This is a genomic window from Sedimentitalea arenosa, from assembly GCF_016428585.1.
Classification (GTDB): Bacteria; Pseudomonadota; Alphaproteobacteria; order Rhodobacterales; family Rhodobacteraceae; genus Sedimentitalea; species Sedimentitalea arenosa.
The window spans coordinates 115,344-170,402 of sequence record NZ_JAELVR010000007.1; the positions used below are offsets into that span (position 1 = coordinate 115,344).

At 66.1% G+C, this 55,059-nt stretch carries 58 protein-coding genes, 1 tRNA gene and 1 pseudogene (1 of these 60 cut by a window edge); 32 read left to right on the forward strand and 28 right to left on the reverse strand.

Translation table 11 applies throughout. From position 1 onward, the window contains the following. Positions 1–48, reverse strand: partial view of a hypothetical protein gene (locus JF290_RS11320; protein ID WP_199025135.1) — the start only. The gene continues 498 nt to the left of window position 1, outside the view; 48 of the gene's 546 nt are visible here — the first part of the coding sequence; the start codon lies at positions 46–48; the stop codon falls past the left edge of the window. A gap of 238 nt (positions 49–286) precedes the next feature. Between JF290_RS11320 and JF290_RS11325 the strand changes: the two genes are divergently transcribed. Then, positions 287–574 (forward strand): sll1863 family stress response protein, encoded by a 288-nt coding sequence (locus JF290_RS11325; protein WP_199024995.1) that lies wholly within the window; start codon positions 287–289, stop codon positions 572–574. A 179-nt stretch (positions 575–753) separates the two neighbouring features. On the opposite strand, the gene JF290_RS11330 is transcribed toward JF290_RS11325, so the two are convergent. Continuing rightward, on the reverse strand, positions 754–2,106 hold the full coding sequence (locus tag JF290_RS11330) for a glutamine synthetase family protein (protein WP_233155297.1): 1,353 nt from the start codon (positions 2,104–2,106) through the stop codon (positions 754–756). A 237-nt stretch (positions 2,107–2,343) separates the two neighbouring features. Here JF290_RS11330 and JF290_RS11335 point away from each other — a divergent pair, with 237 nt between their 5' ends. The 8 genes from JF290_RS11335 to JF290_RS11370 all read left to right on the forward strand — a co-directional run bounded on the left by JF290_RS11335 (position 2,344) and on the right by JF290_RS11370 (position 9,802). Then, entirely contained in the window at positions 2,344–3,402 is a 1,059-nt protein-coding gene (locus tag JF290_RS11335) for an extracellular solute-binding protein (RefSeq protein ID WP_199024996.1), read from the forward strand. A 62-nt stretch (positions 3,403–3,464) separates the two neighbouring features. After that, a complete protein-coding gene (locus JF290_RS11340; protein WP_199024997.1) occupies positions 3,465–4,559 on the forward strand; it encodes an ABC transporter ATP-binding protein in 1,095 nt (364 codons plus the stop codon). A 4-nt stretch (positions 4,560–4,563) separates the two neighbouring features. Further along, the gene (locus JF290_RS11345; protein WP_199024998.1) at positions 4,564–5,421 is read left to right on the forward strand and encodes an ABC transporter permease; all 858 of its coding nucleotides are present in this window, start codon (positions 4,564–4,566) and stop codon (positions 5,419–5,421) included. Beyond that, positions 5,418–6,269, forward strand: coding sequence for an ABC transporter permease (locus JF290_RS11350; protein ID WP_199024999.1), 852 nt, complete (start codon positions 5,418–5,420; stop codon positions 6,267–6,269). Before JF290_RS11345 ends, JF290_RS11350 begins: the two co-directional genes overlap by 4 nt. Positions 6,270–6,347: 78 nt before the next feature. Beyond that, positions 6,348–7,871, forward strand: coding sequence for an FAD-binding domain-containing protein (locus tag JF290_RS11355; protein ID WP_199025000.1), 1,524 nt, complete (start codon positions 6,348–6,350; stop codon positions 7,869–7,871). A gap of 2 nt (positions 7,872–7,873) precedes the next feature. Then, positions 7,874–8,005 (forward strand): DUF2256 domain-containing protein, encoded by a 132-nt coding sequence (locus tag JF290_RS11360; RefSeq protein ID WP_199025126.1) that lies wholly within the window; start codon positions 7,874–7,876, stop codon positions 8,003–8,005. Continuing rightward, positions 8,002–9,252: an FAD-binding domain-containing protein gene (locus JF290_RS11365; RefSeq protein WP_199025001.1), complete on the forward strand. Its 1,251-nt coding sequence runs from the start codon at positions 8,002–8,004 to the stop codon at positions 9,250–9,252. Before JF290_RS11360 ends, JF290_RS11365 begins: the two co-directional genes overlap by 4 nt. A gap of 121 nt (positions 9,253–9,373) precedes the next feature. Next, a complete protein-coding gene (locus JF290_RS11370) occupies positions 9,374–9,802 on the forward strand; it encodes a PACE efflux transporter (protein WP_199025002.1) in 429 nt (142 codons plus the stop codon). Between the two features lie 33 nt (positions 9,803–9,835). Here the strand turns inward: JF290_RS11370 and JF290_RS11375 are convergent. Further along, positions 9,836–10,060, reverse strand: a pseudogene (locus JF290_RS11375) (hypothetical protein); the annotation flags it as partial. A gap of 29 nt (positions 10,061–10,089) precedes the next feature. Here JF290_RS11375 and JF290_RS11380 point away from each other — a divergent pair. Beyond that, positions 10,090–10,245, forward strand: a complete 156-nt coding sequence (locus JF290_RS11380; protein ID WP_233155288.1) for a type I restriction enzyme endonuclease domain-containing protein — start codon at positions 10,090–10,092, stop codon at positions 10,243–10,245. A 236-nt stretch (positions 10,246–10,481) separates the two neighbouring features. Here the strand turns inward: JF290_RS11380 and JF290_RS11385 are convergent. From JF290_RS11385 to JF290_RS11400, 4 genes are all read right to left on the reverse strand, one after another. Then, positions 10,482–10,558: transfer RNA gene (locus JF290_RS11385), tRNA-Pro, on the reverse strand. Positions 10,559–10,607: 49 nt separating this feature from the next. After that, the gene (locus tag JF290_RS11390; RefSeq protein ID WP_199025003.1) at positions 10,608–11,576 is read right to left on the reverse strand and encodes a DMT family transporter; all 969 of its coding nucleotides are present in this window, start codon (positions 11,574–11,576) and stop codon (positions 10,608–10,610) included. Positions 11,577–11,643: 67 nt separating this feature from the next. Beyond that, positions 11,644–12,750, reverse strand: a complete 1,107-nt coding sequence (gene leuB / locus JF290_RS11395; protein WP_199025004.1) for a 3-isopropylmalate dehydrogenase — start codon at positions 12,748–12,750, stop codon at positions 11,644–11,646. Between the two features lie 54 nt (positions 12,751–12,804). Then, the gene (locus JF290_RS11400) at positions 12,805–13,728 is read right to left on the reverse strand and encodes a LysR family transcriptional regulator (RefSeq protein WP_199025005.1); all 924 of its coding nucleotides are present in this window, start codon (positions 13,726–13,728) and stop codon (positions 12,805–12,807) included. A 96-nt stretch (positions 13,729–13,824) separates the two neighbouring features. Between JF290_RS11400 and JF290_RS11405 the strand changes: the two genes are divergently transcribed. After that, positions 13,825–14,733 carry a Rossmann-fold NAD(P)-binding domain-containing protein gene (locus tag JF290_RS11405; RefSeq protein ID WP_199025006.1) on the forward strand — a complete coding sequence of 303 codons (909 nt, stop codon included), beginning with the start codon at positions 13,825–13,827 and terminating at the stop codon, positions 14,731–14,733. Here the strand turns inward: JF290_RS11405 and JF290_RS11410 are convergent. The 5 genes from JF290_RS11410 to JF290_RS11430 are packed head-to-tail and all read right to left on the reverse strand — an operon-like array spanning position 14,683 to position 18,558. After that, a complete protein-coding gene (locus tag JF290_RS11410; protein ID WP_199025007.1) occupies positions 14,683–15,768 on the reverse strand; it encodes an endonuclease/exonuclease/phosphatase family protein in 1,086 nt (361 codons plus the stop codon). The two genes, JF290_RS11405 and JF290_RS11410, sit on opposite strands and share 51 nt — an antisense overlap. Beyond that, complete coding sequence (leuD, locus tag JF290_RS11415) at positions 15,769–16,374, reverse strand: 3-isopropylmalate dehydratase small subunit (RefSeq protein WP_199025008.1); 606 nt, start codon at positions 16,372–16,374, stop codon at positions 15,769–15,771. Between the two features lie 42 nt (positions 16,375–16,416). After that, positions 16,417–16,971 carry an HdeD family acid-resistance protein gene (locus tag JF290_RS11420; protein ID WP_199025009.1) on the reverse strand — a complete coding sequence of 185 codons (555 nt, stop codon included), beginning with the start codon at positions 16,969–16,971 and terminating at the stop codon, positions 16,417–16,419. A 33-nt stretch (positions 16,972–17,004) separates the two neighbouring features. Further along, on the reverse strand, positions 17,005–18,408 hold the full coding sequence (leuC, locus tag JF290_RS11425) for a 3-isopropylmalate dehydratase large subunit (protein WP_199025010.1): 1,404 nt from the start codon (positions 18,406–18,408) through the stop codon (positions 17,005–17,007). A gap of 51 nt (positions 18,409–18,459) precedes the next feature. Beyond that, positions 18,460–18,558 (reverse strand): isopropylmalate isomerase, encoded by a 99-nt coding sequence (locus JF290_RS11430; RefSeq protein WP_199025011.1) that lies wholly within the window; start codon positions 18,556–18,558, stop codon positions 18,460–18,462. 112 nt (positions 18,559–18,670) lie between these two features. On the opposite strand from JF290_RS11430, the gene JF290_RS11435 reads away from it, so the two are divergent. From JF290_RS11435 to rlmH, 3 genes are all read left to right on the forward strand, one after another. After that, positions 18,671–20,029, forward strand: coding sequence for a mechanosensitive ion channel family protein (locus JF290_RS11435; protein ID WP_425503956.1), 1,359 nt, complete (start codon positions 18,671–18,673; stop codon positions 20,027–20,029). Positions 20,030–20,171: 142 nt separating this feature from the next. Continuing rightward, the gene (gene rsfS / locus JF290_RS11440; RefSeq protein WP_227361761.1) at positions 20,172–20,534 is read left to right on the forward strand and encodes a ribosome silencing factor; all 363 of its coding nucleotides are present in this window, start codon (positions 20,172–20,174) and stop codon (positions 20,532–20,534) included. A gap of 49 nt (positions 20,535–20,583) precedes the next feature. Then, a complete protein-coding gene (rlmH, locus tag JF290_RS11445) occupies positions 20,584–21,054 on the forward strand; it encodes a 23S rRNA (pseudouridine(1915)-N(3))-methyltransferase RlmH (RefSeq protein ID WP_199025014.1) in 471 nt (156 codons plus the stop codon). Positions 21,055–21,123: 69 nt separating this feature from the next. Here the strand turns inward: rlmH and JF290_RS11450 are convergent, their stop codons facing one another. Both JF290_RS11450 and JF290_RS11455 read right to left on the reverse strand, forming a co-directional pair. Beyond that, positions 21,124–21,480 (reverse strand): hypothetical protein, encoded by a 357-nt coding sequence (locus JF290_RS11450; RefSeq protein WP_425503957.1) that lies wholly within the window; start codon positions 21,478–21,480, stop codon positions 21,124–21,126. Then, on the reverse strand, positions 21,480–22,223 hold the full coding sequence (locus JF290_RS11455; RefSeq protein WP_199025016.1) for a DUF599 domain-containing protein: 744 nt from the start codon (positions 22,221–22,223) through the stop codon (positions 21,480–21,482). Before JF290_RS11455 ends, JF290_RS11450 begins: the two co-directional genes overlap by 1 nt. Before the next feature lie 80 nt (positions 22,224–22,303). Here JF290_RS11455 and JF290_RS11460 point away from each other — a divergent pair, with 80 nt between their 5' ends. From JF290_RS11460 to JF290_RS11480, 5 genes are all read left to right on the forward strand, one after another. Then, positions 22,304–23,752 (forward strand): FAD-linked oxidase C-terminal domain-containing protein, encoded by a 1,449-nt coding sequence (locus JF290_RS11460; protein ID WP_199025017.1) that lies wholly within the window; start codon positions 22,304–22,306, stop codon positions 23,750–23,752. A 64-nt stretch (positions 23,753–23,816) separates the two neighbouring features. Continuing rightward, on the forward strand, positions 23,817–24,944 hold the full coding sequence (locus tag JF290_RS11465) for an FAD-binding protein (protein ID WP_199025018.1): 1,128 nt from the start codon (positions 23,817–23,819) through the stop codon (positions 24,942–24,944). Between the two features lie 3 nt (positions 24,945–24,947). Beyond that, positions 24,948–26,270 carry a glycolate oxidase subunit GlcF gene (gene glcF / locus JF290_RS11470; protein ID WP_199025019.1) on the forward strand — a complete coding sequence of 441 codons (1,323 nt, stop codon included), beginning with the start codon at positions 24,948–24,950 and terminating at the stop codon, positions 26,268–26,270. A 77-nt stretch (positions 26,271–26,347) separates the two neighbouring features. Beyond that, positions 26,348–27,160: a trypsin-like serine peptidase gene (locus JF290_RS11475; protein ID WP_199025020.1), complete on the forward strand. Its 813-nt coding sequence runs from the start codon at positions 26,348–26,350 to the stop codon at positions 27,158–27,160. Between the two features lie 137 nt (positions 27,161–27,297). Continuing rightward, positions 27,298–27,765, forward strand: coding sequence for an Hsp20 family protein (locus tag JF290_RS11480; protein WP_199025021.1), 468 nt, complete (start codon positions 27,298–27,300; stop codon positions 27,763–27,765). Positions 27,766–27,837: 72 nt separating this feature from the next. Here the strand turns inward: JF290_RS11480 and JF290_RS11485 are convergent, their stop codons facing one another. Next, positions 27,838–29,037, reverse strand: coding sequence for a cytochrome P450 (locus JF290_RS11485; protein WP_199025022.1), 1,200 nt, complete (start codon positions 29,035–29,037; stop codon positions 27,838–27,840). Positions 29,038–29,107: 70 nt separating this feature from the next. Then, complete coding sequence (locus JF290_RS11490) at positions 29,108–30,583, reverse strand: NAD-dependent succinate-semialdehyde dehydrogenase (RefSeq protein WP_199025023.1); 1,476 nt, start codon at positions 30,581–30,583, stop codon at positions 29,108–29,110. 85 nt (positions 30,584–30,668) lie between these two features. On the opposite strand from JF290_RS11490, the gene JF290_RS11495 reads away from it, so the two are divergent. Beyond that, positions 30,669–31,454, forward strand: a complete 786-nt coding sequence (locus tag JF290_RS11495) for an alpha/beta hydrolase (RefSeq protein ID WP_199025024.1) — start codon at positions 30,669–30,671, stop codon at positions 31,452–31,454. A gap of 112 nt (positions 31,455–31,566) precedes the next feature. Then, positions 31,567–32,775: a M24 family metallopeptidase gene (locus tag JF290_RS11500; protein WP_199025025.1), complete on the forward strand. Its 1,209-nt coding sequence runs from the start codon at positions 31,567–31,569 to the stop codon at positions 32,773–32,775. Positions 32,776–32,818: 43 nt separating this feature from the next. On the opposite strand, the gene JF290_RS11505 is transcribed toward JF290_RS11500, so the two are convergent. Next, complete coding sequence (locus JF290_RS11505) at positions 32,819–33,157, reverse strand: cupin domain-containing protein (RefSeq protein WP_199025026.1); 339 nt, start codon at positions 33,155–33,157, stop codon at positions 32,819–32,821. Between the two features lie 175 nt (positions 33,158–33,332). On the opposite strand from JF290_RS11505, the gene pheT reads away from it, so the two are divergent. The 6 genes from pheT (at position 33,333) to JF290_RS11535 (ending at position 39,283) form a co-directional block, all read left to right on the forward strand. Then, the gene (gene pheT, locus JF290_RS11510) at positions 33,333–35,729 is read left to right on the forward strand and encodes a phenylalanine--tRNA ligase subunit beta (RefSeq protein WP_199025027.1); all 2,397 of its coding nucleotides are present in this window, start codon (positions 33,333–33,335) and stop codon (positions 35,727–35,729) included. 35 nt (positions 35,730–35,764) lie between these two features. Further along, entirely contained in the window at positions 35,765–36,214 is a 450-nt protein-coding gene (locus JF290_RS11515) for a YtoQ family protein (protein WP_199025028.1), read from the forward strand. A 4-nt stretch (positions 36,215–36,218) separates the two neighbouring features. Beyond that, the gene (gene cobD, locus JF290_RS11520; protein WP_199025029.1) at positions 36,219–37,172 is read left to right on the forward strand and encodes a threonine-phosphate decarboxylase CobD; all 954 of its coding nucleotides are present in this window, start codon (positions 36,219–36,221) and stop codon (positions 37,170–37,172) included. Continuing rightward, entirely contained in the window at positions 37,169–38,092 is a 924-nt protein-coding gene (cbiB, locus tag JF290_RS11525; protein WP_199025030.1) for an adenosylcobinamide-phosphate synthase CbiB, read from the forward strand. Before cobD ends, cbiB begins: the two co-directional genes overlap by 4 nt. Before the next feature lie 169 nt (positions 38,093–38,261). Continuing rightward, positions 38,262–38,555 (forward strand): hypothetical protein, encoded by a 294-nt coding sequence (locus tag JF290_RS11530; RefSeq protein ID WP_199025031.1) that lies wholly within the window; start codon positions 38,262–38,264, stop codon positions 38,553–38,555. An 83-nt stretch (positions 38,556–38,638) separates the two neighbouring features. After that, positions 38,639–39,283 (forward strand): PRC-barrel domain-containing protein, encoded by a 645-nt coding sequence (locus tag JF290_RS11535; RefSeq protein WP_199025032.1) that lies wholly within the window; start codon positions 38,639–38,641, stop codon positions 39,281–39,283. Between the two features lie 66 nt (positions 39,284–39,349). On the opposite strand, the gene smc is transcribed toward JF290_RS11535, so the two are convergent. Together smc and JF290_RS11545 are read right to left on the reverse strand one after the other, a co-directional pair. After that, positions 39,350–42,805, reverse strand: coding sequence for a chromosome segregation protein SMC (gene smc / locus JF290_RS11540; RefSeq protein WP_199025033.1), 3,456 nt, complete (start codon positions 42,803–42,805; stop codon positions 39,350–39,352). 136 nt (positions 42,806–42,941) lie between these two features. After that, on the reverse strand, positions 42,942–43,349 hold the full coding sequence (locus JF290_RS11545; protein WP_199025034.1) for a hypothetical protein: 408 nt from the start codon (positions 43,347–43,349) through the stop codon (positions 42,942–42,944). A 119-nt stretch (positions 43,350–43,468) separates the two neighbouring features. Here JF290_RS11545 and JF290_RS11550 point away from each other — a divergent pair, with 119 nt between their 5' ends. After that, positions 43,469–44,239 carry an FCD domain-containing protein gene (locus tag JF290_RS11550; protein ID WP_199025035.1) on the forward strand — a complete coding sequence of 257 codons (771 nt, stop codon included), beginning with the start codon at positions 43,469–43,471 and terminating at the stop codon, positions 44,237–44,239. Here JF290_RS11550 and JF290_RS11555 read toward each other — a convergent pair. The 7 genes from JF290_RS11555 to JF290_RS11585 form a co-directional block, all read right to left on the reverse strand. Beyond that, positions 44,236–45,645, reverse strand: coding sequence for a hypothetical protein (locus JF290_RS11555; RefSeq protein WP_199025036.1), 1,410 nt, complete (start codon positions 45,643–45,645; stop codon positions 44,236–44,238). The genes JF290_RS11550 and JF290_RS11555 overlap by 4 nt on opposite strands. After that, positions 45,642–46,499, reverse strand: coding sequence for a DUF5672 family protein (locus JF290_RS11560; RefSeq protein ID WP_199025037.1), 858 nt, complete (start codon positions 46,497–46,499; stop codon positions 45,642–45,644). Before JF290_RS11560 ends, JF290_RS11555 begins: the two co-directional genes overlap by 4 nt. A gap of 156 nt (positions 46,500–46,655) precedes the next feature. After that, entirely contained in the window at positions 46,656–47,219 is a 564-nt protein-coding gene (locus JF290_RS11565) for a F0F1 ATP synthase subunit B (protein ID WP_199025038.1), read from the reverse strand. 5 nt (positions 47,220–47,224) lie between these two features. After that, positions 47,225–47,797 (reverse strand): F0F1 ATP synthase subunit B', encoded by a 573-nt coding sequence (locus tag JF290_RS11570; protein WP_199025039.1) that lies wholly within the window; start codon positions 47,795–47,797, stop codon positions 47,225–47,227. A gap of 89 nt (positions 47,798–47,886) precedes the next feature. Continuing rightward, on the reverse strand, positions 47,887–48,123 hold the full coding sequence (locus JF290_RS11575; RefSeq protein WP_199025040.1) for a F0F1 ATP synthase subunit C: 237 nt from the start codon (positions 48,121–48,123) through the stop codon (positions 47,887–47,889). Between the two features lie 61 nt (positions 48,124–48,184). Then, a complete protein-coding gene (locus tag JF290_RS11580) occupies positions 48,185–48,892 on the reverse strand; it encodes a F0F1 ATP synthase subunit A (RefSeq protein WP_199025128.1) in 708 nt (235 codons plus the stop codon). 54 nt (positions 48,893–48,946) lie between these two features. Then, entirely contained in the window at positions 48,947–49,279 is a 333-nt protein-coding gene (locus JF290_RS11585) for an AtpZ/AtpI family protein (protein ID WP_199025041.1), read from the reverse strand. A 231-nt stretch (positions 49,280–49,510) separates the two neighbouring features. On the opposite strand from JF290_RS11585, the gene JF290_RS11590 reads away from it, so the two are divergent. Next, on the forward strand, positions 49,511–49,837 hold the full coding sequence (locus tag JF290_RS11590; protein WP_199025042.1) for an ArsR/SmtB family transcription factor: 327 nt from the start codon (positions 49,511–49,513) through the stop codon (positions 49,835–49,837). On the opposite strand, the gene JF290_RS11595 is transcribed toward JF290_RS11590, so the two are convergent. Together JF290_RS11595 and JF290_RS11600 are read right to left on the reverse strand one after the other, a co-directional pair. Beyond that, on the reverse strand, positions 49,834–50,715 hold the full coding sequence (locus JF290_RS11595; protein ID WP_328701244.1) for a DMT family transporter: 882 nt from the start codon (positions 50,713–50,715) through the stop codon (positions 49,834–49,836). The genes JF290_RS11590 and JF290_RS11595 overlap by 4 nt on opposite strands. Further along, positions 50,712–51,590: a LysR family transcriptional regulator gene (locus JF290_RS11600; protein ID WP_199025043.1), complete on the reverse strand. Its 879-nt coding sequence runs from the start codon at positions 51,588–51,590 to the stop codon at positions 50,712–50,714. Before JF290_RS11600 ends, JF290_RS11595 begins: the two co-directional genes overlap by 4 nt. Before the next feature lie 125 nt (positions 51,591–51,715). On the opposite strand from JF290_RS11600, the gene JF290_RS11605 reads away from it, so the two are divergent. The 3 genes from JF290_RS11605 to ffh all read left to right on the forward strand — a co-directional run bounded on the left by JF290_RS11605 (position 51,716) and on the right by ffh (position 54,985). Next, complete coding sequence (locus JF290_RS11605) at positions 51,716–52,297, forward strand: FMN-dependent NADH-azoreductase (protein WP_199025044.1); 582 nt, start codon at positions 51,716–51,718, stop codon at positions 52,295–52,297. A gap of 128 nt (positions 52,298–52,425) precedes the next feature. Continuing rightward, a complete protein-coding gene (locus tag JF290_RS11610) occupies positions 52,426–53,238 on the forward strand; it encodes a peptidoglycan-binding protein (RefSeq protein WP_199025045.1) in 813 nt (270 codons plus the stop codon). Between the two features lie 247 nt (positions 53,239–53,485). Further along, on the forward strand, positions 53,486–54,985 hold the full coding sequence (ffh, locus tag JF290_RS11615) for a signal recognition particle protein (protein WP_199025046.1): 1,500 nt from the start codon (positions 53,486–53,488) through the stop codon (positions 54,983–54,985). The last annotated feature ends 74 nt before the right edge of the window (positions 54,986–55,059 follow it).

Consider the following 55,059-nt stretch of genomic DNA (forward strand, 5'->3'; position numbering starts at 1 on the left):
CCAGGTCAACTCCAGAATGGCAGGAACCCGGCCTGCGGTCGTCAGCATGAGGAGAGTCGCGAGCCGGATGTGAGGCATCGCTTCTGCTTCGAGCGGCCTCTCGACCTCGCGACGCGTCAGGTAGCGCTCCTTGGGAGTTGGAGTGCCGGGCAATTCAACGTCATCTGAGAAGGGCGAGCTTGAGAGAAGTCTCCATTTCTTTCGCTCCCCGCTCCACACCCTTACCCAAGGTCATTTTCCTGCTACACTGTGCGAATATGAAGCCTCAACAACTGGGAGTAAGTCGATGATTGATCGCGATGCGTATGTCGAAAAGGTGAAGGCGACTATCGATGAATGGAACGCCGAGATCGACAAGCTGCAGGCGAATGCCCAGAAGGCCCAAGCCGATGCCAAGATCGAATACGAGAAACAGCTTGCCGAAATGAGAAAGCAACGTGATGAGGCAGAGGCGAAGATGAAGCAGGCGCAACAGGCATCCGACGCCGCCTGGGACGACATGAGCAAGGGTTTTCAGGCCGCCTGGGAAAACCTGTCGCAATCGTTCCAGACCGCGATGAACCGGTTCAAGTAGCCGAACGCGCCGCGCAGACCGAAGGCAGTAGAACCCTTCTGGGCTGCTCGGTGATCGGAACGGCCAGCCGGCGTCATATCGCTCGTTCCGGCTGGCCCTTGGCGATTGCGCATGCAGTCCCAGGTTCGATCTATGGCCACGGCTTGATGTGAAGCCTTCATGAGCCGACTTCCTTCGCCTCAGGCGCGTTCGAATCCGCGGGCGATCTCGAAATCGGTCACAGCGCGTTCGAACTCCTCGATCTCCCACTCCGCCGCGCGGCAGTAGTGGTCGATCACTTCGTCACCCATCGCCGCGCGCAGCATGTCTGATCGGCGAAACCGGTCGAGCGCTGCCGGGAGACTGGCCGGGATCTCGCCGGCCTGGGCCGCATCATAGACGTCGCCGGTGGTCGGACGGGCCAGGTCGAGTTCGCCGTCCATCCCTGCGAGGCCGGCAGCCAGCAGCGCCGCAAGGGCGAGATAGGGGTTCATGTCCGAGCCCGGGATCCGGCACTCGACCCTTACAGCCTGAGTTGCCGCGCCGCACAAGCGGAAGCCGGCGGTGCGGTTGTCCACGGACCAGACCGTCTTGGTGGGAGCGAATGTCGCCTTGGCAAAGCGCTTGTAGCTGTTGACGTAGGGGGCGAGGAACAGCGTGATTTCGGGTGCGAAGCGGATCAATCCGGCCATGTAGTGGCGCATTTCCCGGGACATGCCGAAGTCTCCCTCGGGATCGGCAAAGGCATTCTGTCCATTCCGCCACAGCGATTGGTGCACGTGCGCTGAACTTCCCACACGCGCCGGGTGCCATTTTGCCATGAAGCTCGCTGCATGGCCGTGCCGATCGGCGATTTCCTTGGTGGCGTGCTTGGCAATCGTGTGGTGATCGGCGGTATCGAGCGCCGTGGCATAGCGGATGTTCAGCTCCTCCTGACCGGACTCGGCCTCTCCCTTGGAGTTCTCGACCGGGATGCCCGCCGCCCAGAGATGGTTGCGCAAGGGCTGCATCACGTGCTCCTCGCGGCTGGTTTGAAGGATGCTGTAATCCTCGTTGAAGCGACTGATCGGGACCAACTCGCGATAGCCGGTGCGGGCGATCTCGGCAAAAGACTTTTCGAACAGGAAGAATTCCAGTTCTGTGGCCATGATCGGGGTCAGGCCTCGGTCCTCGCAACGCGCGATCTGCCGTTTCAGCACCGCTCGGGGGGAATGGGCGACCGGTTCGTGAGTGTGATGGTCCAGAACGTCGCAAAGCACCATGACCGTTCCGTTCAGCCAGGTCAGCGGACGGATCGTGTCGAGGTCGGGTCGCAGGGTGTAGTCTCCATAGCCCTTTTGCCAACTTGTGCTGGCATAGCCGTCCGGTGTCGCCATCTCGAGATCGGTAGCGAGCAGGTAGTTGCAGCAATGCGTCTCCTCCCAGGCGGTGGCGACGAAATGCTGTGCGACGAAGCGTTTGCCCATCAGGCGACCCTGCATGTCGACCATGCAGACCAGCACCGTATCTACCGTTCCCGCGTCAACGGCGGCCTTCAACTCTTGAAATGTCATCAGTCCCACGGTGCTGTCTCCGTCCTGTCTCTTGCGTCGCGTTCTCCCGTGCTTACCCGAGGATCGCCGGCCAGGGTAGGGGGCCTGCCGCACCACGGTTGACAGGCCGGACGAATTGCGGCCTTGTTTGACCAAAGGATCAAAAATCAGAACAGGGTGGCGCGTGCGTCGCAAAACTGTTTCACGACGCTGGCAGGTGTCGGGCCGTGATTTCAAGAGACAAAACAGGGGACTGACATGAAACAAGCACTGATCATCGGCACCGCGCTGGGCCTATCGCTGGCCGGCCTGGCCCAAGCCGACACGCTGCGACTGCTGACCTGGGGCGGCTACGCGCCCGAGAACGTCATCGAGATGTTCGAGAAAGAGACAGGACATACGGTCGAGGTGACCATGTCCAACAATGAGGAAATGATCGCCAAGCTGCGCGCCACTGGCGGCGGCGGGTTCGATCTCGCCCAGCCGAGCCAGGACCGCATCGCTGGACCGCAGGCCGAATTCGGCATCTACAAGCCGATCGACCTGTCGCGGATCGATGCGTCGCTGTTCATCCCGTCGATGCTGGAAGCGACAAAGATCAACACCACCGTCGACGGCGCGGTCTATGGCGTGCCGCATGTCTGGGGCACCAGCGGGCTGGTGCTCGACACGTCCAAGGCCGAAATGGTCAAGGACTATACCGATCTCTGCAACCCGGACCTCGCCGGCAACGTGTCCTATCGCCTGAAACGCCCGACGCTGATCGGCTTTGCTTTTGCCATGGGGATGGATCCCTTCGCGGCCTATGGCGACCCGGCAGCCTATACCGAGATCATGGATCAGGTCGAAGCCAAGCTGATCGAGTGCAAGCCGGTCGTGAAAACCTATTGGGGTGGCGGAGACGAGTTGATGGGTCTGCTGCGTTCGGGCGAGGTGACCGCGTCCATGGCCTGGGACACCGGCGGCTGGAAGCTGAACGGCGACAATCCCGACATCACGTTCGTTGCACCGGCGTCGGGTGCGCTGGGGTGGATCGACACCTTCGTTCTGCCGGCCAAGGGCAAGGCGGACGACGCGGCCTATGACTGGATCAATTTCGTGATGCGCCCCGAAGTGTCGGCGATGATCACCGAGGCAGCGGGCAACTTCACCGCCTCCAAGGGTGCGGATGAATTCGCGTCCGAAGAGTTGAAAGCGCGGTTCCAGGCCAGCTTCCCGCCCGAGGCGATCGACAATATCAAATGGTATCCGCCGGTGCCCGCCGGGCTGGAAGCCATCGAGGGTGGTATCCTGGACCGGGTCAAGGCTGCCAACTGATCAACCTGAACTGTCTGCGGCATCCGCTTTGCGCGGGTGCCGCTTGCATTGAAAGATCCTGCATGACGCCTGATCTCGACTGCCGATCCCTGACGAAACGCTTCGGCGACATGGTTGCCGTGCGCGATGTGTCGTTTTCCGTTCCGCCGGGAAGTTTCTTCTCGATCCTCGGCCCGTCGGGCTGTGGCAAGACCACGATCATGCGGATGATCGCAGGGTTCCTCGAGCCGAGCGGCGGCGACATCCTGATCAAGGGGCGGTCGATGCTGAACGTTCCGCCCAACAAGCGCCCGGTCAACATGGTGTTCCAGCACCTGGCGCTGTTCCCCATGATGAACGTCGCCGACAATATCGGTTATGGCCTGCGCCGCGCCGGTCTGAAGAAGCCCGAGATCACCCGCAAGGTCGGTGAAGTGCTCGACAGGATCGGCCTGCCGGGGATCGAAACGCGCAAGGTGGATGAGCTTTCCGGCGGACAGAAACAGCGCGTTGCCATTGCGCGCTGCATGGTGCTGGAACCCGACGTTCTGTTGCTGGACGAACCGCTGGGCGCGTTGGATCTGAAACTGCGCGAGCGCATGAAGATCGAACTGAAATCCTTGCAGGCCGCGTTTGACACCACGTTCGTCTATATCACCCATGACCAGTCCGAGGCCCTGGTGATGTCCGACCAGATCGCGGTGATGAACGCCGGCGTGTTCGAACAGGTCGGCAGCGCGCGCGATCTCTATTATCGGCCGCAAACCGCCTTTGTCGCGGGCTTTGTCGGCGACAGCAACCGCTGGACCGGGACGGTCGAACAGACCGATGGGGCAGATGTCGCGCTGCGCACGGCAGAGGGGTTGCTGATCCGCAGCCGCAGCGACGCGCAGGTGTTGAAACCGGGCGACCGGGCCGAGATCTTCCTGCGCCCCGAAGCGATCCGGGTGGCGCGAGACGCCGCCGACCTGGCGCAGTTCGACAATCATGTCAGTGGAGTGGTCAGCAGCCTGCTGTTCAACGGCGCGGCCAGCCGCATCCTCGTGCGCGACGAGGTCGGCGAGGAAATCGAGGTCACGCTGCCGCAATCGGGCGAATTCGCGACCCTGACCAAGGGCGCACCGGTGCAGATCGGCTGGTCGGGCGATCAGACGGCCTGTTTCGCGCGGCGGGGCTGACGTGATGCGCGCGCAAGCCCGGCTGGGGTTCATCCTCCTTCTGACGCCGCTGCTCTTGTGGCTGAGCCTGCTGATCCTGATCCCTCATGTGGACATGGCGCTGCTGTCCCTGCGCGAACGGGTCGGGGTGGGCGAATACGCCGTCAGCTTTGCCAACTACGGCACGTTTTTCGGCGAACCGCTCTACATGCGAACCTTCCTGCGCACGGCGACGATGTCCGTTCTCGCGACGTTGATCACCCTCATCATCGCCTTCCCGGTCGCCTATTACATCGCCAAGATCGCCAAGGGACGCACGCAATCGGCGCTGTTTCTCTTGTGTCTCGTGCCGTTCTGGGTGTCGGAACTGGTGCGCACCTTCGGCTGGATGATCCTGTTGCGCGAAACCGGGGTGTTTTCGAACCTGCTGCAATGGACAGGGCTGGCGACCGGGCCGGTCGAGATGCTCTATAACGACGCGGCGATCATGGTCGGGCTGGTCTATACCTCGATGCTGTTCATGGTGGTGCCGCTGGTCACGACGCTGGAAAGCCTTGACGATGCGGTGATCGAGGCGGGCTACGACCTGGGCGGATCGGGTTTCAGCGTGCTGCGCGAGATCATCATCCCACACGCCATGCCGGGGATCGTGTCCGGCAGCATCGTTGTCTTCATGCTGTCCTTGGGTAACTACCTGACGCCGACGATGCTGGGCGGCAAGGACAGCCTGTGGTTCACCGAGCTGATCTATTCGCAGTTCATCGTGCGCTTCAACTGGGAACTGGGTGCCGCCTTCGGATTCATGCTGCTGATCCTGTCATCCTTCATTGTCTGGGCCACGTTGCGCCTGACCGGGCAGACGTTGGAAAGGACGATGGGATGATCCCGTCGATCCCCCAACCCCGCGGGCTGCGCATGGCCTATACGGCCTATATCGTGCTGTTCTTTGTCTATCTCGCCCTGCCGCTGGCGGTGGTCGCGGTGTTCGCGTTCAACGACAGCCAGTTTCCGTCGCTGCCTTGGGAGGGCTTCACCTGGAACTGGTTCTTCGGCGAAGACCGCCCGATGATCGGGGTGTTTCACGAACGCCCGATCCTGCGCGCGATTGGCACCTCGGCTTTCGTTGGGTTCTGCGTGGCGGTGCTGTCGGTCGCCGTCGGCACCACCAACGCCTTTCTGTTCAACCGTTACCAATTTCGTGGGCGCGGGTTGCTTTACGTTCTGATGCTGTTGCCTTTGGTCATTCCCGGCATCGTGCTGGGCATTTCGATCCTGGTCTTTTCCTCGACCGTGGCGAACGAGCTTTGGGATGCCGTCGAGTATGACGCCGAAATCCTGCGCCCCGGCCTGGCTCTGGTGATCCTTGGGCAGTTCTCTTTCATCACCACCATCGCGACGCTGGTCATCTCCGCGCGCTTGCAGAAATTTGACCAGAGCCTTGAGGAGGCGGCGTTGAACCTCGGTGCAGACCGACTGACGGCAGTGCGTACGATCACCATTCCGTTTCTCATGCCGGCGATCATCGGTGCAGTCGTCGTGGCGTTCCTGATGAGTTTCGAGAATTTCAACACCACGTTGATGCTGGTCGGCTCGGACGCGCCCCTGACCATCGCCATGTTCGACCGCCTCAAGGAAGGCTCGACGCCGCTCTTGAACGCGGTATCGCTCCTCTTGATGGTCGGCTCTTCGCTGCTGGCGCTGGTGATGATCGCCTTTCAGCGCAAGGCGTGACGCGCGTCCGACAGATAGGTGAGATCCGGGGAAAACGCCCTATGTCCTGTCCGACGGGACGGACAGGGCAACGGCACAGTGCATCTATTCTGGTTCAAACGCGACCTGAGAGTTGAGGACAACCGCGCGCTGGCCCGCGCGGCCCAGGACGGAGCGGCACCGCTGTTCATCCTGGAACCCGAGCTCTGGCAGCAACCCGATATGGCGGGCCGCCACTTCGAGTTCATGCGCGAGTCGCTTGCCGAGCTACGCACCAGCCTCGGGCGTCTCGGCCAGCCGCTGATCGTGCGGACGGGCGATGCCATCGAGGTGTTGGAAGAGCTGAACCGGCAGGTTGCGATGGATGCGCTCTGGTCGCACCAGGAAACCGGCAACGACTGGACCTATCGCCGGGATCTCCGGGTCGCGGCCTGGTGCCGGGAGCGGGGCATTCCGTGGCATGAATTCCAGAACCACGGCGTGACGCGTGGCCTGAAATCCCGAAACGGCTGGGCGCGCGACTGGGATCGGTTCATGGCCGAACCTGTGACAATGGCCCCGGCACTGCGGCCAGTCGACTTGGAGATCGGGACGCTCCCCGATGCCAGCGATCTCGGACTCGCGCCCGATCCGTGTGCCGAGCGGCAGGCCGGTGGGCGTGCGGCGGGGCTCCAACGTCTCGACAGTTTCCTGACCACACGTGGACGCCCCTATCGAAGGGCGATGTCCTCTCCGGTGGCTGGTGCGACCGCCTGTTCGCGTCTGTCTCCGCACCTTGCCTGGGGCACGCTGTCGATTCGCGAGGTCACCCAGGCGACCTGGACGCGGCAGCGCGCGCTGAAAGCGGCGTCGAAAGCCGATCCCACGTGGCGCGGGGCGTTGAGCTCGTTTTCCGGGCGGCTCCACTGGCATTGCCATTTCATCCAGAAGCTCGAGGACGAGCCGCGCATCGAGTTCGAGAACTTCCATCGCGCCTATGACGGAATCCGGCCCTCCGCGCCCGATCAGGATCGGGTGGCGGCCTGGGCCGCTGGCGAAACCGGGTTGCCTTTCGTCGATGCCTGCATGCGGTCGTTGCGCGCAACCGGCTGGTTGAACTTTCGCATGCGGGCCATGGTCATAGCGACGGCCAGCTATCACCTGTGGCTGGACTGGCGCGCGCCGGGGCTGGAACTGGCGCGGCTGTTCACTGACTACGAACCGGGCATCCACTGGAGCCAAGTGCAGATGCAGTCCGGAACGACCGGCATCAACACGGTTCGGATCTACAATCCGGTCAAGCAGGGGCTCGATCAGGATCCGACCGGCACCTTCACACGACGCTGGGTGCCCGAACTGGCAGACATCCCGGACCGATGGCTGCAGGAACCGTGGAAGGCTGAAAACGCGGCGCAGATCATCGGGCGGAGCTATCCAGCGCCGATCGTGGATCACCGCGAGGCCGCGCGGACCGCGCGGGAGCGCATCTGGGCCGTTCGGCGCGGGGCGGATTATGGCGCCGAGGCCACGGCGATTCAGCACCGCCATGGCAGCCGGAGGGGTGACGTCCGTCGCCGTCCGGCCCGCAAGAAATCGGCAACAGAGGCGCAGCTTGAACTGCCCCTGACGGGAGAAACGACGTGAAGATGAGGAAAAAATCCGACCTTCCAGCAAAGATCTGCGCCACCTGTGGACGCCCGTTCACATGGCGGCGCAAATGGGCGAAGGACTGGGAGACGGTGCGGTATTGCTCCAAACGGTGCAGTGCGGGCCGATGAGTGGGCAGCAGAACCTGCCGCTGCCCGACGCGCAGAACGAGCCCGTGCGGTTCGTGCCGACCCGTGCGGCCGGGCTTGCGCGACTTGACCGTTTCGTGTCGCGGGCCGGGCGGCACTACACCGGGCTGCGCAACTATGACCTTGGCCCAGATCAGCGCTCGAACGTGTCGGCCCTGTCGCCGTGGATCCGTCATCGGGTGATCACCGAGGAGGAGGTGCTGCGCGCGACCCTTGCACGGCACAGCCCGTCGGCGGCTGACAAGTTCATCCAGGAGGTGTTCTGGCGCAGCTATTTCAAGGGCTGGCTCGAGCAGCACCCGAGCGTCTGGGCCGGCTATCTCGCCGACCTCGACGATCTGCTGGCCGACCTAGAGAGCGACGACTGGCTGGCGAAAGGCTATCGCGCTGCGACCGTTGGCGAAACCGGGATCGAGGGTTTCGATGACTGGTCGCGCGAACTGGTCGAAACCGGGTACCTGCACAATCACGCGCGGATGTGGTTCGCCTCGATCTGGATCTTCACGCTGCGGCTGCCCTGGCAACTGGGAGCCGATTTCTTCCTGCGGCACCTGCTGGATGGCGACCCCGCATCCAACACACTGAGCTGGCGCTGGGTTGCGGGTCTGCATACGAAGGGCAAGGCCTATCAGGCGCGTGTGTCCAATATCGCGAAATACACACGCGAGCGGTTCCGCCCGAAACACTACCTTGCCAGTGAAATCAGGCCACTTGAGGAAGACGCGCACCATCCCCGTGTTCCGCTGCCCGGGGCCGATCCACTTCCTGAAGGTTCCTTTCTGCTGCTTCTGACCGAAGATGATTGTAGTATCGCTCAGACTCTGCCACGTCCGCCTGCCGCGGTGCTTGGGCTTCTGGCAAGCAACGGGCGCTCGCCGCTGGGCGTCAGCGCGAAGGTTTCCGAATTTGCCCATGGTGCGGTTGACGACGCGCTGTCCCAATCGGGCGGTGATATCATCGGTTTGACCGGGGAAGCCGACTGGTCCGGGCCAATCCTGCGCGCGGCGGCGCAGGCGGGCGTTCGGTCGATTGTCATCGGACATCCCCCGATCGGTCCGGTCGCGACTCGTTTCGCGCAGGCACGCGGCGAGATCGAGAGGGCGGGGCTCCGGATCCATGCGGTACGGCGGGACTACGATTCGGCGGCATGGCCACATGCAACGCGTGGCTTCTTCGCACTCAAGAAGAAGATACCCGCACTCCTGCGCGACATCGGGTTATCAGGCTGACGCGACCCCTGAGGCCTTGAAAATCCCCGCAGGCTTCTCCATTTTCGCGACGCGCGAGGACGACCTCGCCGGACCCATCGGTCAACAGGCGGGACGGCCCGATCAAGTACGGAGTCCCTTCATGCGCAGTACCGCAGATCGTATTCGCCAGGCCTTCAGCTTTGAAATCATCGGTCTTCTGATCGTCACACCTCTCTTCGCTTGGATTTTTGGTCATCCGATCGCGGAGATCGGTGTTCTTGCCCTGATTGGCGCGACTGCGGCGACGGGTTGGAACTATGCGTTCAACCTTGTTTTCGATCATGCCGTGCGCCGATGGCGCGGCACTCCGCACAAGTCCTTCGCATTGCGCGTTGCGCATGCCGTGCTGTTCGAAACGACCCTGCTGATCATCTTGCTGCCGATCTTTGCCTGGTGGCTGCAGGTATCCCTTCTGACGGCGCTGGTGATGGACCTGTCCTTCGCCGGCTTCTACATGATCTATACTTTTGTGTTCACTTGGGCCTATGACACGCTGTTCCCGCCGCGTGAGCGGCTTTGTTCAACATGACCGGCGCGCGCGGCGGGACCTGGCATGAAAGCCTCAGCCGTGGCGCAAGGAGGCGGCTATCTTGGCCTGAAAGCGCAAACCAAGATACTGGATGATCAGTCCCGGTAATTGGTGGATCGGATTGACGATGAACCTGTCGGGCTCTGAACTCCAGACTTTGCTGACATATTCACAGGGCGTGAGATCGCTGAGGGTCTTGAGCCTTCGAGCGAATTTGTAGGCAGCCATGAAGTCCACGAGATGGGTGCGGATCTGAGCGTCTCGCCGACGCCGAAGAGGAGGTTCTGTTGGAAGTCGTCTCGTGGCAACGCGAAGACGTCAGAGCGAAGGTGAGAGTCGCGGTCAAGAGAATTCTGCGCCGATATGGTTACCCTCCCGATCTTCAAGCCGAAGCAGTCAAACTTGTTATCAAACAAGCTGAGGCATTGGCGAAGGCTTTCTAAGTGCCGACCACGCGGACTTCGCCGCTAGTCGCCAGAACGAACTTTGGAAAGCAATTCGAAGTCCTAGAAAGGGCGACGGACCGGATATGGATGCCCGGGGTCGCCGCACTATTGAGGGCTGCAATTCTTCCGCTATCGTCGATCTTTTCGGCGTTGCGGCACCGCCTCAAGGTTCAATGAACCTGCGCGCCCTATCTCAAACAAAAAAAGCGCCGCAGAGGACGCCCTATTTTTGTTGGTCGGAGTGAGAGGATTCGAACCTCCGGCCCCTGCCTCCCGAAGACAGTGCTCTACCAGGCTGAGCTACACTCCGACCGTTGTGGGTGCGGATTACAGACCCGCCTGCGCTTTGGCAAGCCGAATCATTTCGGTCGTTTCAGGACATTGAGAAAGGCCCCGACGCGCAGGCCTGAGATCAGACCGATGCGGGTTTTCGTCTCGAGCACGGGCGTCGTGCGGGACGCGCGTCCGCTGGCCTCGCGATGCAGGATGTAGATGCCGCTGGCGATGATGATGGCCGCGCCGACATAGGTCGGCAGGTCGGGATACTCGCCGAAGATCAGCGCGCCGAATACCGCTGCCCATAGAATCTGGGAATACTGCATCGGCGCGACCACGATCGCGGTTCCGCGCCGATAGGCGGCGATCAGGCAGGACATCGCGATGAGCACAAGAACCGAGACCACAGCCAATGCGCCAAGGTCGACCAGCGGCATCGGGCGATAAACCACCGGCAGCGCCAGCGCCATCAGCACGAAGCTGGTCAGCATCGGGTAGAGGATCATCAGCACCGGGCGCTCCTCCTGGCCGATCTTGCGCACCACGATCGCGTTGAACGCGCCCGCCACTGCCGAAACCATCGCGGCGATATGGCCGGGCCCGAGCGCCTCGCCGCCGGGGCGCAGCACCACCACGACGCCGATCAGACCGACCACCACGGCCAGGCCACGCCGCAGTCGCACGGTTTCGCCCAGAATCGGCACCGCGAGTATGGTGATCAGCAGGGGAGCCGCGAAGAGGATCGCGTAGACCTGCGCCAATGGCAGAACCGAGAAGGCGTAGAAGGCGCACACCCCGGCGGTGACACCCGAGACGCTCCGCAGCAGCATCCACCAGGGATGCACCGGGCGCAGGGTCCCGGGCTTGCTGTCCCGGATCAGCAGCACGGTGATCATCGGAAAGCTGAAGAGCGAGCTGAAGAACACGATCTGGAAGGGGGAATAGATCCCGCCCAGATACTTGATCACCACATCATGGGTCGAAAAGATCGCAAAGGCCGCCAGACCGAACAGCGCGCCGGAAAGATTGGCGGAGCGGGCCGAAGCGGTCATGGACCGGTGCCGTCCGCTTGGGCCTTGTGCACGCGCCCGGCCAGACTGCCCCGCGCGCGCACCGGGGTCAAAGGCTGGCGTCCAGCGCCGCCAGGATCGCGTCACCCATCTGGCGGGTGCTGACGGGCTCAACACCTTCCTCGCCGATCAGATCGGCGGTGCGCAGACCATCCGCCAACACCTTCTCGACCGCGGTCTCGATCCGTTTCGCCTCGTCGCCCTGATCGAAAGAATAGCGCAACGCCATGGCAAAGCTGAGGATACAGGCGATCGGGTTCGCCTTGCCCTGTCCGGCGATATCAGGGGCAGATCCGTGAACCGGTTCATACAGCGCCTTGGGGCGGCCATTGGCCATCGGCGCGCCGAGGCTGGCCGAGGGCAGCATGCCCAGGGAGCCGGTCAGCATTGCGGCAGCGTCAGACAGCAGGTCACCAAAGAGGTTGTCGGTCACGATCACGTCGAACTGCTTGGGCCAGCGGCAGAGCTGCATGGCGCCCGCATCGGCATACATGTGCGACAGCTCGACATCCGGGTAATCCTCGTCGTGGACCTTCTGGACCACCTCGCGCCAGAGGATGCCGCTTTCCATCACGTTGGCCTTTTCCATCGAGCAGACCTTGTTGCCCCGCTTGCGGGCCAGTTCGAAGGCCGAGCGCGCGACGCGATCGATCTCGCTCTCGGTATAGCGTTGGGTGTTGATGCCGACGCGTTCATTGCCTTCCTTGATGATGCCGCGCGGCTCACCGAAATAGATGCCACTGGTCAGTTCGCGCACGATCACGATGTCCAAACCGGCGACGACCTCACGCTTGAGACTACTGAAATCCGCCAGCGCATCGAAGCATTGGGCCGGGCGCAGGTTCGAGAACAGGTCCATCTCCTTGCGCAGGCGCAGCAGGCCGCGTTCGGGTTTGACGCTGAAATCGAGGTTGTCGTATTTCGGGCCGCCGACCGCGCCCAGAAGCACAGCGTCGACCTCCTGCGCCTTGGCCATGGTCTCATCCGTCAGGGGGGTGCCATGAGCGTCATAGGCCGCGCCGCCGACCAAATCCTCGGATACGTCAAAGGCAAGACCCCGCTTGTCGCCAAACCAGTCGATGACGCGCTTGACCTCGGCCATGACTTCGGGGCCGATCCCGTCACCGGGAAGAATGAGAAGCGAGGGGTTTGACATGCGAGGCTCTCCTGAATTGCCGATGACTGCCGATACCGCGCGCGCCTGCAAGGGTCAACAAGCTGACCCACGCTCGGCTTCGGTGCGGCAGACCCGGATGAGGCCCTCCAGGAGCATGTCCCAGACCCGACGCAGGCGCGGTGTCCGTCGCATCGCCTCATGCGCGGCAAGCCAGACAGGCAGCGGCGGGATCGACAGACCAAGGTCGATTTCCTCGACCAGCGGATCGGCGCGACCCACCCCGGTCTGCGAGAAGCCGATCCCGCAACCTGCCCGCACGAGCTCCCAGTAGATCGCCTGGTTGTCGCAGCGCGTGGCGAAAGCCTCGCGCCGCACCGGCCAGCCCATCCTGCGCATGGTGTCGAGGATCAGCTCGTTGCTGTCATAGCCGACCAGGTCATGGTTCAGGATGTCCTCCGGCGTCTCGGGCCGCCCCGCCCGGTTCAGGTAGCTTCCGGCGGCGAAGATCCCCAGCTGCAGGTCACCCACATGTCGCGCGACCACGTCGGCCTGGGTCGGGCGATACATCCGCACCGCGATGTCAGCCTGCCGGAACAGCAGGTTCTCGGTCCGGTCCGATGGCAGCAGGTCGATCTGGATCGCCGGTTCGGCGCGGCGGATGTCGGCGAGGATCGGCGGCAGCAGGTAGTGGCTTGCGAAAACGCTCGCGGTCAGGCGCACGGTTCCGGCGATGCGCTGCGCCTGACCGGCGGCGGTCAGCGCCATCTGCTTCATCGATTCGTCCATGCGGCGCGCCATCGGCAACAGGTCCGCCCCGCCCTGCGACAGATTCAGACCGCGCGCGTGACGGTCAAAGAGGGCCATGCCCAGGTCGTCTTCGAGGGCCTTGATATGACGACCAAGCGTCGGCTGGCTGCGCCCCAACCTCTGCGCTGCCCCGGTCAGGGAGCCGGTTTCTGCGACCGCTAGAAAGCTCTGGATGAGCGACCAATCGGTCAGGGGAAGCACCTTATCCATTCATCCGTGAATAACATACCGCCGTTTTTCCGCAATATGCCGCGGAAATGCGAATGGGTATATTCTTGCAACATCTCAACGAAAGGAGACTTTGCCATGTCCCAGACAGTTCTGATCCTCGGTGCCTCCGGCCGATTTGGACGCCATGCCGCGACAGCGTTTCAAGCGCAGGGCTGGACCGTAAGCCGCTTTGACCGGGCACGCGACGACCTCATGACCGCTGCGCGCGGCGCGGATGTGATCGTGGCCGGTTGGAACCCGGCCTATCCCGACTGGCCCGACCAGGTCACCAGGCAGCACGAACAAATCATCGAAGCCGCCCGCGCCACGGGAGCGACGGTGCTGCTGCCGGGCAACGTTTATGTGTTCGGCCCGGACACCCCAGCCCCCTGGGGGTCCGACACGCCGCATCGCGCGACCAACCGGATGGGCCGGATCCGGGTCGAGATGGAGGACGCTTACCGCCAGTCGGGTGTGCGCACCATCCTGCTGCGGGCAGGAGACTTCCTCGACACCGAAGCCTCGGGAAACTGGTTCGACAAGATCCTGACGAAATCCCTGGACCGGGGCGTGTTCCGGTATCCGGGACGGCCCGATATTCCCCACGCCTGGGCCTGGCTACCCGATTTCGCCCGCGCCGCTGTCAACCTCGCCGAGATGCGCGACACGCTGCCCTCTTTCATCGATATCCCGTTTCCCGGCTATACGCTCAGCGGGCAACAGATGGCGGATACGCTGGCGCGGGTGTCGCCCGGCCCTGTCCGATTGAAACGGATGTCCTGGCTGCCCCTGGTTCTGGCCAGCCCGGTCTGGCCGATGGGGCGGTGCCTGCGCGAAATGCGCTATCTTTGGGACACGCCGCACTGGCTCGATCCATGCAAATTCGCCGAGGTCCTGCCCGATTTTCAAAGTACGCCGGTTGAACGGGCCCTAACCCGAGCGATCGACCGGTCGTCAATCCAGCGCCAGATCGACCCAGACCAGACGGTGCCGGCTGGCCTTTGAGGCCTCGGCATGGCCGGCCTGATCGAGGGCGGGCCAGTATACCCCGGCATCGATCACGCGCCAATCGCGTGACGGCAGAACGTAGTCGACTCGCAATCTACCCGGCCGCTCCCAATCGACCGTGTCCAGCGCGTTTTCACCCGCATGGCCCTGATCCGCCGCTTCCGCCGCGCCAGCGCTGGCAGGTCGCGGGTCCTGCAATCTGGGATCGCTCAGCAGAGTCATGATAGCGTCGGAACGCCCGTCGCTGTCATGCGGGTCGAGATTGGCGCCGCCTGCCAGCACGAACCGATCGGGCGCGGGACCGAATGCGCCATCCAGAACCAGTTGCCACAGCCGGATCTCATCGTGGTTGCGCCTGCCATTGCGGTCTTCGGGGCCGTCAAAGACAGGCGGACCGGCCTGAAAGGTCAGAAGGTCGAAATCTCCACCTTCCGGCAACGTGATCGGCACGATCCAATGCCCTGTGCTGGACAGGCGCTGCACATCCATAGCCTCTTCGGACGGAAACAGACCGCCATCGGGGCGCCTTGGAAGCAAGGCCCCGGGCATGTCCTTCCAGAGAAGCGCCGACAGGTCGCGCACCTCGTCCCGGCGGATCGGCAGGCGGGACAGCACCGCGATGCCGCCCTGCCCCGTGAAGGCACCAAATCCCTGCGCATCGCCCGGCCCGCCAAGACGACCGTCGCCGTCAAGATCATGATCGCTCGCCATGCCGCTGTTGGGCATCGGCGCGAAGCGGTGCGGATAAGGTGCGCCAGCCTCGGCCAGGCGCGCGGCGAAGGCGGTCAGCGCCGCTTGGTCGTAGTCCCAGTCGAAACCCTGGATCACGAGGATATCGGGCGATACCTCGGCGATCACCGCCACCACGGCGGCGATGTCGGCCACGTCATCCTTCCCGAGGTCGCGTAGCAGCAGACCCGGGCCATCGCGCTCAAGTTCGGTGTTGAACGTGGCGATCCGCAAGTCCTGCGCCCCCAGCAACAACGGGACGCAGGACAGGACAAGAGCAAGCAGGATCGCGCGCGGGGTCATTCAGACCCAGGGACGCTCCATCGCGGCCTTGGACTCGAACGCATCGATGGCCGAGGCTTTCTCCATCGTCAGGCCGATGTCGTCGAGCCCTTCGATCAAGCAATGTTTCTTGAAGGAGTCGATCTCGAAGGCGAAGCTCTCGCCGTCCGATGTGGTCACCGTCTGCGCCTCCAGATCCACGGTCATGCGCGCGTTGGCGCCCTTTTCCGCATCCTTCATCAGCACGTCGACCGCCTTCTGCGGCAGCGCGATCGGCAGGATGCCGTTCTTGAAGCAGTTGTTGTAGAAGATGTCGGCGAAGCTGGGCGCGATGACGCAGCGGATGCCGAAATCCTTGATCGCCCATGGCGCGTGCTCACGCGAGCTGCCACAGCCGAAATTGTCGCCCGCGACCAGGATCTCCGCATCGCGATACTGCGGCTTGTTCAGCACGAAATCGGGGATCTCGTTGCCATCGTCATCATAGCGCATCTCGTCGAACAGGTTGATGCCCAGACCCGAGCGCTTGATCGTCTTGAGAAACTGCTTGGGGATGATCATGTCGGTATCGACGTTGATCAGCGGCATCGGCGCCGCCACCCCGGTGAGCGTTGTGAACTTGTCCATATGTGTCTCCGATGGGACGGCGCGAGGCCGCCCCGCATTGGGTTACTTGTCGAGCCGCTGTTCCAGCTTTTCCTTCAGCTCGCCCTTCGCGGTGCGCAGGAAGAGCGCCAGAGCGATCAGGCCGGAGCCGTTGAACAGCATTTCGATGCCCAGAAGCAGACCCAGCAGGCTGGGGGCGACCGAGGCGAAATTGGCGAAAATATAACCTGCCAGCAGCACCGAGAGCGCGCCCGATAACAGCATCATCCAGAAGAACGGCGTCTCCCGCATCTGGAAGGCGGTGATCAGGCGGGCAACGCCACTTGCGGCAAAGAGGATGGCGACCAGCATGGTCAGCGAGATCACGCCCTGCAGCGGGTGCCAGATCAGCGACAGGCCCAACAGCAGCATCAGAACACCGAGGCCGATGCCGAGGAACTTGCCCCACGCCCCTTCCTCACCGAAACCGGCGACGAACTGGATGCCACCGGACAGCATGAACAGGATGCCGGCCAGAAGCGTGACGCTGATCGACGCGGCGACAGGGTTGGCCAGAACGAAAATGCCGAACGCGATCGACAATATTCCGAGGATGAGCCACTTGACCCAGAGTTTCATGATGCAATTCCTTTTTGTCTGTTTGCCAACATCTTACATCATTTCCCGCACGTCGGTAAGATGTCCCGTGATGGCGGCGGCGGCGGCCATCGCCGGGCTGAGCAGGTGGGTGCGTCCGCCGCGGCCCTGCCGGCCCTCGAAATTGCGGTTGCTGGTCGCCGCACAGCGTTCGCCCGGGCTCAGCTGGTCCGGGTTCATCGCGAGGCACATCGAACAGCCCGCAAGACGCCATTCGAATCCGGCCTCCTTGAAGATGTCGGCCAGGCCTTCCTCTTCCGCCTGTGCCCGGACGAGTCCGGAACCCGGCACGACCATGGCGCGCAGACCGTCCTTGATCTTCTTGCCCTTCAGGATCGCGGCGGCGGCGCGCAGGTCCTCGATCCGGCCATTGGTGCAGGAGCCGATGAACACCGTGTCGATCTCGATCTCGCTCAGCGGCGTGCCGGGCGTCAGTCCCATGTAGTCGAGCGACCGCTTCGCAGCGTCGACCTTGCCACCCGTGAAATCGGACGGGTCGGGCACGGTCGCGGTGATCGGCAGGACGTCCTCGGGGCTGGTGCCCCAGGTGACGACCGGGGCGATGTCCTCGCCCTTGATGGTGACGACCTTGTCCCAATGGGCATCGTCGTCGGAATAGAGCGTCTTCCACCAAGCCATCGCCGCTTCCCACTGCGCCCCTTTCGGCGCATGCGGACGACCCTTGCAGTATTCAAAGGTCTTTTCATCGGGCGCGATCAGGCCGGCGCGCGCACCGCCCTCGATCGCCATGTTGCAGACCGTCATCCGGCCTTCCATCGACAGGTCACGGATCGCCTCACCGCAATACTCGATGACATAGCCGGTGCCTCCGGCGGTGCCGGTCTTGCCGATCACCGACAGGGTGATGTCCTTGGCGGTCACGCCCGGGCGCAGCTTGCCGGTGATCTCGACCTTCATGTTCTTGCCCTTGCGCTGGATCAGCGTCTGGGTCGCCAGAACGTGCTCGACCTCCGAGGTTCCGATGCCGTGCGCCAGAGCGCCGAAGGCACCGTGAGTCGCGGTGTGGCTATCGCCGCACACGACCGTCATGCCCGGCAGGGTCCAGCCCTGTTCGGGGCCGACGATATGCACGATGCCCTGCCGAACGTCGGACACGGGGTAGTAGTGAATCCCGAAATCGGCGGCGTTCTTGTCCAGCGCCTCGACCTGGATCTTGCTCTCGGGGTTCTCGATCCCCTTGGCGCGGTCCAGCGTCGTCGGAACGTTGTGGTCGGGCACCGCGATGGTCTTGTCCGGCGCGCGCACGGTGCGGCCGGTCATCCGCAGGCCTTCAAAGGCCTGCGGGCTGGTCACCTCGTGCACGAGGTGGCGGTCGATGTAGAGAAGGCAGGTGCCGTCTTCGGCCTCGTGGGCGACATGGGCATCCCAGATCTTGTCATAGAGTGTCTTGGGGGACATAGGTCCTCTCCCGTTTCTTGGAATCTGTCAGGGGTGGCGCAGGCGGAGCGCTCAACGGCGGGCAAGAATCGTGCGGGCAGCCCCGAAGAACCGCTCGCGCAGGCGGCTGCGGTCACCGAGGTCGAGTCTGAACTGTCCCGCAAGTGTCATGCGATTGAGATACAGGCAGGTCGGCCGCCGTTCAAGGACGGAAACGGACGCGCCACGCATGGCTTGCGCAATGCCCGGACCCGTGCAAGCCTGCCGCGACGAAAGGCGCGACATGGAAACGATCGAGGACACCACCGGGTCACTGTTGATGACGCTCCGGCTGCTCTACGAGCAGATCGTCGACCAGTTGGCCTGGGTCCTGACGCCGGGTTGGCGACAGTACCAGGTGCTGATCATCCTCGGCCTGATCCTGCTGTCCTGGGCACTGAAAGAGCTCCTCGCGCCGCGGATTGACGACTGGGCGCGGTCCCGCGAAGGCTGGCCGAAATGGCGGCTGCGGCTGATCGTGCAGTTCCGCGACCGGCTGGGGCTGATCAGCTTCGCGATCTGCGCCTGGGCGGTCTTTGCGATCATGCACGAGGTGACCTGGCCGTCGCGCAGCTACCTGATCGGGCTCGCTGCAACGCTGGCCACCTTCTGGGCCCTGATCGGCTTCGTGACACGGCTGGTCAAGAACCGTGCGCTCCGGCGCGTGGTGAAATGGGGTCTCTGGATCTACGCCACCTTCTACGCGCTGGATCTCGATGACGAGGCGGCCGAGTTCCTCGACGGCTTGTCGATCGGGGTCGGCGATTTCTCGGTCTCGGTTCTGGTGCTGCTGAAGGCGCTGATCCTGATCTGGGTGCTGCTGTTCCTCGCGCGCCTCTTCGCCAAGACCATCGAGGGCAGCCTGCGCCGGAACGAGGACATCTCGCCCTCAATGCAGGAGCTGGGCACCAAGGCGGTGCAGGTCCTGGCCTACGGTTTCGTGTTCATGGTCGGCGTCAAGGCGCTCGGGTTCGATCTGACCGGGCTGGCCTTCCTGTCCGGCGCGATCGGCGTCGGCATCGGCTTCGGCCTGCAGAAGGTGGTGTCGAACCTGATCTCGGGCATCATCATCCTTCTGGACAAGTCGATCAAGCCGGGCGACGTGATCTCCTTGGGCGACACGTTCGGCTGGATCAACGCGCTGGGGGCCCGCTATGTCTCGGTCGTCACGCGGGACGGGCGCGAATACCTGATCCCGAACGAGGACCTGATCACCGGACAGGTGGTGAACTGGTCGCATTCCAACGAATTCGTGCGTCTCGACATCTTTTTCGGCACCGCCTACGGCGACGATCCGCACAAGGTGCGCCGCATCGCTGTCGAGGCAGCGGCGGGGGTGAGCCGCGTGTTGAGCAGTCCCAACGCGCCGGTCTGTCACATCGTCGGCTTCGGTGACAGCAGCGTCGACTACATCCTGCGTTTCTGGATCGTCGATCCGACAAAGGGGCTGACCAACATCAGGGGAAATGTCTACCTGGCGCTCTGGGACGCGTTCCGGGAGCATGAAATCTCGATCCCCTTCCCGCAGCGGGAGGTCCGGATGCTCGGCGACGCGGTGCCCGATCAAACGGCAAAATCCGCGACGTCACAGGACGAAGAATAGCTGTGCAATTGAAATGGCAGGGGTTCCTTGCTATTTTGAGGTCATCCCCAGCGCCGGGGGACAGTCGGCGTGCCACAAGGAGGACGATGTCCTGTCAATCCAAGGTGAAGCGGCACTGTCCGCTGATGACCGGGCCGGTCTCGTGACCGCCCAAGCCCAGCCAGGCAGCGATGAGTTGCTGGCCCGCATCCTCACCTCACTCCAAGATGACAAGGCCGAAGATGTCGTGCAGATCGATCTGCGCGGCAAGACCGAGATCGGCGATTACATGGTCATCGCCTCGGGACGTTCGACCCGTCAGGTCTCGGCCATGGCCGAGAAACTGGTGGACCGGCTCAAGCAGGAGTTCGGCCGCGCCAGCAAGGTCGAGGGAAAGGACACGGGCGATTGGGTGCTGATCGACACGGGTGACGTGATCGTTCACATCTTCCGGCCCGAGGTTCGGGAGTTCTATCAGTTGGAAAAGATGTGGTTGCCCGCCGGCGCCACAGCCAAGACCAACTGAGGCCGCCAAGACCGCGCACCTGACGGGCGCGGCCATCGGGACGTGAACCGTGCGCGTGACGATTTGCGCGGTCGGTCGCCTGCGGGCGGGGCCGGAGCTTTCCCAGATCGAAGACTACCTGACCCGGTTCGACCGGACCGGCCGCGCTATCGGGCTGGGTCCGGCACGCATCGTCGAGGTCGAGGATCGCAAGCGCGGCGGCATGGCCGGCGAGGCGGAGCTGCTGCGCCGCGCGGTTCCCAAGGGCGCCGCCGTCTGCGCGTTGGACGAACGCGGCGCGCAGATCGACTCGGTGGATTTCGCCGAGCGGATGGCGTCTTGGCGCGACGAGGGGCGGAGCGAACTGGCCTTTCTGATCGGCGGAGCCGACGGGCTTGATAAAAGCCTGCGCCGTCAAGCCGACATGAGCCTGTCCTTCGGCAAAATGGTCTGGCCGCACATGCTGGTGCGGGTGATGCTGGCAGAACAGCTCTATCGCGCCACGACGATCCTGACCGGCGGCCCCTATCATCGGGCATGACTCGGCGGACGCGCTACAGCGCGACACCATTATTCGCGATTTGCCAAAGGCAAATCGGGCGCGGGATCCTCAGGGCAGGGTCACGGTTTCGGTATGCCCCGACCAGCCGTCGACCGAGCAGCGCGCTTCTATCCGGACCGTCCGCGTGCCGTCAGGAATCGGCACGCCCGACAGCGCGCGGGTAAACGGCTGTTCCGTCACATGCGGATGCAGCAGTTCGCGCAGACCGAGCTCACGCCCCTCCATGTCGAGCACGCGCCAGCCGTCGGCATAGTGCTCCCAGCCTGTATCGGGATGCGAGAGCGTGACCTCTATGGTCCAGCCATCCGGCCCCTGTTTCGCGGAAACGTCCTCGATGGCAGGCGGATCGGCCCGCACCTGAACCACGGCGACGCACAGGGTGGCGACAATGCAGGCCTGTTTCATCATCTTGTCCTTTCAGGCTGTTCGTCAGGTTGCATGGGCCCGGGATCCGCCGGGACCCGCAACAGGACCGTGCGCGACCGGGAAGCGAATTCACGCCGGTAGAGCACCGCGATGGTCAGCCCCGAGGCAATCATCAACGCAACCGGTCCCAGCAACCATGCGACGCTGGCGAGCGAGAAATAGGTCGCCCGCATCGCCCGGTTGAAGCTGCGCGCAGCAGTGATGCTGATATCGGCGGCCTGGGCCGCGCGCGGATGCGCCAGGGGTGCCGCAGGATCGTTCGGCACCGCCGCCATGAGCACCGAGCAATAGCCGAAAAGCCGGTGCGCCCAGACGAACTTCAGGAAGGCATTGGCGAGAAAGGCCAACACCACCAGCAGCTTGAACTCCCAGACCATCGCGGGCGCGCGCCCGAGCGTCAGATCTCCCACCACATCGGCAAGCTGGTCGGTATTGCCGATCACGGCGAACCCGCCACCCAGCGCGATCATCGCCGCCGAGGCGAAGAAGGCCGTGCCCTGCCGCAGGTTGCTGATCAGCTGGCCGTCGAACACACGCGGATCGCGGCGCACCATCTGGTGCATCCAGTCGCGGCGAAACCCCTCCATCAGGATCGAGACCGAGGGCTTGTCCGGTTTCGGGTGCTCGATCCGCCAGCCGATCCAGAGCGCCCCGAGGAGCGCGAAGGCGAAGGCCACGTAGTCCAGCGGGCTGAACCAGGCAATGATCGGTGGCACGGTCATGCCGCGACATTAGGCGCAACGGAAAGCGCTTGCCAGACGGCAAAATTGGTAATAACTTTTTACCAAACACGGAGTGTGCCATGGAAATGCCCCTTCCCGATCCCGCGATCATCGCCCGCAAGGCGCGGCTTGCCGCCCGGTTGAGGGAGGTGTTGCCACCCGACGCGGTGATCGAGGAGGAGTCCGAGACCCGTGCCTACGAGTGCGATGCACTGACGGCCTACAAATGCCCACCGTTGCTGGCGGTCCTGCCGACCACCACGCAGGAAGTATCGGACGTTCTCAAAATCTGCCACGCCGAGGGCGTTCCGGTCGTGCCGCGCGGCGCCGGCACCTCGCTGGCCGGGGGCGCGCTGCCGACGGCGGATTGCGTGATCCTCGGTGTCGCGCGAATGAACGCGGTGCTGGAGACCGACTACGACAACCGATTCATCCGGGTGCAGACCGGGCGCACGAACCTTTCGGTGACGGGTGCGGTCGAAGAAATGGATTTCTTCTACGCCCCCGACCCGTCGAGCCAGCTGGCCTGTGCCATCGCGGGCAACATCGCAATGAACTCGGGCGGGGCGCATTGCCTGAAATACGGGGTCACCACCAACAACCTGATGGGCGTGACCATGGTGCTGATGGATGGAACGGTGGTCGAGATCGGCGGCGCGCATCTGGATGCGCCCGGTCTCGACCTGCTGGGCGTGATCTGCGGTTCGGAGGGGCAGATGGGCGTGGTGACCGAAGCGACCCTGCGCATCCTGCGCAAGCCCGAAGGCGCGCGGCCGGTCCTGATGGGGTTCAACAGCGCCGAGGTGGCCGGTGCCTGCGTCGCCGACATCATCAAGGCCGGCGTGCTTCCGGTGGCGATCGAGTACATGGACCGTCTGTGCATCGAGGTGACGGACGAGTTTTCCGGCGCCGGCTATCCCGATTGCGACGCCCTGCTCATCGTCGAGGTCGAGGGATCGGATGCCGAGATCGACGCGCAACTGGGCGTCATCATGCAGATCGCCCGCAAGCACGACCCGGTGGAATTGCGGGAAAGCAAGTCACCGGAGGAAAGTGCGAAGATCTGGCTGGGGCGGAAATCGGCCTTCGGCGCGGTTGGACAGATCAACGATTACATGTGTCTTGACGGCACCATCCCGGTCTCGGCCCTGCCGCGTGTGCTGAAAGGCATCGGTGAGTTGTCGGAGAAGTACGGGCTGCAGGTCGGCAACGTGTTCCATGCCGGGGACGGCAACATGCACCCGCTGATCCTGTTCGACGCCAACAAGCCGGGGGACCTCGAGCTCTGCGAGCAGATGGGGGCGGACGTGCTGAAGCTCTGTGTCGAGGTCGGCGGCTGCCTGACCGGGGAACATGGCGTGGGAATCGAGAAGCGTGACCTGATGCTGCATCAATACGGACCGGAGGACCTGGAGGCGCAGATGGCGGTGAAGGACGTGTTCGATCCGGCCTGGCTCTTGAACCCCGCGAAGGTCTTCCCGCTGTCGGTGTCGCACAGTCGCAGGACGGTGCCAGTAGCGGCCGAATGAAGGGGCCAGCCCCTCTTGGCCTGCGGCCAATTCACCCCGGAGTATTTGGACGAAGATGAAGATCATGACCCCGAAGAGCGAGGCCGAACTGTCGGACCTGTTGTCGAGTGCGGATTCGCCCCTGTTGGTGCAGGGGGGCGGCACGCGCGGGATCGACCTGCCCGGTGATCGGCTGAGCACCACGGATCTGAGCGGGGTATCGCTGTACGAGCCCGGCGCGTTGACGCTGGTGGCCGGGGCGGGCACGCCTCTGCGCGAGATCGAGGCCGTGTTGCAGGGCGAGGGGCAGCGCCTGGCCTTCGAGCCGATGGATTGCCGCAAGCTGCTGGGCACGAACGGGGAGCCGACGATCGGCGGCGTGGTGGCGGCGAACCAGTCGGGACCGCGGCGCATCCAGGCCGGCGCCTGTCGCGATCACTTGCTGGGCGTGCGTTATGTCGATGGCACCGGCACGATCATCAGGAATGGCGGGCGGGTGATGAAGAACGTGACCGGCTATGATCTCGTCAAGCTGATGGCCGGCAGCTGGGGGACCCTCGGCGTTCTGACCGAAGTGGCGCTCAAGGTGCTGCCGCGCGCCGATACGGAGGAAACGGTTCTGATCGGCGGCTGCGATGCACAGGTGGCCGTGCGGGCGATGTCGGCGGCGCTGGGATCGCCCTTCGAAGTGAGCGGCGCGGCGTTCGATCCGGCGGCGGACCGGGTGTTGATCCGCATCGAGGGGTTCGCCGAGTCGGTGTCCTATCGCGCGGAGCGTCTGTCCGCGTTGCTGGACGGGTTCGGCGCGATCGGGCGGTCCGGGGAGGCGGAATCGCGACAGCTTTGGGCGGACCTGCGCGACGTGGCGCAGTTCCACGACCGGCCCGGCGATGTCTGGCGGCTATCCGTCAAGCCGAGCGATGCGCCCGAAATCGCGGCGCGGCTCGAGGCGGATGGCGTGCTGTATGACTGGGGCGGCGGGTTGATATGGGCGCTCATGCCCGAGGGCACGGACCTGCGCACCCGCGCCGGACGGTTCAACGGCCATGCCACTTTGGTGCGCGCGCGGGCGCAGGACCGGGCGCGGCTCGGCATGTTCCATCCCGAACCCGAGGCGATCGCGGCGATCAGCGCCGGGTTGCGGGCCCGGTTCGACCCGCGCGGAGTCTTGAATCCCGGGCTCATGGGGCGACCGGAACCGGTGGGAGCCTGACAGATGCAGACGAGTTTCAGCCCCGAGCAACTGGCCGACCCGGCCATCGCGCGCAGCAACGAGATCCTGCGCAAATGCGTGCATTGCGGCTTCTGTACCGCCACCTGCCCCACCTATCAGGTACTTGGAGACGAGCTCGACAGCCCGCGCGGGCGCATCTACCTGATCAAGGACATGCTCGAGAACGAGCGGGTGCCGGACGCCAAGACCGTCAAGCATATCGACCGCTGCCTCAGCTGCCTGGCCTGCATGACGACCTGTCCCTCGGGCGTACATTACATGCACCTGGTCGATCATGCCCGCGAGTATATCGAGAAGACCTACAAGCGCCCCCTTGGCGACCGGGCGCTGCGTTGGATCCTCGCGCGGATCCTGCCCTATCCGACGCGGTTCCGGATCGCCCTGCTGGGCGCCAAGATCGGGCGACCTTTCAAACGCCTGATGCCTGACGCCCGGCTGCGGGCGATGCTCGAGATGGCGCCGAAGGTCATTCCCCCGGTCAGCCGCAATGACGATCCGCAGAGCTTCGCACCGGAAGGGCAACGCCGGATGCGGGTCGCCCTGATGACCGGCTGCGCGCAGAAGGCGCTGAACACCGACATCAACGACGCGACGATCCGCCTGCTGCGCCGGTTTGGCTGCGAGGTCGTGGTGGCCGAAGGTGCCGGCTGTTGCGGAGCGCTGACCCATCACATGGGCAAGACGGAAGAAAGCCACGCCACGGCGGCGAAGAACATCCGCGCCTGGGCCCGTGAGATGGATGGCGACGGGCTCGATGCCATCGTGATCAACACTTCCGGCTGCGGCACCACGGTCAAGGATTACGGCCACATGTTCCGGGGCGAGGCGCTGGCCGGGGATGCGGCGCGGGTCTCGGCGATCGCGATGGACGTGAGCGAGCTTCTGGTGAAGCTGGACTTGCCCAAGGGCACCGAAACCGGCCTGACGGTCGCCTATCACGCCGCCTGTTCGCTGCAGCACGGCCAAAAGATCAAATCCTACCCCAGGGACCTGTTGAAATCGGCCGGGTTCACGGTGGTCGAGCCCGCCGACAGTCACCTGTGCTGCGGCTCGGCCGGCACCTACAACCTGATGCAGCCCGAGATCTCGGGGCAGTTGAAGGCGCGCAAGATCCGCACGCTCGAGGCCAAGGCCCCCGATGTCATCGCGGCAGGCAATATCGGCTGCATGATGCAGATCGGCTCCGGCACCGCGGTGCCGGTCGTGCACACGGTCGAACTGATCGACTGGGCGACGGGCGGGCCGCAACCGCCGGCGCTGTCAGGCGACGGCACGGCTGTGTCCGACGTGCCGATCCTCAGATAATTCGCAGCCTCCGCCCTATTCTTGCCGCAGGCTTCGGATAATCTGATCGCGGTGTGGATTTTTGGGGTGATGAAACGGTGGGACTCCGTGCATCTGTTTTTGTGCTCGCGCTTCTGGCGGGTGGAGCGGCGGCGCAGGACGGTCGGCTGGAACGGCTCGACACGACCGAGGCGGGCCGTGCGTGGGAAGCCGTCGGACGCCTCGATTTCCGCGGCAGCGGTTTCTGCACCGGGACTCTGATCGCGCCCGACCTGGTCCTCACGGCCGCCCACTGCCTGTTCGACCGCCAGACGAAGGCGCGGATCGCGCTCGACAGCGTCGAGTTCCTGGCCGGCTGGCGCAACGGGCGCGCTTCGGCCTATCGCGCGGTCCGGCGGGCGGTGGTGCATCCCGACTACCGGTTCGGCGAGGCGATCTCGGCGGCACGGGTGCGCAACGACGTCGCCCTGCTGGAATTGCAGCACCCGATCAACAACACCACGGTGACGCCGTTCGACACCGCGGCGCGACCCGGACAGGGCGAAGCGGTCGGCGTGGTCTCCTATGCCCATGATCGGGCCGAGGCCCCTTCCCTGCAGGAGGTCTGCGACGTGATGGCCCGCCAGCAGGGGGTGCTCGTCATGTCCTGCGATGTCGATTTCGGCTCCTCCGGCGCCCCGATCTTTTCCTTCGCGGGCGGCATACCGCGGATCGTGTCGGTCGTCTCCGCCAAGGCCGAGTTGGACGGGCGCCGCGTGGCGCTCGGCACCGCGCTCGACGAACCGCTGGCCCGGCTGCGTGGCGAACTGGCGCGGGGCGCGGGCTACGGACTCGACCCGTCGCCGACGGTGAACCGGCTCAGGGTCGGGCAGGAGCGACGCGACACCGGTGCGAAGTTCATCAGGCCCTGACCGCGCGGGTCTTGACAGCGCCACAGGCGCTTCCCATCTCAATCAGGCCGGAACGCCACAACGGGTTCCGGCACGTGAAACCGCCCGTCCAAACCGGAGGGCACATGTCAATCGCTCTATGAATGAGGATACAGACCATGCGTACATTCGACTTCGCTCCGCTGCACCGCGCCACCGTTGGCTTCGATCAGATCGCCGATCTGATGGACCGCGTGATGACCAACGATGTGGGCCAGTCCAGCTACCCCCCCTACAACATCGAGAAGACCGCCGCGGATTCCTACCGCATCTCGATCGCCGTCGCCGGCTTTTCGGCCAACGACCTGATGGTCGAGGTCAAGGAAAACGCTCTCGTCGTCGCCGCACGCAAGGCCGAGGATGACAGCGAACGCACCTACCTCCATCGTGGCATCGCCACCCGCGCCTTCGAGCGCCGCTTCCATCTGGCCGACCACGTGCGCGTCACCGGCGCCAGCCATGTCGACGGCATGCTGCATATCGACCTCGAGCGGGAGGTGCCCGAAGCGCTGAAGCCGCGCCGGATCGAGATTGCCACGACCAAGGCTGTCGACACCGACGTCGTCGATGCCAAGGCCGTGAACTGACAAAAGCCGAACCTCCGACTTACCTTATCGGACGGCTGCCGGCCCCGCGCCTTCGGGCGCGGGGTCTTTTTGTCAGATCCGCACCTGCATCGGCCCGAGGGTGCGCACCGCGCCATAGCCGCGCAGCCGCACCGGCGGCCCATCGAGCGACAAGTCGGGGGCAAGCCGCGCCAGCGCCTTGAGGGCTTCTTCCAGCTCGATTCGGGCCAGCGCCTCGCCAAGGCACCGATGCGGGCCGCCACCAAACACAGGGTGCAGCCGCGGATGATCGCTGCGGGTGATGTCAAAGCGGTTCGGATCGGCATAGATCGCGGGATCGCGCAGCGCGGTCAGCATCGATGCGGCGACGAAAGTGCCCTTGGGCAGCAGGTATCCCTCGACCTCGCGCGGCTCGGTACTGATCCGGGCCAGCGAACCGATCACCGGATCAAAGCGCAGCCCCTCGGAGACCGCCGCCGGCGCCCATCTGTCCGGGTCGGAAACCAGCATGGCCCACTGGTCGGGATGTAGCAGCAATTGCGACACCGTTGCCGTCAACGCGCCCCGCGTGGTGTCGGACCCGGCGACGACCAGCCCGACCATCTGCGCCCGCACCTCGTTCTCGTCCAGCGGTCCACCGGCGACGCGATCCAGGTAGGCCGTCAGGAAATCCTCCTGCGGAGCCGCACGGCGATCGGCGATCAGCCCGGCGACATAGCGGTACAGCGCCGCCATGTCCGCATCCGATTCGGCGCGTATCTCTTCCGAGCAGATCGAAAGCCCCCGGATCGCGGAATAGACGTGGCGCGCGAACAGATCGGTGTCCTTCTCGGGCGCGCCGATGATCGCGGCGATGACCCGCGCCGGCATCGGCCCGGCGATCTCGGCGACGAAATCGACCGCGCCCGTGCCGCGCAGCGGCGCGATCATGCGTTCCGCACGTTCGGCGATGCCGGGGCGCAGTTCGGCGATGACCTTGTGGGCGAAGGTCCGCACCAGCGGCCCGCGCCGGTTGCGGTGGGTCTGGCCGTTGGCGAACAGGACCATGTCGCGCACGAAATCGAACATCGGCCCGCTGGTCACGCCCGCGGCCCACATCGCTTCGAGCTCGACCTGCCGGGTCCAGCGGTCGTCGTTGAACGCCTCCATCTGCGCCATGGAAAAGCCCGACACGATGCCGAACTTGTCACGCGCGAGCGGTCCCTGCCGCCACGCCGCCTGCATGAAGTCGTGATCGCCCTGCCCGTCGATGTAGTCGGGAAAGGGCGGGATATCCTTGACGGTGCGGGTCATGCGCCGAAGCCTAGCGCGGATTTCCGCGGCTCGGCGCATGACCTCGCGTCATGCGCGATGTCGACCCCGGTCAGACCGACATGCAGATGTATTTCATCTCGAGGTAATCCTCGATCCCGTGATGACTGCCTTCGCGGCCAAGCCCCGATTGCTTGACGCCACCAAACGGCGCGACCTCTGTCGAGATGATGCCGGTGTTGACGCCGACGATGCCATATTCCAGCGCCTCGGCCACCTTGTAGACCCGGCTGAGGTCACGGGCATAGAAATAGGCCGCCAGACCAAAGATCGTGTCGTTGGCCATGGCGATCACCTCGTCCACGTCATCGAACTTGAACAGCGGCGCCAGCGGGCCGAAGGTTTCCTCCTTGGCCACGGCCATCTCCTGCGTCACCCCGGTCACGACCGTGGGCTGGAAGAAGGTGCCGCCCAGATCGTGCCGGTTGCCGCCGGTCAACACCTCGCCGCCCTTCGCGGTCACGTCGCCCAGATGCTCCAGCACCTTGTCGACCGCCTCCTGGTTGATCAGCGGCCCGGTGGTCACGCCCTCGTTCAGACCGTCGCCCACGTTCAGCTTCTCGACCGCCGCCTTCAGCTTCTCGGCGAACGCGTCATAGATCCCGGCCTGCACATAGATGCGGTTTGCGCAGACACAGGTCTGGCCGTTGTTGCGGAACTTGCACATCATCGCGCCTTCGACGGCGGCATCCAGATCGGCGTCGTCGAACACGATGAACGGCGCGTTGCCGCCCAGCTCCATCGAGCATTTCATCACCTGGTCAGCGGCCTGTTTCAGCAGGATGCGCCCGACTTCGGTCGACCCCGTGAAGGTCAGCTTGCGCACCGCCGGGTTCTCGCAGAACTCCTTGCCGATCTCGCTGGCCGAGGAGCTCGTGACCACGTTGAAGATGCCCGCCGGCAGACCGGCGCGATCCGCCAGCACGCCCATCACCAGCGCCGACAGCGGCGTTTCCTTGGCCGGGCGCGCGACAAAGGCGCAACCGGCGGCCAACGCGGGCGCGGCCTTGCGGGTGATCATCGCGTTCGGGAAATTCCACGGCGTGATCGAGGCGGCCACCCCGATCGGCTGTTTCAGCACCATGATGCGCTTGTCGCGCTGGTGGCCGGGGATGGTCTCGCCATAGACGCGCTTGGCCTCCTCGGCGAAGAACTCGACGAAAGACGCGCCATAGGCGATCTCGCCCACCGCCTCGTTCAGCGGCTTGCCCTGTTCGGCGGTCAGGATCGTGCCCAGGTCCTGCGCGTTCTCCATCATCAGGTCGAAGAACTTGCGCAGCAGCCCCGCGCGCTCCTTGCCGGTCATCGCAGCCCAGTCCTTCTGCGCCGCCTCGGCCTGCGCGATGGCATCGGCCACCTGTGCGCGGCTCAGGTCGGCGACCTCGGCGATCACGTCGCCACGGGCCGGGTTGATGACTTTGAAGGTGCCATTGTCACCATCGACCCATTGCCCGCCCACATAGGCCTGTGTCGCAAGCAGGTCGGGATCGTTCAGCAGCGATCTGAGATCGGTTGTTGCATCCAGCATTGGGTGTCCTCCCGGAAAAATCCACTCGCAGAGGGAAAACAGGTGGGGCAAGATTTGTCTAGGGCAACATCGGGGAAACGGCGGCATGGAGCTGGACGACGCTTACGCCAACGGGGCGCACATACCGGGATCGGACGCTTTTCCGCCGCGATGGCAGGCCGAAGCCGCCGCGTTTCGCGACGGGCTGGGCCGCCGCGCCGAGCTGGGTCTGCGCTATGGTGACAGCGCGCGGCAGGCCTTCGACCTGTTTCACCCCGAAGGCTCCGCACGGGGCACGGTGATCTTCGTGCATGGGGGCTATTGGCGAGAGACCGACCGCAGCCTCTGGTCGCACCTTGCCGCCGGGCCTCTGGCGCGCGGCTGGGCGGTGGCGATGCCGTCCTACGATCTCTGTCCCACTGTCCCGATCGCCGCTATCACCCGGCAGATCGCAACCGCGCTGCAGGCGATCGCCGGGCGCACGCAGGGTCCGATCGCGCTCACCGGCCATTCCGCAGGCGGGCACCTGGCGGCGCGGATGCTCGACCCGGCGCTGACGCCGCCGGGCGTGGCCGGGCGGCTGGGCGCCGTGGTGCCGATCTCGCCGCTCTCGGATCTGCGCCCGCTCCTGCGCACCTCGATGAACGCCGATTTCGGCATGGACGAGGCCGCGGCACGGGCCGAAAGCCCGGTCCTGATGACCGACCGCCACCCGGCTCGCGTGACCGTCTGGGTCGGCGCGGACGAACGCCCCGTCTTCCTCGACCAGGCGCGCTGGCTGGCCAGGGCATGGCGCGCGGAACTGGTGATCGCACCCGACCGCCACCATTTCGACGTGATCGACCCGTTGACGGACCCCGAAAGCGACCTCGTGCGTCGCTTGACGGCTTGATTTTCGCCTCCGGTTCCCGCAAGCCATCCCCAGCCGGCGATGGCGTCGCCGGTCCGCTTTGCGATCCAATCCGTCCTGAACGCCGGGACCTTTCTGAAAAGGAGGGTCTGCTATGACCGCACGCCCCGACATGTACCGCTTTCACAACGGCGAAAAGGCCGTTCTGCCGTTCCAACCAGCCGAATACGAGGCCCGTATCGCCGAGCTGCGCGAACGCATGGAAGCCGCCGGCGCCACCGCCGCCGTCTTCACGTCGATGCACAATATCGCCTATTACTCGGGCTTTCTCTACTGCGCGTTCGGCCGGCCCTACGGCCTGGTCGTGACGGAAACCGAATGCGTCACCATCTCGGCCGGGATCGACGCGGGTCAGCCCTGGAGGCGCAGTTTCTGCGACAACATCACCTACACCGACTGGCAGCGGGACAATTTCTGGCGCGCCGTGCTGTCCGTCACCGGCACCGGCGGCGTCATCGGCTATGAGGGCGACCACCTCAGCCTGATGCAGCGCGACAAGCTCGAGGACTTCCTGCAACCGCTCACGATGGTGGACCTGTTCGAAACCACCATGCGCCAGCGGATGCACAAGTCCGAGGCCGAGATCGCGCTGATCCGGCAAGGCGCGCAGGTCGCCGACGTCGGCGGCTACGCGATCCGCGACGCGATCCGCGCGGGCGTGCGCGAAATCGACGTGGCGATGGCCGGACGCGACGCGATGGAGCTGGAAATCGCCAAGCGCTTCCCCGACGCCGAATACCGGGACACCTGGGTGTGGTTCCAGTCGGGCCTCAACACGGATGGCGCGCACAACCCGGTGACGGGCCGCGTCCTGGAACGCGGCGACATCCTGTCGCTCAACACCTTCCCGATGATCTCGGGCTATTACACCGCGCTCGAACGCACCCTGTTCGTGGAGACCGTGGACGACGCCAGCCTTGCGATCTGGGAGGCCAACGTCGCCGCGCATGAATACGGCATGTCGCTGTTGCAACCGGGCGCCAGCTGCGCGGACGTCACCAACAAGATCAACGCCTTCTTCGCCGAGCGCGACCTCCTGCAATACCGCACCTTCGGCTATGGCCATTCCTTCGGGGTCCTGTCGCATTACTACGGCCGCGAGGCCGGGCTGGAACTGCGCGAGGATATCGACACCGTGCTCGAACCCGGCATGGTGATCAGCATGGAACCGATGCTGACCATCGGGCAGGGCCAGCCGGGTGCCGGCGGCTACCGCGAGCACGACATCCTGGTGATCACCGAAGACGGCAACGAGAACATCACCGGTTACCCCTACGGTCCCGACTTCAACGTCGTCGGCTGAGTCCTACGGCGACACGCCCGCGCCGGGCACGGATGCGGGCGTGTCACAGCCGGATCACGTAATCCTTGCGGGTGGTCTCGATCACCTCCCAGGTGCCGCTGAACCCCGGCCGCAGCACAAAGCTGTCGCCCGCGGTCACGACGTGCTCGTGACCCTCGGCATCTGCAATCACCGATCGGCCCGACAGGATGCGGCAATACTCCCATTCCTCGTAGCGGATATGCCATTTGCCAGGCGTCGACTCCCAGATCCCGCAATAAAGACCGTCACGCTCTTCAAGATTCCAGGTCGTGAACACCGGGTCGCCCGCGATCAACCGGTCGGGCGCGGGGCGGTCGATTTCGCCGGGACCGTCCGGGGCGACGGGAAAGATCAGGGGCATGGGCGGTTCCTTCTCGATGGATCGCGCGAAACCTGCGGCAAACCTGTGGAATGCACAAGACACCACCGCGCAAGGCAAGGCCGCGCGGCGGCGGCAACACCGCCTGCATCTTGCACCTTGGCGCAATCTTTGCCATTGCCACAGCAACACATTCCCAAGCGCAGGATGCTGTCGCATGAAATTCACCCTTTCCTGGTTGAAAGACCACCTCGACACCCAGGCCAGTCTCGACGAGATCGTCCACGCCCTGACCGACCTCGGGCTCGAGGTCGAGGGCGTGACCAACCCGGCGGCGCGGCTGGGCGATTTCACCATCGGCAAGGTCTTGCAGGCCGAGAAACATCCCGAGGCCGACCGGCTGAAGGTCTGCAAGGTCGCCACCGACGAGGGCGAGATGCAGATCATCTGCGGCGCGCCCAACGCGCGCGAAGGCATCACCGTCGTCGTCGCCAAGCCGGGTGTCTACGTGCCCGGCATCGACACCACCATCGGCGTCGGCAAGATCCGCGGCATCGAGAGCTTCGGCATGATGGCCTCCGAACGCGAGATGGAACTCAGCGACGAACATGACGGCATCATCGAACTGCCCAGCGGCGAGATCGGCGAACGCTTCATCGACTGGCTGGCCGAGAACGACCCCGCCAAGGTCGACCCGGTGATCGAGATCGCGATCACCCCCAACAGACCCGATGCGCTGGGCGTGCAGGGCGTCGCCCGCGACCTCGCGGCGCGCGGCCTCGGCGTTCTCAGGGATCGCGACTACGACCCCGTCCCGGGCGATTTCCCATGCCCGATCCCCGTCTCGATCGACGACGACACGCGCGACGGCTGCCCGCTCTTCACCGGCCGGGTGATCCGCGACGTGCGCAACGGTCCTTCGCCGCAATGGCTGCAGGACCTGCTGCGCGCCATCGGGCTCCGGCCGATCTCGGCGCTGGTCGACATCACCAACTTCTTCACCTTCGACCGCAACCGCCCGCTGCACGTCTTCGACGCCGACAAGGTCGCCGGCGGTCTCAGGGTGCATCGCGCTGCGGGCGGCGAAACGCTGACCGCACTGGATGACAAGCCCTACACGCTGCAGCCGGGCATGATGGTGATCTCGGACGACAACGGCCCGGAAAGCATCGCCGGGATCATGGGCGGGGCCGAGACGGGCGTCACCGGCGAGACCCGCAACGTGTTTCTCGAAAGCGCCTACTGGAACCACGTCCAGATCGCGCTGGCGGGCCGCGCCTTGCGCATCAACTCGGACGCGCGCTATCGCTTCGAACGCGGCGTCGACCCCGAATTCACGCTCGAAGGGCTGGAACTCGCCACGCGCATGATCCTCGACATCTGCGGCGGCGAACCGTCCGACGTCGTGATCGCGGGCCAGGTGCCCGATCACGCCCGCGCCTACCGGCTCGACGCCGCGCGGGTGCAGAGCCTCGTCGGCATGGACATCCCCGAAAGCGAGCAGCGCCAGACCCTGACGCGGCTGGGCTTCCGGCTCGAGGGCAACCTCGCCCATGTACCCAGCTGGCGCCCCGACGTGCAGGGCGAAGCCGATCTCGTCGAGGAGGTCGCGCGCATCGCCTCGCTGACCCGGCTACAGGGCCGCCCGCTGCCGCGCCTCACCCCGGGCGTGCCCAAGCCCGTGATGACCCCGGCACAGCGCCGCCTGCAGGCGGCCCGGCGCACCTGCGCGGCGCTCGGCTACAATGAATGCGTGACCTATTCCTTCATCGATCAGGCCAGCGCCGCGCTGTTCGGCGGCGGCGACGACGCCACGATGCTCGAGAACCCGATCAGCTCCGAGATGAGCCACATGCGTCCGGCGCTGCTCCCCGGTCTGCTGCAGGCCGCCGCCCGCAACCAGGCGCGCGGCTTCATGGACCTGGCGCTGTTCGAGGCCGGCCCCGCCTTTCACGGCGGCGAGCCGGACGAGCAGCACACCCTGATCTCGGGCCTGCTGGTCGGGCGCACCGGCCCCAAGGACGTGCACGGGGCCGCGCGCCCGGTCGACCTCTATGACGTCAAGGCCGATGCCGAGGCGGTTCTGGCCGCCATCGGCGCCCCCGCCAAGGCCCAGATCCGCCGCGACGGGCGCGACTGGTGGCATCCGGGCCGGCACGGGGTCATCTGCCTCGGCCCCAAGAAGGTGCTCGGCGTCTTCGGCGCGATCCACCCCCGCGTTCTGGCGGCAATGGACGTCAAGGGGCCGGCCATGGGCTTCACCATCTGGCCCGACGAGGTGCCGCTGCCGCGCCGCAACTCCGCCACGCGCGACGCGCTCGAACTGCGCGACCTGCAGGCGGTCGAACGCGATTTCGCCTTCGTCGTGGATGCGGATGTCGAGGCGCTGACGCTGGTGAACGCCGCACAGGGTGCCGACAAGACGCTGATCGAAAGCGTCCGGGTCTTCGACGAATTCATCGGCGGCAGCCTCGGCGAGGGCAAGAAGTCGCTCGCCGTGACGGTCCGCCTGCAACCGCAGGACAAGACCCTCAAGGACGCCGAGATCGAGGCGGTGAGCGCCAGGATCGTCGACAAGGTCGCCAAGGCCACCGGCGGCGTGCTGCGCGGCTGACGCCGCCGCCATTGGACAACAGGAAAGGGAAAGCCATGACGCTGAACGTGTATCTGTCCGGAGAAATCCACACCGACTGGCGCGAACAGATCATCACCGGGGCCGAAGGGCTCGACGTGGTGTTCAACGCCCCGGTGACCGACCATGCCGCCAGCGACGATTGCGGCGTCGCGATCCTGGGAGAGGAACCGAACAAGTACTGGCACGACCACAAGGGCGCGATGGTCAACGCGATCCGCACCCGCAAGGGGATCGCCGACGCCGACGTGGTCGTGGTGCGCTTCGGCGATCAGTACAAGCAGTGGAACGCGGCGTTCGATGCGGGTTTTGCCGCGGCGCTCGGCAAGTCGCTGATCGTGCTGCACGGCCCGGACCACCAGCACGCACTCAAGGAAGTCGACGCCGCCGCCCTCGCGGTCGCCGAGGAGCCGCGCCAGGTCGTCGAGATCCTGCGCTACGTGCTGACCGGCGCGCTGCCGGGCTGATCCGATGCAGCCGGGCGGCGACGCGGCGCCGCGCGATCACGGCGGCGGGGTCGATGCCGCGATGGCGCGGTTCGGCGGACCGCGGGATCAGTGGATCGATCTTTCGACCGGCATCAACCCCGTGCCTTATCCGCTGCCCGACCTGCCCGCGCGGGACTGGGCCGCGCTGCCCGACATGGCCGCGCAACAGGCGCTGCTGCAGGCGGCGCGCGCAACCTGGCAGGTGCCCGCCGGCGCGGATGTCCTGGCCGCTCCCGGCGCCTCGGCCCTGATCGCCCGCATCCCGACCCTTGCCGCGCCAGGGCGTGTCCGGATCGCGCAGCCCACCTATAACGAACACGCCGCCGCCTTCGCCGCGGCGGGCTGGGACGTTTCCCCGGACGGACCGGCCGACGCACAGGTCATGGTGCATCCGAACAATCCGGATGGCCGGCTCTGGCAGGCCGAGGACGCCACCGCCGACCTCCTGGTGATCGACGAAAGCTTCTGCGATATCTGCCCCGAACGCAGCCTCGTGGCGCTGGCCGAACGGCCCGGTGTCGTCGTCCTCAAGAGCTTCGGCAAATTCTGGGGCCTCGCCGGGCTACGGCTGGGCTTCGCCATCGCACGGCCCGAAACGCTCGCCCCACTGGCCACGGCCCTCGGCCCCTGGCCGGTCTCCGGCCCGGCCCTGCGGATCGGCGCCGCGGCGCTGGCGGACAACGCCTGGGCCACGCGTACCCGCACCCGGCTGACCAAAGATGCCGCCCGGCTCGACGCGCTGGTGACTGGTCGCGGCGCGACGTTGGCCGGCGGCACCGACCTCTTCCGCCTCTACCGTGTCGATGATGCCGCAGCCTGGCAACGGCGGCTGGCGGACCGGTGGATCTGGTCGCGCATCTTCCCCTATTCCTCGACCCTGCTGCGCCTCGGCCTGCCGCCCGCGGAAGGCTGGTCGCGGCTGGAGCAGGCCTTGTGAGCACCGCCGCCGCGCTGGTGCTGGCGATGCTGCTTGATGCCCTTCTGGGCGAGCCGCGCTGGCTCTGGACGCGCCTGCCCCACCCCGCCGTGCTGATGGGGCGCGCGGTCGCTGCGCTGGACCAGCGCCTGAACGACCCGTCGCGGCAACGGCTCAAGGGCATCCTCGCGCTGCTGCTGCTCGCGGGCGGCGCTCTGGCGCTCGGGGCGCTGCTGTCACTGGGCGGTCCGCTGGTCGAGATCGTGATCGCGGCGATCCTGCTGGCGCAGAAATCTCTGGTTCAGCACGTGCAGGCGGTCGCAGACGGGCTGCGCCTGTCTACCGGCGACGGACGCCTCGCCGTTTCGATGATCGTCAGTCGCGACACGCGCGCCATGAGCGACGCGCAGATCGCCCGTTCGGCCATCGAAAGCGCGGCCGAGAACCTCAGCGACGGGGTGATCGCCCCGGCCTTCTGGTTCCTGCTCGGCGGGCTGCCGGGCCTGCTGCTCTACAAGGCGGTCAACACGGCCGACAGCATGATCGGCTACCGCACGCCGCGCCATGCGGCCTTCGGCTGGGCGGCGGCGCGCTGCGACGACCTGCTGAACCTCGCTCCCGCCCGGCTCACCGCACTGCTGATCGCGCTCCCCGCGCGCCAGCTCGGCAACTGGCGCGCGATCGCCGCGGACGCAGCCCTCCACCGCTCGCCCAACGCCGGCTGGCCCGAGGCCGCCATGGCCCGAGCGCTGAACCTCGCGCTGGCCGGACCGCGCAGCTACGACGGCAGGATGCAGGACCTGGCCTGGGTCAACGGCGGGGCCCGCCGCGAAATCGGCGCCGCCGATATCGATGCCGCCGTCAAAGTTCTCTGGCGCGCCTGGGCGGTTGCGCTTGTCGGGGTGATGCTGCTCGCCGCCCTGTCTGCACTGGCCGACTAGGCCGCTGGCCAGGTGCGGAGGCGGTCCGCACCGCCCCTCCATGCGCGGAGTTCCGCCGGGTCCCGCAAAATTTTCCCGGAACATTTTTTGGTCCATTCCGTTGATCCCCCACAAGACATGACGGGCCGCAACTCACCGGGCCTCATGCCAAAACGGAAAGGAACACGACATGAAACTGCTTCTTGCCACTACCGCACTCGCCATCAGTTTCGGCCTGCCGGCGCTGGCAGCCGGAAGCCAAACCGAGGCCGACGCGCCCAAGGCCGACTCCGTGACCGGAACCGACATCACCAACGATGCGGCCAAGCAGGCCGAAGGGTACGCCGCAGACGGACCCAAGGCCGACTCGGTCACCGGCGACGACATCACCGACCGCGCGAACGAGCAGAGCGAAGGCTATGCCGCCGACTCTCCCAAGGCCGACTCGGTTGTTGGTGACGACATCAAGACCGAAACCAACTGACCCGTTTCACGTCACCGCTCGCGCCCATCAGGGCGCGGGTGGCCCCTTCCGCGTCCAATCCAAGCCAAACTGGAGTAAACGATATGAAACATCTCATGACCACCACCGCCCTGACCCTCGCTCTCGCCCTGCCGGTCCACGCCGCAGGCACTGAAACGAGCGAAGACAACACGATGAAGCAGGCGACTGAATCGGTCGAATCGACCGCGAGCGACGTCGCCGAAGGCGCCAGCAACACCGCCTCCGATGCCGCCCAAGCTGTCGAGAACACGGCATCCGACGCTGCGACGGCGATCGAAAACACCGCCTCCGACGCCGCCAACGCGGCCGGCAATGCGGCTGACAAGGCCGGAGAGGTCGCTTCGGATGCAGTCGACGCGACCGGCGACGCAACTCGCTCGGCGCTGGACGGCAATGCCGGCACCCCGATGGAAGGCTTCGCAGCGGTCGCGCCCGAAGAAGTCACCGCCGATCAACTGGAAAATGCCCGGGTCTATGACTCCAAGAACGAATGGATCGGCGAAGTGTCCAAGATCGTGATGGACGCCGACGGTTCGGTCGACACCCTGGTCGTCGACGTGGGCGGCTTCCTCGGCATCGGCGAAAAGCCGGTCGGCCTCGATTTCACGGCGTTCAACCTGCAGAAGTCGGTCGAGGGCAACGAAGTCCGCGCCTCGGTCAAGGCGACCAAGGCCGAACTGGAAACCATGCCCGAATACGAAGGCTAACACCCGTCGGCTGACCACCACTCACAGAACAACGGCAAGGGCCCCCCGCGCGGGGCCCTTCGCACGTCAGGCCACAAGCGCCTCGGCCCGCTTCAGGTCGACCGAGACCAGCTGCGACACCCCCTGCTCCGCCATCGTGACGCCGAACAGCCGGTCCATCCGGCTCATCGTGACCGCGTGGTGGGTGATGATCAGGAACCGCGTGTCGGTCTGGCGGCACATCTCGTCCAGCAGATCGCAGAACCGCGTGACGTTGGCGTCATCAAGCGGCGCGTCGACCTCGTCCAGAACGCAGATCGGCGCCGGGTTGGCCAGGAACACCGCGAAGATCAGTGCCAGCGCGGTCAGCGTCTGCTCCCCGCCCGACAGCAGCGACAGGGTCGACAGTTTCTTGCCCGGCGGCTGGCACATGATTTCAAGTCCCGCATCCAGCGGATCGTCGCTTTCCACCATCACCAGGTTGGCCTCGCCGCCGCCGAACAGGTGCTTGAACAGCAGCGCGAAGTTGCTGTTCACCTGCTCGAACGCGGTCAGCAGCCGTTCGCGCCCCTCGCGGTTCAGGCTGGCGATGCCGTTGCGCAGGGTCTTGATCGCCTCTTCCAGGTCGGCCTTTTCGCGGGCGAGCGAGTCATGCTCCTCCTGCACCTCGCGCGCGTCTTCCTCGGCGCGCAGGTTCACCGCTCCCAGCGCGTCGCGCTGCCGCTTCAGCCGGTTCACCTCGGTTTCCAGCGTCTCGGCGTCGGGCATCGCGTCGGGCGTCGCATCCAGCCGGTTCAGCAACTGGTTCGGCGTCAGCTGCTGGTCCTCGGCGATCCGCTCGGCGGCCTGCACCACGGTCTCGCGCGCCGCCTCGACACGGGCCTCGGCCCCGGCCCGCGACTCGCGCGCTTCCGAGGCCGCGCGTTCGGCCTCCCGCTCGGCCTGCACGGCACCGCGATAGGCCGCCTCGGCACCGCTCAAGGCGTCGGCGGCATCGATCTTGCGCGAATCCGCCCGCGCGATCGCCTCGGCGAGCTCCTCGCGCTGCGCGGCGATCTCCTCGGGTACCGCGATCGCGGTTTCGAGCTCGGCCTCCGAGGCCGCCTTGCGCTCGGCCAGCTCAGCTATGCGTTTCTCGGCGGTCTCCAGCCGGTGCCGCCAACCGCTCAACTCCTTGGTGACCTCCTGGCGGCGCTTGGTGCGCGCCTCGCCCTCGCGGCGCAGCTCGTCATGGGCCGAACGGCGCGACATCATGGTGATGCGGCTCGCCTCGACCGTCATCTTCAGATCTTCCGCCGCCGCGCGGGCGGCGTCCAGGTCGCCAAGGTCGGCAAGGGCGCGTTCGGCCTCCAGCACGTCGCGCCGGGCCGAGATCCCCTCCTCCTCGTGCCGCGCCACGGCGAGGCCCAGCGATTCCAGCCGTCCCTCGGCCAGGTTGCGGTCGGCCTCCGCCCGGCTCAGCGCGCGGCCCGCCTCGGTCACGGCGCGGTCGGCGTCACGCCGCGCGGTGCGGGCGCGCTGGTCGGCTTCGCCCAGATGGGCCAGCCGCGCGGTCAGCGCCTCATGCGCCTGCACGGCACCCTCGGCCTCGGCACTGGCGCGGGCCAGCGCCTGCTTCAACTCTTCCAGCCGGTTCAGCTGCTGCAGGCGCAGCGCGGCGGCACTGGGCGCATCCTCGGCCCAGGCGCGATAGCCGTCCCAGCGCCACAGGTCGCCCTCCAGCGACACCAGGCGCTGTCCGGGCTTCAGCGCCGCCTGCAGGCGCGGGCCGTCATCCGCATCCACCAGCCCGATCTGCCCCATCCGGCGCATCAGCACATCCGGCACGGACACGTGGTTGGACAGCGGCGTGACGCCACCGGGCAAGCCCTGTTCGGCGTCATAGCGCGGCAGCACGGTCCAGCCCGACGGGCCGTCGCCGTCCACCTCGGGCGCGCGCAGATCATCCGCCAGGGCCGCCCCCAGCGCCTTTTCGAACCCCTGTTCCACCTGCAGCCGGTCGAGGATCTGCCCGCCCTCCGCGGTGTCGCGCTCGAGCAGCTTGCCGAGGGCCGAGACCTCGGCCTGCAGCGCGTTCAACTCGCCCGTCGCCTCGGACCGTTCGGCCCGCGCATCCGCCTCGCGCTCCTGCGCCTCGGCGCGCTCCGCCTCGGTCTGGATCAGCGCCTCCTCGGCGGCGCTCGCGGCGGCCACCGCCTCAGCCTCGGTCTCGGTCGCGATGGCGAATTCGGAACTCGCCCGTTCAAGCGCGGCGCGCGACTCGGCCATCGCGGCCCGCGCCTTCTCGGCTTCGGCTTCCGATTTCGACTCGGTCTTGCGGCTGTCGTCCAGCAGGCGCTGCGCCGATTGGTGCCGCGCCGCCAGCCGGGCCACGTCCTCGGTCTGCTGCGACAGGTCGGCCTCGCGCGCCTGCAGCACCTCGGCCGCCTCATGCGCCATCTCGGCGGCCTCGGCCAGCCGGTCGTCATGGCCCTCGGCGGCCTTGGCCAGTTCCCGCAGCTCCCAGTCCAGCCGCTCGATCGTGTCGTCCGCGTCGCGGTTCAGCCCGGTCTCGCGCTCGATGTCGCGGCCCAGCTGTTCGATCCGCCCCGTCAGCGTCTCGATCGCCTGGCGCGCGCGGGCGTCCTGATCGGCCAGCGTGTCGCGCTGCACCGTCAGCCGCTGCAGCACCGCGGCGGCGATCGCCTCCTCCTCGCGCAGCGCCGGCAGCGCCTCCTCGCTTGCGGCGCGGTCCTTGGCGGCCGCCCGTGCCGCGGCCTCGGCCTGCGCGGCGCCGGTGGTGCGCGCGCGCAGCACCTCCTCTGCGGCGGCGCGGGCCTCGTCGGCCTCCTTCCAGCGCCGGTACAGCAGCATGCCCTCGGCACGGCGCAACTGGTCGCCGATCTCGCGATAGCGCGCCGCTTGCCGGGCCTGCCGCGCCAGCTGCGCCAGTTGCGCGGCCAGTTGCTCGATCACGTCATCGACCCGCAGCAGGTTGGTTTCCGCACCTTTCAGCTTCAGTTCGGCCTCGTGCCGCCGCTGGTAGAGGCCCGAGATCCCGGCCGCTTCTTCCAGGATGCGGCGGCGGGCCTTGGGCTTGGCGTTGATCAGTTCCGAGATCCGCCCCTGTCCGACCAGCGCCGGTGAGTGCGCCCCGGTCGAGGCATCGGCGAACAGCATCTGCACGTCGCGCGCCCGCACGTCCTTGGCGTTGACCTTGTAGGCGCTGCCCACGTCGCGGGTGATCCGGCGGATGATGTCCAGCGTGTCACTGTCGTTGAACCCGGCGGGCGCGAGCCGCTCGGCATTGTCGATCTGCAGGCTCACCTCGGCGAAGTTGCGCGCCGGGCGGGTGGCGGCACCGGCAAAGATCACGTCCTCCATGCCCGAGCCGCGCATCGTGGTGGGACGGTTCTCGCCCATCACCCAGCGCAGCGCCTCCAGCAGGTTGGACTTGCCGCAGCCATTGGGACCGACCACCCCGGTCAGGCCATCCGCGATGATCAGGTCGGTCGGATCGACGAAGCTCTTGAAACCGGTGAGTCTGAGTTTTGAAAACCGCACGTCGCGCCCGCTGTTCTGATTCCTGCCCTTGGGTCGGGAATGTGCGGCCTTGCCCGTGCGCGAGTCAACGCGTTTGCGCTGTATCTGGTCAAATCGGCGGAGTTTTCCACAAGATATTGACGAAATTCCGCCGATGTCAGTAGGGATCGCAGTCATATTCCGAATAGGGACCATTCGGCATCTCGTCCAGCAAACCGCCGATCTCGAGACAGCTGAAGGACACCGGCCCGCGCGGGATCGGCCGGTCCGGCGCCCGGCCCGAGCAGGACAGCACCGCCGTCGCCTGCGCCTGGTCGCCCTCGATCTTCAGCACCCGGCAGCCGCTGACCTGCGCCATCGCGAAGGCCGCCCGCGCCCGGATCGGCCCGAACCGCGGCGCGTATTGCGGGTTGACCCGAAGCGCCTCGGCCCGTTCCCCCGCCACCCGCACGTCAAAGGCGCTGCCGTCCACCGTCACCCGCGTCGGCGCGATGCCGGCGAATTCCGGTCCCGCCGTGTTGCAGGCCGACAGCAGGAACAACGACAGGAGCAGGACCCGGATCATCCCGGCAGGGTGCCGCGATACCGGTTAACAAAGCCTTTCCCGACGGCTGTGCGACCCCGATACGGCTTGCCCGGCCCTCGGTCTGGTCATATCATTTGACCAATCTCCAAGAGGCCGCGATGCCGTTCCAGAAAGTCCAACCCGAAAAGCTCTCCAGTTCGGTCGTCCGGCAGATCGAGCTGCTGATCCTGCGGGGCATCCTGCGCCCGGGCGAGCGCCTTCCGGCCGAGCGTGAACTGGCCGAGCGGCTCGGCGTCTCCCGCCCCAGCCTGCGGGACGCGGTGGCCGAGTTGCAGGCCAAGGGTCTGCTGTCGACGCGGGCCGGTTCGGGGATCTACGTCGCCGAGGTGCTCGGCTCGGCGTTCTCGCCCGCCCTGATCGAGCTCTTCGCCAGCCATGACGAGGCGGTATTCGACTACCTGTCCTTCCGCCGCGACATCGAGGCGCTGGCGGCGGAGCGCGCCGCGCGGTTCGGTTCGGACAGCGATCTCGAGGTGATCCAGGCGATCTTCGACAAGATGGTCGCGGCCCAGGCCCGCCGCGCGCCCGAGGACGAGGCCCGGCTCGACGCGCAATTCCACAGCGCCATCATCGAGGCGGGGCACAATGTCGTCATGCTGCACATGATGCGCTCGATGTTCGACCTGCTGCGCCAGGGCGTGTTCTACAACCGCCAGGTGATGTTCCGCCAGAACACCACCCGCGCCGCGCTGCTCGATCAGCACCGCGCCATCAACACGGCGCTGCAGGCCCGCGACCCGGACGCGGCGCGCGCCGCCATCACCGCGCATCTCGACTATGTCGAGGCCGCGCTGCTCGATCAGAAGAAGGCCGAAGCCAACGAAGCCATCGCCCGCCTGCGCCTCGCGCACGAGACCGGCACCGGCTAGCGCCCCGCGGCCACCACATCGCCGCCGCTGCCCAACGGTTTGAACCCGGCCGCCTCCAGCCGGCCGAACGCATCGAGGATGGTCTTGCCGCGGGCATAGAACTCCTCGGGCCGGAACCGCGCGATCAGCACCCGGCATCCCGCCAGCACCTCCGGCTCCGCGCCCAACAGCTCGAGCGCCTCGCCTCCGAAATCGCAGACCAGCGCATAGGGCCCATCGACGCCGATGCGCCCAAGCGCGTTCGCCAACCCCCCCCGGAAAGACGCTCCGGTGTCCTCAGCCGTCACCTCGACGCGGCCCTTGCCGCCCGCCAGCGCGTTCTCCCGGCACAGCGCGACATCGCCGGAGGCAACGACGGCCAGCGGCACCTCGGGCGCAAGCCCGAGGTTGATCAACCCGGACAGCACGCCCAGCTCCGCGCCCAGGTGCACCACCGGCAGATCGCGCGGCAGGTGCTCGCCGATCAGCGCCCGCTCCGCTGCCTTGTAGCTGCCCTTGCGCAACGCCCGGTAGGTCGCAAACGGCACCTCGGGCGGACAGCGGAAAGTCACGCCCTCCAGCGTCAGCCGGTGTCCGGACAGCCGCCCGCGCAGGGCCCGTTTCGCCCGATGCGCCCAGCCCACGTGATCCGGCCCCAGCTCCCGGTCGCGCGCCCGCCGGCGCAGCGTGCGCGCGTCCATCCCGCCAATGTGAACCGTGGCGCAGGTGGTCGCCACCGCCCGGGGCGTCAACGCCCGTCGATACTTCGCCTCGAACCGCGCGCAGGCATCCCAGAACGTCTGGTCGATCCGTCCCGCGCCCAGGTGCTCGACCCGGAAATCAACCACATGCGCGCTGTGCCCGCGCAACCGCGCCTGGGTGACAAGGTCGGTGCCGTAGAAATGGAACCCCTGCAGATCGTGCGAGAACCCCAGCCGCGCATCCTGCCGCAGGATCAGCAGATCCTCGTCCAGCGACTCGACCGGCTCGGGCGGGCGACGCGTCGGGCCGGCGATCACCATCGCCTTCTCGTTGAGGTAGTAGAACCGTTCGCCGCCGCGCACGCCCGCATTGCCCAGCACCGCCCAATCCGGCGCGCTGGCATCCATCTCGGCAACGATGGCGCGCAGCCGGTCAGGGCCGTCCACCGCCAGCAGATCCTGGTGGCAGAGGATCACCAGCCGACCGCGCGCCGCGTTCGCCAGCCGGTTCAGCCCGGTATAGCCGTCGCCCTGGCTGCCCTCCCGGTTGTCCAGGTAGAGATACTCGGCGCAGCTGTCGTCGAACCCGACCCGCCGCATCGATCCGACCATGGCGCGGTACTGCTCGGCGTTCGTGACCAGCGTGCAGAAGGAAAATTCCAGATCATGCACCGGGTCCTCATCCGGCCCCACTGCGCGTGCGATCCCGCTCAAATCGTCGCTCATGCCTTGGCCTCCCCGCCTGCATCCGCCGCGCAGGCCGCCAGCACCGGCGCCACCTCCGCCGGAGCGTGCGCGGCCCAGAACCCCGGATCATAGCGCTGGAAGGCGTGGCACCCAAAGGGCAGGTCGTCGGTCAGCGCGAACAGGTCCGCCGGGCAGGTCTCAAACGCAAAGCGCGCGGCGGTTTCAGGCGTCGGCACACGGAACCCGGGGAACACCGCCGGAACGACTTCTGTCCAGAACACGTCCTCGTTCAACCCGGCCCGGCGGAGCACGATACGGCGGCGCGTGGCACCCGCCAAGACGGTATTCGCGGCCCGGATCAGCCCCAACCGCCCCGCCGCGCGCATCAGCCGGCTGCGCCGCACCGGGATCATCTCGCGCAGCACGTCCAGCGCAGCCGGGACATGGCGCAGCGACAGGCCACCATTCAGAGAGGAGAGGAACCGCAACGGCCGCTCGGGCGCGTGATAGCCGCGAAACATCGGTGCGCCGACGAACCCGTAGTCCGGCGTCAGCCACTCGGCGAGGGTGTCGCGCAGGATCAGCGCGTCATGCTGGCAGATCAGCACATGGCTGAACGCCGCGAACCGCTGGAAAAAGGCGGCGCCCGTCAGCAGGCGGTTATAGCCGTCGATTCCGCGGAAATCGTCATCCGCGAACAGCTCGACACCGATCTCGGCACCGGTCTCGCCGGCGAGTTGCACCGCCAGCGCGTCCAGCAGTCCGCGCTGCCCCGGCCCGCCGATCAGGGCCGCCGGATAGGCCGACAGCATCGTCAGGTTGTGGCGCAGCACGCCCATCTCGGCCTCGGTAAAGGGCCGGTAGACGGGGATCACGATGCAGCAGCTGGGCATGGGAGTCGCGTCCCGGGTCTTGGCGCGCAGCCCGTCGGGCGGCCCGCAGGTGTCCGGCCCGCCCGGACAGCGCGAGGGGCCGGTCGCGTTCCGCGCCGGCCCCCGATTGTGTCACGTCCGCCCGCCCGATGCCGGGCCGGCGGGTTTCCGGCGCACTCAGTGCAGCTTGGCGTCGACCTGCGCGATGGCGTCGTCGATCAGCCTGTTGCCCTCCGCGGCGGTCATCTGCTTGGCGATCACCTCCTTGGCGGCGGCGACGGCGATCATGATGGCCTGGTCCCGCACATCCTTGATGGCGGCGGATTGCGCACTGTCCAGCTGGTCCTCGGCGGCGGCCAGACGGCGCGCGATCGAGGTCTTGAGGTCTTCGCGTGCCTTCTCGGCGGCCAACTTGGCATCTTCGCGTGCCGAGGCGACGATGCGGTCGGCCTGCTCCTGCACTTCCTTCTGCTTGCGCTCGTAGGAGGCCAGCAGCGTCTGCGCCTCTTCGCGCAGCGCGCGGGCCTCGTCCAATTCGGACTTGATGCCCTCGGCCCGCTTGTCGAGCATCCCGCCCAGCATGCCCGGCACCTTGTAATAGGCCAGGACACCCAGAAACAGGATGAAGGAGACCGTCACGACGAAGTCGGTGTTGGACAGCGAGAAGAACGGGCCGGAGGCGGCCAGCGCGGGGCTGGCCGTGGCGGCGACCGTCAGGGCGGAGGTGGTGAGGATACGCATGTGTCTCATCCCTTCAGCCGGCTGTCGACGGCGGAACTCACCGCGTCGGATTCGGCCTTGCCGCCCATCGCCGCGACCAGTTCGGCAGCGGTGTCGGTGGCGACGATCTTGATGCTGTCCAGCGCGCTGGCGCGGATCTCGGCAATCGCCTTCTCCGACTCGGCGGCCTTGGCGGCGATCTCGGCATCGGCCTTCTGGATGGCGACATCCAGGTCGGCCTGCATGTCCGCCTTGGCCTTGGCGATGATCTCCTGCGCCTCGGCACGGGCATCGGTCAGGGCCTGGTTGTAGGCGGCCTCGGCCTCGACGGCGCGCGCCTTGAGATCCTCGGCGGCGGCGAGATCGTTGGTGATCGTGCCCTGGCGCTCGGCCAGGATCGCCGCGATGCGCGGCAGCGCCACGCGGGTTAGCACGAGGTAGATCACGACCAGCGTGACCACGAGCCAGAAGATCTGGTTCGGAAAGCTCGAGAAATCGAGCTGCGGCATGCCCGGCGCGGCATCGGCAGCGGCGTGGGAGTCCACCCCGACCGCGTCGGCCAGACCGTCGCCGGATGCGTTATGCGTCTCAGTTGCCATGTCGTTCTCCCTGGGAACCTGCCGTTACATCGGGCAACGCATCACGAAGATGCGCCGCCCGAGCGTAAGGATGAAGTTTCCGAAGAGACTTAGACGGCGAACATCAGCAGCAGGGCGACGAGGAACGCGAAGATCCCCAGCGCTTCCGCGAACGCGATGCCGATGAACAGCGTCGCGGTCTGACCGGCTGCGGCCGACGGGTTGCGCAGGGCGCCCGACAGGAAGTTGCCGGCCACGTGGCCCACACCGATCGCGGCTGCGCCGGAACCGATTGCGGCCAGGCCTGCGCCGATGAATTGACCCATTTGTGCGATATCGCCTTCCATGATCTTGTCTCCTTACGATGGAATTTGGGGATGGGGTGAAGAACCGGGACGTCGCCCGGCCCTAGTGATGCGGATGCAGTGCGTCCTTCAGATAGACGCAGGTGAGAATGGTGAACACGTAGGCCTGGATGAACGACACCAGCACCTCGAGCCCGTAGATCGCCATGACGCCGATGATCGCGATGGGCGCGACGGCGGCGACCTGGGCGAACCCCGCGAACACCTTCAGAACGGCGTGTCCGGCCATCATGTTGCCGGCAAGACGAATGGAATGGCTGACCGGCCGCACGAAATACGAGATCAGCTCGATGATCGCCAGCACCGGCCGCAGCGCCAGCGGTGCGCTGGAGACCCAGAACAGGCTCAGGAACGAAGCACCGTTCTTCACGAAGCCGAGGATCGTCACCGCCAGGAACACGCCGAACCCCATGATCGCGGTCACCGCGATGTGGCTGGTGGTGGTGAAGGACATCGGGATCAGGCCCAGGAAGTTGGCCACGACGATGAACATGAACAGCGTCATGATGTAGGGGAAATACTTGATCCCCTCCTTGCCGGTCACGTCCTCGACCATCTTGTAGACGAAGCCATAGGCCAGCTCGGCCACCGATTGCCCGCGCGAGGGCACGATGGCGCGCTTGGAGGTGGACAGCACCAGCAGCAGGACGATCGCGACGATGGACAGCGCCATCCAGAGGGTCACGTTGGTCGGCGTGTACCAGGCGATCGGTCCGTCGCCGAACAGCGGCTTGACGATGAACTGGTCCATCGGGTGAAAAACCAGACCGCCTTGTTCCGCACCCTGCGCTTCGCTTGCCACTTGTCAGGTCCTCTCGTCTGTCCTGTCGGCCTCTTCGGCCAGTTTCGTCTCTTGTATCTCTTGCGCGCTGCGCAGCATCGTCTTGATGCCGGCGGCCAGCCCCAGCAAGGTGAACAGGACCAGGAAGATCGGTATCGTCCCGAACAGGCTGTCCAGCCCGTATCCCATTCCGAACCCGATCGCCAACCCGGCCACCAGTTCGATCACCATGCGCCAGGCCAGCTGTGCCTGAGAGTAGTGTTCGTCCTTGTGAGACGTCTCCGGTTCGGCCTTTCGGGCCGCCGCCAGCCGGGCCTCAAGCTGCGCCAGACGCCGCTTTTGGTCCTCGTCGGTCACCGGGTTGTCCCCCATGCAGTTCAGGCATGGTGCTAAGGGGCGCAGGCGGCAGAGTCAATCGCCGTGAATACGCCGGTGCAGGCGGCTCAAGCCATTGTTTTATTGCATGTTTCCTACCTGTCAGACACGGCGGCACAATCGGTCGCAGGCGCCGGGCGGCGTGCAGGGGCCGGTTTGGCATATTCAACCATCCGGTTGACGATCCCGGGGCGCAGGCGCTAGGGCAACCGCATGTCCGATCCGCTCGACGCCATATTCGCGGCCCTCGCCGACCCGACCCGCCGGGCGATCCTGACCATGTTGCTCGAAGACGACATGGCCGTGACCGACGTGGCCGCGCCGTTCGACATGTCGCTGGCGGCGATCTCCAAGCACCTCGCCATCCTGACCCGCGCCGGTCTGATCGCGCAGGAAAAGCGCGGCCGCGTCAAATGGTGCAAGCTCGACCCCGACGCGATGCGGCTGGCCAGCATCTGGATGCAGGGCTTCGGGCAGTTCGAACCGGTGAACCTCGACGCCTTCGAACGCTTCCTCGCCGCCGAACTCGACGGCGCCTAGCCGTCGTCGCGCAGCAGCAGCAGCAGCGCCAGCACCGTCATCGCGATCCCCACGAGGATCAGCAGCGGCGGCGCGCCGTTGCCCAGCGCGATCTCCCACAGGATCACCCAGCTGGGCGTCAGGTAGGTATAGGCCATCACCTTGGCCGAGGGCAGCCGCAGCGCTGCGATCCGCACCAGAAGGAAGGTGCCCGCGGTGGCGAAGACGGTGACATAGGCCAGCGTGATCCAGACGATCCCCGGCAGCGCCGCCCAATCCGTCGCACGGATCTCGGGCCAGGCCACCACCAGCAACAGCAGCGCGCCGGCGGACACCACGCCAAAGGTGAAGGCCGCCGCGGGCTCGCCCCGGCTGAGCTTGCGCATCAGCGCCGGGTACAGCGCATGGGCGATGCAACCCCAGAAAAAGATCCACTCGCCGCGCCCGATCTGGAAGGCGCGGAACGCCGCCCAGTCGGCGCGGAAGATCACCCAGAGCGCGCCCACCGCCCCGATCGTCAGCGCCAGCACCATCCGCGGCGTCGTCGTCTGGCGCAGCAGCAGCCAGCCGAACGCGCCCGCCATCACCGGTGTCAGGGTGAACACCGCCGCTGCGCTGACCGGCGGCGCGGTCTTCAGACCCTCGAACATGGTCACGAAATAGACCACGTAGAGACCGCCCAGCAGCAGGTAGCGCCACGGCGCCGCGAAGGTCGCGCGCGGCAATCCCGTGGTGGCCAGCGCCGCCACCGCCATCAGGACCGATGCCAGAACGAAGCGCAGCGCGGTAAAGGCGGTCGGCGCGATCTCGTTCGCCATCAGCCCGCCCAGCGCGAAGGACCCGGCGACCAGCGCCGAGAAGGTCAGCATCGACAGGTGACCGACAGTCTGCGGCGTCACAGGCTCCAGTCTCCGGCGCGGTCCTTCAGGAACCGCGTGAAGCTCTGCACCTTGGTCGTGCGGTGCAGGTCGACATGGGTGACCAGCCACAGGGACGAGGCCCACTCGGCGCGCGGCGCCATCACCTCGACAAGGTCGTCGTGCCGGCGCGCCCGGTGCTGCGGCAGGAACCCGATCCCCGCCCCCGACAGCACCGCCCGCTCCAGCGCCCGCCCGTCGCTGGCGCGGAAGGTGATCGCCGTCTCCGGCAGGTTGGCGCGCAGCCAGATGTTGAAGGGCGCCCGGTTGTCGCTGTCGTCATTGGCCACGAAACGGTGCCCGGCAAACGCCTCGATGCTGTCCGGCACGCCGTGCTCCGCGACGTAGTCCGCGCTGGCATAGAGCCCGGTCTGCAACTGCGCGAAAGGCTGCACCACGTTGTCCGGCTGTTCCGGCGCGGCGCCCGCGCGGATCGCCACATGCGCCTCGCCATATTCCAGCCGGAACAGCCGCTCCCCGGTCAGGTAGCGCACCACCAGGTCGGGATGCAGGCGCTGGAACGCGATCAGGATCGGCACCATCAGGTGCGAGAAGCCGTTCAGCGCGGTGACGACCAGCTCCCCCGCCACCGCGTCCCCCTGCCCCTTGAGTCGCCCGACCAGCTGGTTGAACTGGTCGTCCGTGGCCTGCGCCACCCGCAGAAGGTCGCTGCCCGCCTCGGTCGGCGTATAGCCACGCGCATGGCGCTGAAACAGCTTGATGCCCAGCCGGGACTCGATCGAATCGATATGGCGGATCACCGTCGCATGGTGCACGCCCAGAACCTCGGCCGCGCCGCTGACCGTGCCGATCCGGGCGACCTGGTAGGCGGTGCGCACCTCATCCCAATTGTCCATCTGTCGGCCTCTTCTGTGCAAATTCCCACATACACGGTGAGTTTTCGCCGGTTGCGTTCGAATGCGCAAGAACCATTTCTATCGGCACATCCGGCAACACAAGCACACACACAGGACATCCATCAATGACACAGACCCTTCTGCACATCGACAGCTCCGCCCGCGGCACCGGCTCGACCTCGCGCCAGCTCAGCGACCGCATCGTGACCCAGCTGGCGCCCGCGCAGGTCATCCGCCGCGACCTCGCCGACCCGCTGCCCCAGATCACCGAGCCCTGGATCGGCGCCAACTTCACCCCCGCAGCCGACCGCGACGCCGCCCAGCGCGATCTGCTGGCCCTGTCGGACACGCTGGTCGACGAGCTGCGCGCCGCCGACACCATCGTGATCGGCACGCCGATCTACAACTTCACCATTCCCGCCAGCCTGAAGGCCTGGATCGACCTGGTCTGCCGCGTCGGGCTGACCTTCGAATACACGCCCGAAGGCCCGCGCGGGCTGCTGGCCGGCAAGCGGGTGATCCTCGCCGTCGCCTCGGGCGGCACCCAGGTCGGCTCCGAGATCGACTTCGCCACCGGCTACCTGCGCCATGTCCTCGGCTTCATCGGGCTGGACGAGGTGCAGATCATCGCCGCCGACCGGCTGGTGCAGGACATGGACGCGGCGCTCGTCGCGGCCAATGCCCAGATCGACGCCCTCGCGGCCTGACCGCGCGCCCGGGACGGCCGCCACGGCCGTCCCCTCCGCCCGAGCGCGATTCCTGTCCCGCGATGCGCGAAATTGTGCTACGTTCTCAACACGCTGATTGAACCACATGCATTTGAGGACGGATTTCGATGGACACACGCACGCTTCAGCAATTGCTCGCCGCGGCCGGCTATTACGCCGGCGGACTTGACGGCGATTTCGGTCCCAAGACCTTCGCCGCCATGCTGGCGGTCGAAGCCAAGCACGCCGACGGCTACACCTTCGACCCGACCACCACCACCGAGGCGCGCCGCCACACGGCCTGCGCGCAGGCCTGCCTCGAGGAACTGGGCCATGCGCCCGGCACGATCGACGGCTGGGTCGGCGCCAACACGACCGAAGCGCTCAACGCCTTCCTGTTCCAGACCATCAACGGCAAGCCCGAGGAGATCGAGCGCGCACCGCTGCCGAACGCGCCCAGGGTTTCATCGATCCCCAGCCAGAGCGAGGTCGATCGCGTCTATGGCACCCCCGGCGCGCAGATCAAGTCGCGGCTGACCATGATCGAACTGCCGTTCAAGCTGCGGATCGACTACAACCTGCGCCAGTCCACCAACAAGATCACCGTGCATCGCGATTGCGCGCCGCAACTGGAAAAGGCGCTGATCGAGGTCCGCGACCATTACGGCGCCGAGGCGATGCGCGACCTGGGCATCGACCGCTATGCCGGCACCTACAACCACCGCAAGATGCGCGGCGGCAGCAAATGGTCGATGCACGCCTATGGCTGCGCGATCGATTTCCACCACGGCCCGAACGGGCTGCGCACGCCCTGCCCGCAGGCGCTGTTCTGCGGTCCGGACTACAAGGCGTTCCTCGACATCATGGAAGCCAACGAATGGTTGCCCGCGATCCGTCTCTGGGGCAAGGACGCGATGCACTTCCAGCGCGCCACGCTGTGACCGGCGCCGCCGGGCCGACACCGGTTGACTCGGCCGCCGCGGCCGCCTAGAACGCGCCAATCCCGGAAGTCACATGCTTCCGGTCCCCTTCCGAATGGGGATCGCCCTCCGTCAGCGCGTTGCGCCCACGGGGGCAAAGCCGTTTGGTTTTGTCTCCGCCGCGATGCGCCGGTCCGGGCATTTGTGCATTCATCCGCGCCTTCCTAGATTGGGGGCATCGGAAACCGACAACGGAGGCCGCGCGGCCATGTTCGAAAACCTCTCAGACCGCCTCTCCGGCGTCTTCGACCGGCTGACCAAGCAGGGCGCGCTGTCCGAAGAGGACGTCAAGACCGCCCTGCGCGAGGTCCGCGTCGCGCTTCTTGAGGCCGATGTCTCGCTGCCGGTGGCGCGCGACTTCATCAAGACGGTGCAGGACAAGGCGACCGGGCAGGCGGTGACCAAGTCGGTCACGCCGGGCCAGCAGGTCGTCAAGATCGTGCACGACGCGCTGATCGACGTGCTCAAGGGCGACGGCGATCCCGGCGCGCTCAAGATCGACAACCCGCCCGCGCCGATCCTGATGGTCGGCCTGCAGGGCTCGGGCAAGACGACCACCACCGCCAAGCTCGCCAAGCGGATGAAGGAGAAGGACGGCAAGCGCGTCCTGATGGCGTCGCTCGACACCAACCGCCCCGCCGCGATGGAACAGCTGGCGATCCTCGGTGCGCAGATCGGGGTCGACACCCTGCCCATCGTCAAGGGCGCGACCCCGGTGCAGATCGCCAGGCGCGCCAAGACCCAGGCGGGTCTGGGCGGCTATGACGTCTACATGCTCGACACCGCGGGCCGGCTGCATATCGACGCCGAGCTGATCCAGCAGGCCGCCGAGGTGCGCGATGTCGCCAACCCGCGCGAGACGCTGCTGGTGGTCGATGGCCTCACCGGGCAGGACGCGGTCAATGTCGCCACCGAATTCGACGACAAGATCGGCGTCACCGGCGTCGTCCTGACCCGGATGGACGGCGACGGGCGCGGCGGTGCGGCGCTGTCGATGCGCGCGGTCACCGGCAAGCCGATCCGCTTCGTCGGTCTCGGCGAGAAGATGGACGCCATCGAGACCTTCGAGCCCGACCGCATCGCGGGCCGCATCCTCGGCATGGGCGACATCGTTTCGCTGGTCGAGAAGGCGCAGGAAACCATCGAGGCCGAACAGGCCGAGAAGATGATGAAGCGCATGATGAAGGGTCAGTTCAACATGAACGACCTCAAGATGCAGCTCGAACAGATGATCCAGATGGGCGGCATGCAGGGCATGATGGGCATGATGCCCGGCATGAAGAAGATGGCCAAGCAGGTCGAGGATGCAGGCTTTGACGACAAGATCCTGAAGCAGCAGATCGCCCTGATCCAGTCGATGACCAGGAAGGAGCGCGCCAACCCGCAGATCCTTCAGGCCAGCCGCAAGAAGCGCATCGCCGCCGGCGCCGGCATGGAGGTCAGCGATCTTAACAAGCTGATGAAGATGCATCGCCAGATGGGCGACATGATGAAGAAGATGGGCAAGATGGGGAAGGGCGGCATGCTGAAACAGGCCATGCGCGGCATGTTCGGCAAGGGCGGCATGCCCGCCGACATGGACCCCAAGGCGCTCGAGGCGGCGGCCAAGCAGATGGGCGGCAAGCTGCCCGGCGGCATGGGCGGCATGGGCGGAGGCGGCGGATTGCCCCTGCCCCCCGGCCTGTCCGGTTTCGGAAAGAAGAAGTGATGCAGCGGCGCCCCTCGCACCGTTGCGGCGCGCGGCAGGAGCGTCGCGCCCTCCCCTGCCCCCGCAAGGGGGGC

Coding starts and splice junctions, on each gene's coding strand:
- JF290_RS11325 (WP_199024995.1), top strand. CDS start 287: ATGATTGATCGCGATGCGTATGTCGAAAAGGTGAAGGCGACTATCGAT.
- JF290_RS11330 (WP_233155297.1), bottom strand. CDS start 2,106: ATGACATTTCAAGAGTTGAAGGCCGCCGTTGACGCGGGAACGGTAGAT.
- JF290_RS11335 (WP_199024996.1), top strand. CDS start 2,344: ATGAAACAAGCACTGATCATCGGCACCGCGCTGGGCCTATCGCTGGCC.
- JF290_RS11340 (WP_199024997.1), top strand. CDS start 3,465: ATGACGCCTGATCTCGACTGCCGATCCCTGACGAAACGCTTCGGCGAC.
- JF290_RS11345 (WP_199024998.1), top strand. CDS start 4,564: ATGCGCGCGCAAGCCCGGCTGGGGTTCATCCTCCTTCTGACGCCGCTG.
- JF290_RS11350 (WP_199024999.1), top strand. CDS start 5,418: ATGATCCCGTCGATCCCCCAACCCCGCGGGCTGCGCATGGCCTATACG.
- JF290_RS11360 (WP_199025126.1), top strand. CDS start 7,874: ATGAGGAAAAAATCCGACCTTCCAGCAAAGATCTGCGCCACCTGTGGA.
- JF290_RS11365 (WP_199025001.1), top strand. CDS start 8,002: ATGAGTGGGCAGCAGAACCTGCCGCTGCCCGACGCGCAGAACGAGCCC.
- JF290_RS11370 (WP_199025002.1), top strand. CDS start 9,374: ATGCGCAGTACCGCAGATCGTATTCGCCAGGCCTTCAGCTTTGAAATC.
- JF290_RS11390 (WP_199025003.1), bottom strand. CDS start 11,576: ATGACCGCTTCGGCCCGCTCCGCCAATCTTTCCGGCGCGCTGTTCGGT.
- leuB (WP_199025004.1), bottom strand. CDS start 12,750: ATGTCAAACCCCTCGCTTCTCATTCTTCCCGGTGACGGGATCGGCCCC.
- JF290_RS11400 (WP_199025005.1), bottom strand. CDS start 13,728: ATGGATAAGGTGCTTCCCCTGACCGATTGGTCGCTCATCCAGAGCTTT.
- JF290_RS11405 (WP_199025006.1), top strand. CDS start 13,825: ATGTCCCAGACAGTTCTGATCCTCGGTGCCTCCGGCCGATTTGGACGC.
- JF290_RS11410 (WP_199025007.1), bottom strand. CDS start 15,768: ATGACCCCGCGCGCGATCCTGCTTGCTCTTGTCCTGTCCTGCGTCCCG.
- leuD (WP_199025008.1), bottom strand. CDS start 16,374: ATGGACAAGTTCACAACGCTCACCGGGGTGGCGGCGCCGATGCCGCTG.
- JF290_RS11420 (WP_199025009.1), bottom strand. CDS start 16,971: ATGAAACTCTGGGTCAAGTGGCTCATCCTCGGAATATTGTCGATCGCG.
- leuC (WP_199025010.1), bottom strand. CDS start 18,408: ATGTCCCCCAAGACACTCTATGACAAGATCTGGGATGCCCATGTCGCC.
- JF290_RS11430 (WP_199025011.1), bottom strand. CDS start 18,558: ATGACACTTGCGGGACAGTTCAGACTCGACCTCGGTGACCGCAGCCGC.
- JF290_RS11435 (WP_425503956.1), top strand. CDS start 18,671: ATGGAAACGATCGAGGACACCACCGGGTCACTGTTGATGACGCTCCGG.
- JF290_RS11450 (WP_425503957.1), bottom strand. CDS start 21,480: ATGAAACAGGCCTGCATTGTCGCCACCCTGTGCGTCGCCGTGGTTCAG.
- JF290_RS11455 (WP_199025016.1), bottom strand. CDS start 22,223: ATGACCGTGCCACCGATCATTGCCTGGTTCAGCCCGCTGGACTACGTG.
- JF290_RS11460 (WP_199025017.1), top strand. CDS start 22,304: ATGGAAATGCCCCTTCCCGATCCCGCGATCATCGCCCGCAAGGCGCGG.
- JF290_RS11465 (WP_199025018.1), top strand. CDS start 23,817: ATGACCCCGAAGAGCGAGGCCGAACTGTCGGACCTGTTGTCGAGTGCG.
- glcF (WP_199025019.1), top strand. CDS start 24,948: ATGCAGACGAGTTTCAGCCCCGAGCAACTGGCCGACCCGGCCATCGCG.
- JF290_RS11480 (WP_199025021.1), top strand. CDS start 27,298: ATGCGTACATTCGACTTCGCTCCGCTGCACCGCGCCACCGTTGGCTTC.
- JF290_RS11485 (WP_199025022.1), bottom strand. CDS start 29,037: ATGACCCGCACCGTCAAGGATATCCCGCCCTTTCCCGACTACATCGAC.
- JF290_RS11490 (WP_199025023.1), bottom strand. CDS start 30,583: ATGCTGGATGCAACAACCGATCTCAGATCGCTGCTGAACGATCCCGAC.
- JF290_RS11495 (WP_199025024.1), top strand. CDS start 30,669: ATGGAGCTGGACGACGCTTACGCCAACGGGGCGCACATACCGGGATCG.
- JF290_RS11500 (WP_199025025.1), top strand. CDS start 31,567: ATGACCGCACGCCCCGACATGTACCGCTTTCACAACGGCGAAAAGGCC.
- JF290_RS11505 (WP_199025026.1), bottom strand. CDS start 33,157: ATGCCCCTGATCTTTCCCGTCGCCCCGGACGGTCCCGGCGAAATCGAC.
- pheT (WP_199025027.1), top strand. CDS start 33,333: ATGAAATTCACCCTTTCCTGGTTGAAAGACCACCTCGACACCCAGGCC.
- JF290_RS11515 (WP_199025028.1), top strand. CDS start 35,765: ATGACGCTGAACGTGTATCTGTCCGGAGAAATCCACACCGACTGGCGC.
- cobD (WP_199025029.1), top strand. CDS start 36,219: ATGCAGCCGGGCGGCGACGCGGCGCCGCGCGATCACGGCGGCGGGGTC.
- JF290_RS11530 (WP_199025031.1), top strand. CDS start 38,262: ATGAAACTGCTTCTTGCCACTACCGCACTCGCCATCAGTTTCGGCCTG.
- JF290_RS11535 (WP_199025032.1), top strand. CDS start 38,639: ATGAAACATCTCATGACCACCACCGCCCTGACCCTCGCTCTCGCCCTG.
- JF290_RS11545 (WP_199025034.1), bottom strand. CDS start 43,349: ATGATCCGGGTCCTGCTCCTGTCGTTGTTCCTGCTGTCGGCCTGCAAC.
- JF290_RS11550 (WP_199025035.1), top strand. CDS start 43,469: ATGCCGTTCCAGAAAGTCCAACCCGAAAAGCTCTCCAGTTCGGTCGTC.
- JF290_RS11555 (WP_199025036.1), bottom strand. CDS start 45,645: ATGAGCGACGATTTGAGCGGGATCGCACGCGCAGTGGGGCCGGATGAG.
- JF290_RS11560 (WP_199025037.1), bottom strand. CDS start 46,499: ATGCCCAGCTGCTGCATCGTGATCCCCGTCTACCGGCCCTTTACCGAG.
- JF290_RS11565 (WP_199025038.1), bottom strand. CDS start 47,219: ATGCGTATCCTCACCACCTCCGCCCTGACGGTCGCCGCCACGGCCAGC.
- JF290_RS11570 (WP_199025039.1), bottom strand. CDS start 47,797: ATGGCAACTGAGACGCATAACGCATCCGGCGACGGTCTGGCCGACGCG.
- JF290_RS11575 (WP_199025040.1), bottom strand. CDS start 48,123: ATGGAAGGCGATATCGCACAAATGGGTCAATTCATCGGCGCAGGCCTG.
- JF290_RS11580 (WP_199025128.1), bottom strand. CDS start 48,892: ATGGACCAGTTCATCGTCAAGCCGCTGTTCGGCGACGGACCGATCGCC.
- JF290_RS11590 (WP_199025042.1), top strand. CDS start 49,511: ATGTCCGATCCGCTCGACGCCATATTCGCGGCCCTCGCCGACCCGACC.
- JF290_RS11600 (WP_199025043.1), bottom strand. CDS start 51,590: ATGGACAATTGGGATGAGGTGCGCACCGCCTACCAGGTCGCCCGGATC.
- JF290_RS11605 (WP_199025044.1), top strand. CDS start 51,716: ATGACACAGACCCTTCTGCACATCGACAGCTCCGCCCGCGGCACCGGC.
- JF290_RS11610 (WP_199025045.1), top strand. CDS start 52,426: ATGGACACACGCACGCTTCAGCAATTGCTCGCCGCGGCCGGCTATTAC.
- ffh (WP_199025046.1), top strand. CDS start 53,486: ATGTTCGAAAACCTCTCAGACCGCCTCTCCGGCGTCTTCGACCGGCTG.